Origin of the sequence: Halodesulfurarchaeum sp. HSR-GB, from assembly GCF_031432215.1 — an archaeon.
GTDB lineage: Archaea > Halobacteriota > Halobacteria > Halobacteriales > Halobacteriaceae > Halodesulfurarchaeum.
On record NZ_JAVKGN010000001.1, the window covers coordinates 1,441,811 to 1,497,303 of the forward strand.

Annotated in this window: 58 protein-coding genes (2 of these 58 running past the window's edge); 35 read left to right on the top strand and 23 right to left on the bottom strand. The window is 63.5% G+C overall.

Annotated elements, in window-relative coordinates; all coding sequences use genetic code 11:
- Positions 1-425, top strand: the final stretch of a protein-coding gene (locus RH831_RS07595; protein WP_310553610.1) for a Glu/Leu/Phe/Val dehydrogenase. The gene continues 826 nt to the left of window position 1, outside the view; only the last 425 of its 1,251 coding nucleotides appear in the window; its start codon lies beyond the left edge, outside the window; it ends in the stop codon at positions 423-425.
- Here RH831_RS07595 and RH831_RS07600 read toward each other — a convergent pair.
- From RH831_RS07600 to RH831_RS07610, 3 genes are read right to left on the bottom strand one after another with little or no spacing between them, the layout of a single operon-like run.
- A complete protein-coding gene (locus RH831_RS07600; RefSeq protein ID WP_310553611.1) occupies positions 422-1,570 on the bottom strand; it encodes a pyridoxal phosphate-dependent aminotransferase in 1,149 nt (382 codons plus the stop codon). The two genes, RH831_RS07595 and RH831_RS07600, sit on opposite strands and share 4 nt — an antisense overlap.
- Complete coding sequence (gene ribH / locus RH831_RS07605) at positions 1,567-1,968, bottom strand: 6,7-dimethyl-8-ribityllumazine synthase (RefSeq protein WP_310553612.1); 402 nt, start codon at positions 1,966-1,968, stop codon at positions 1,567-1,569. Before ribH ends, RH831_RS07600 begins: the two co-directional genes overlap by 4 nt.
- A 55-nt stretch (positions 1,969-2,023) precedes the next feature.
- Positions 2,024-2,173 carry a hypothetical protein gene (locus tag RH831_RS07610; protein WP_310553613.1) on the bottom strand — a complete coding sequence of 50 codons (150 nt, stop codon included), beginning with the start codon at positions 2,171-2,173 and terminating at the stop codon, positions 2,024-2,026.
- 91 nt (positions 2,174-2,264) lie between these two features.
- On the opposite strand from RH831_RS07610, the gene RH831_RS07615 reads away from it, so the two are divergent.
- Genes RH831_RS07615 through purE form a run of 3 tightly spaced genes read left to right on the top strand, consistent with a single transcriptional unit; the run spans position 2,265 to position 5,748 of the window.
- Positions 2,265-3,920, top strand: a complete 1,656-nt coding sequence (locus RH831_RS07615; RefSeq protein WP_310553614.1) for a flippase activity-associated protein Agl23 — start codon at positions 2,265-2,267, stop codon at positions 3,918-3,920.
- 58 nt (positions 3,921-3,978) lie between these two features.
- Positions 3,979-5,133, top strand: coding sequence for a 5-(carboxyamino)imidazole ribonucleotide synthase (locus tag RH831_RS07620; protein WP_310553615.1), 1,155 nt, complete (start codon positions 3,979-3,981; stop codon positions 5,131-5,133).
- 3 nt (positions 5,134-5,136) lie between these two features.
- Entirely contained in the window at positions 5,137-5,748 is a 612-nt protein-coding gene (purE, locus tag RH831_RS07625; protein ID WP_310553616.1) for a 5-(carboxyamino)imidazole ribonucleotide mutase, read from the top strand.
- Here purE and RH831_RS07630 read toward each other — a convergent pair whose 3' ends face one another.
- Positions 5,749-7,560 (bottom strand): TIGR04190 family B12-binding domain/radical SAM domain protein, encoded by a 1,812-nt coding sequence (locus tag RH831_RS07630; RefSeq protein ID WP_310553617.1) that lies wholly within the window; start codon positions 7,558-7,560, stop codon positions 5,749-5,751.
- A gap of 476 nt (positions 7,561-8,036) precedes the next feature.
- Here RH831_RS07630 and RH831_RS07635 point away from each other — a divergent pair, with 476 nt between their 5' ends.
- The 15 genes from RH831_RS07635 to RH831_RS07705 all read left to right on the top strand — a co-directional run bounded on the left by RH831_RS07635 (position 8,037) and on the right by RH831_RS07705 (position 23,013).
- Positions 8,037-8,444 carry an NADH-quinone oxidoreductase subunit A gene (locus RH831_RS07635; protein ID WP_070365056.1) on the top strand — a complete coding sequence of 136 codons (408 nt, stop codon included), beginning with the start codon at positions 8,037-8,039 and terminating at the stop codon, positions 8,442-8,444.
- Entirely contained in the window at positions 8,437-9,144 is a 708-nt protein-coding gene (locus tag RH831_RS07640) for an NADH-quinone oxidoreductase subunit B (RefSeq protein WP_071933101.1), read from the top strand. Before RH831_RS07635 ends, RH831_RS07640 begins: the two co-directional genes overlap by 8 nt.
- On the top strand, positions 9,141-10,814 hold the full coding sequence (locus RH831_RS07645) for an NADH-quinone oxidoreductase subunit D (RefSeq protein ID WP_310553618.1): 1,674 nt from the start codon (positions 9,141-9,143) through the stop codon (positions 10,812-10,814). The genes RH831_RS07640 and RH831_RS07645 overlap by 4 nt, the downstream gene beginning before the upstream one ends.
- Complete coding sequence (locus tag RH831_RS07650) at positions 10,814-11,878, top strand: complex I subunit 1 family protein (protein ID WP_310553619.1); 1,065 nt, start codon at positions 10,814-10,816, stop codon at positions 11,876-11,878. The genes RH831_RS07645 and RH831_RS07650 overlap by 1 nt, the downstream gene beginning before the upstream one ends.
- Entirely contained in the window at positions 11,875-12,336 is a 462-nt protein-coding gene (locus RH831_RS07655; RefSeq protein ID WP_070365052.1) for an NADH-quinone oxidoreductase subunit I, read from the top strand. The genes RH831_RS07650 and RH831_RS07655 overlap by 4 nt, the downstream gene beginning before the upstream one ends.
- Positions 12,333-12,590: an NADH-quinone oxidoreductase subunit J gene (locus RH831_RS07660; RefSeq protein WP_310553620.1), complete on the top strand. Its 258-nt coding sequence runs from the start codon at positions 12,333-12,335 to the stop codon at positions 12,588-12,590. The genes RH831_RS07655 and RH831_RS07660 overlap by 4 nt, the downstream gene beginning before the upstream one ends.
- Positions 12,587-12,886, top strand: coding sequence for a hypothetical protein (locus RH831_RS07665; protein WP_310553621.1), 300 nt, complete (start codon positions 12,587-12,589; stop codon positions 12,884-12,886). Before RH831_RS07660 ends, RH831_RS07665 begins: the two co-directional genes overlap by 4 nt.
- Positions 12,886-13,191 carry an NADH-quinone oxidoreductase subunit NuoK gene (nuoK, locus tag RH831_RS07670; RefSeq protein ID WP_310553622.1) on the top strand — a complete coding sequence of 102 codons (306 nt, stop codon included), beginning with the start codon at positions 12,886-12,888 and terminating at the stop codon, positions 13,189-13,191. The genes RH831_RS07665 and nuoK overlap by 1 nt, the downstream gene beginning before the upstream one ends.
- A gap of 1 nt (position 13,192) precedes the next feature.
- Positions 13,193-15,250: an NADH-quinone oxidoreductase subunit L gene (gene nuoL, locus RH831_RS07675; protein ID WP_310553623.1), complete on the top strand. Its 2,058-nt coding sequence runs from the start codon at positions 13,193-13,195 to the stop codon at positions 15,248-15,250.
- Positions 15,251-16,774 carry a NuoM family protein gene (locus tag RH831_RS07680; protein WP_310553624.1) on the top strand — a complete coding sequence of 508 codons (1,524 nt, stop codon included), beginning with the start codon at positions 15,251-15,253 and terminating at the stop codon, positions 16,772-16,774.
- Positions 16,775-18,274 (top strand): NADH-quinone oxidoreductase subunit N, encoded by a 1,500-nt coding sequence (locus RH831_RS07685; RefSeq protein ID WP_310553625.1) that lies wholly within the window; start codon positions 16,775-16,777, stop codon positions 18,272-18,274.
- 46 nt (positions 18,275-18,320) lie between these two features.
- Positions 18,321-19,739 carry a DHH family phosphoesterase gene (locus RH831_RS07690; protein ID WP_310553626.1) on the top strand — a complete coding sequence of 473 codons (1,419 nt, stop codon included), beginning with the start codon at positions 18,321-18,323 and terminating at the stop codon, positions 19,737-19,739.
- 162 nt (positions 19,740-19,901) lie between these two features.
- Positions 19,902-21,062, top strand: a complete 1,161-nt coding sequence (locus RH831_RS07695; RefSeq protein ID WP_310553627.1) for a pyridoxal phosphate-dependent aminotransferase — start codon at positions 19,902-19,904, stop codon at positions 21,060-21,062.
- Between the two features lie 56 nt (positions 21,063-21,118).
- Positions 21,119-22,117, top strand: coding sequence for a D-glycerate dehydrogenase (locus RH831_RS07700; protein ID WP_310553628.1), 999 nt, complete (start codon positions 21,119-21,121; stop codon positions 22,115-22,117).
- 74 nt (positions 22,118-22,191) lie between these two features.
- Entirely contained in the window at positions 22,192-23,013 is an 822-nt protein-coding gene (locus RH831_RS07705; protein ID WP_310553629.1) for a CBS domain-containing protein, read from the top strand.
- Between the two features lie 4 nt (positions 23,014-23,017).
- Here the strand turns inward: RH831_RS07705 and RH831_RS07710 are convergent, their stop codons facing one another.
- Both RH831_RS07710 and RH831_RS07715 read right to left on the bottom strand, forming a co-directional pair.
- Positions 23,018-23,407 carry an OB-fold domain-containing protein gene (locus RH831_RS07710; protein WP_310553630.1) on the bottom strand — a complete coding sequence of 130 codons (390 nt, stop codon included), beginning with the start codon at positions 23,405-23,407 and terminating at the stop codon, positions 23,018-23,020.
- A complete protein-coding gene (locus RH831_RS07715; protein ID WP_310553631.1) occupies positions 23,404-24,570 on the bottom strand; it encodes a thiolase domain-containing protein in 1,167 nt (388 codons plus the stop codon). The genes RH831_RS07710 and RH831_RS07715 overlap by 4 nt, the downstream gene beginning before the upstream one ends.
- A 123-nt stretch (positions 24,571-24,693) precedes the next feature.
- Here RH831_RS07715 and RH831_RS07720 point away from each other — a divergent pair, with 123 nt between their 5' ends.
- Genes RH831_RS07720 through rbcL form a run of 4 tightly spaced genes read left to right on the top strand, consistent with a single transcriptional unit; the run spans position 24,694 to position 28,273 of the window.
- Complete coding sequence (locus RH831_RS07720) at positions 24,694-25,305, top strand: helix-hairpin-helix domain-containing protein (RefSeq protein WP_310553632.1); 612 nt, start codon at positions 24,694-24,696, stop codon at positions 25,303-25,305.
- Positions 25,306-25,337: 32 nt separating this feature from the next.
- Entirely contained in the window at positions 25,338-26,129 is a 792-nt protein-coding gene (locus RH831_RS07725; protein WP_310553633.1) for an aldolase, read from the top strand.
- Complete coding sequence (locus RH831_RS07730; RefSeq protein WP_310553634.1) at positions 26,130-26,975, top strand: class 1 fructose-bisphosphatase; 846 nt, start codon at positions 26,130-26,132, stop codon at positions 26,973-26,975.
- Between the two features lie 50 nt (positions 26,976-27,025).
- On the top strand, positions 27,026-28,273 hold the full coding sequence (rbcL, locus tag RH831_RS07735; protein WP_310553635.1) for a type III ribulose-bisphosphate carboxylase: 1,248 nt from the start codon (positions 27,026-27,028) through the stop codon (positions 28,271-28,273).
- Here the strand turns inward: rbcL and RH831_RS07740 are convergent.
- From RH831_RS07740 to RH831_RS07760, 5 genes are all read right to left on the bottom strand, one after another.
- Positions 28,266-28,865, bottom strand: coding sequence for a uracil-DNA glycosylase (locus tag RH831_RS07740; protein WP_310553636.1), 600 nt, complete (start codon positions 28,863-28,865; stop codon positions 28,266-28,268). The two genes, rbcL and RH831_RS07740, sit on opposite strands and share 8 nt — an antisense overlap.
- A 43-nt stretch (positions 28,866-28,908) precedes the next feature.
- The gene (locus tag RH831_RS07745; protein ID WP_310553637.1) at positions 28,909-29,169 is read right to left on the bottom strand and encodes a helix-turn-helix domain-containing protein; all 261 of its coding nucleotides are present in this window, start codon (positions 29,167-29,169) and stop codon (positions 28,909-28,911) included.
- A 101-nt stretch (positions 29,170-29,270) separates the two neighbouring features.
- On the bottom strand, positions 29,271-29,513 hold the full coding sequence (locus RH831_RS07750; protein ID WP_310553638.1) for a heavy-metal-associated domain-containing protein: 243 nt from the start codon (positions 29,511-29,513) through the stop codon (positions 29,271-29,273).
- A gap of 49 nt (positions 29,514-29,562) precedes the next feature.
- On the bottom strand, positions 29,563-32,154 hold the full coding sequence (locus RH831_RS07755; RefSeq protein ID WP_310553639.1) for a heavy metal translocating P-type ATPase: 2,592 nt from the start codon (positions 32,152-32,154) through the stop codon (positions 29,563-29,565).
- Between the two features lie 56 nt (positions 32,155-32,210).
- Positions 32,211-32,798 (bottom strand): AsnC family transcriptional regulator, encoded by a 588-nt coding sequence (locus tag RH831_RS07760; protein ID WP_310553640.1) that lies wholly within the window; start codon positions 32,796-32,798, stop codon positions 32,211-32,213.
- Positions 32,799-32,906: 108 nt separating this feature from the next.
- On the opposite strand from RH831_RS07760, the gene RH831_RS07765 reads away from it, so the two are divergent.
- Complete coding sequence (locus RH831_RS07765; protein ID WP_310553641.1) at positions 32,907-34,544, top strand: NAD-binding protein; 1,638 nt, start codon at positions 32,907-32,909, stop codon at positions 34,542-34,544.
- Positions 34,545-34,641: 97 nt separating this feature from the next.
- Complete coding sequence (locus tag RH831_RS07770) at positions 34,642-35,295, top strand: hypothetical protein (protein ID WP_310553642.1); 654 nt, start codon at positions 34,642-34,644, stop codon at positions 35,293-35,295.
- A gap of 14 nt (positions 35,296-35,309) precedes the next feature.
- Here RH831_RS07770 and RH831_RS07775 read toward each other — a convergent pair whose 3' ends face one another.
- Together RH831_RS07775 and RH831_RS07780 are read right to left on the bottom strand one after the other, a co-directional pair.
- Positions 35,310-35,720, bottom strand: coding sequence for a GIY-YIG nuclease family protein (locus tag RH831_RS07775; protein ID WP_310553643.1), 411 nt, complete (start codon positions 35,718-35,720; stop codon positions 35,310-35,312).
- Positions 35,720-37,096: an NAD(P)/FAD-dependent oxidoreductase gene (locus RH831_RS07780; protein WP_310553644.1), complete on the bottom strand. Its 1,377-nt coding sequence runs from the start codon at positions 37,094-37,096 to the stop codon at positions 35,720-35,722. The genes RH831_RS07775 and RH831_RS07780 overlap by 1 nt, the downstream gene beginning before the upstream one ends.
- A gap of 93 nt (positions 37,097-37,189) precedes the next feature.
- Here RH831_RS07780 and RH831_RS07785 point away from each other — a divergent pair, with 93 nt between their 5' ends.
- Positions 37,190-38,362, top strand: a complete 1,173-nt coding sequence (locus tag RH831_RS07785; protein ID WP_310553645.1) for a mechanosensitive ion channel family protein — start codon at positions 37,190-37,192, stop codon at positions 38,360-38,362.
- A gap of 40 nt (positions 38,363-38,402) precedes the next feature.
- On the top strand, positions 38,403-38,606 hold the full coding sequence (locus RH831_RS07790; RefSeq protein WP_310553646.1) for a hypothetical protein: 204 nt from the start codon (positions 38,403-38,405) through the stop codon (positions 38,604-38,606).
- A gap of 58 nt (positions 38,607-38,664) precedes the next feature.
- On the opposite strand, the gene RH831_RS07795 is transcribed toward RH831_RS07790, so the two are convergent.
- Positions 38,665-39,729, bottom strand: coding sequence for a hypothetical protein (locus tag RH831_RS07795; protein ID WP_310553647.1), 1,065 nt, complete (start codon positions 39,727-39,729; stop codon positions 38,665-38,667).
- A gap of 74 nt (positions 39,730-39,803) precedes the next feature.
- The gene (locus RH831_RS07800) at positions 39,804-40,868 is read right to left on the bottom strand and encodes a DUF4897 domain-containing protein (protein ID WP_310553648.1); all 1,065 of its coding nucleotides are present in this window, start codon (positions 40,866-40,868) and stop codon (positions 39,804-39,806) included.
- A 95-nt stretch (positions 40,869-40,963) separates the two neighbouring features.
- Here RH831_RS07800 and mobB point away from each other — a divergent pair, with 95 nt between their 5' ends.
- The 3 genes from mobB (at position 40,964) to RH831_RS07815 (ending at position 42,261) form a co-directional block, all read left to right on the top strand.
- A complete protein-coding gene (gene mobB / locus RH831_RS07805; RefSeq protein ID WP_310553649.1) occupies positions 40,964-41,425 on the top strand; it encodes a molybdopterin-guanine dinucleotide biosynthesis protein B in 462 nt (153 codons plus the stop codon).
- 85 nt (positions 41,426-41,510) lie between these two features.
- Positions 41,511-41,903, top strand: a complete 393-nt coding sequence (locus RH831_RS07810; protein ID WP_310553650.1) for a helix-turn-helix domain-containing protein — start codon at positions 41,511-41,513, stop codon at positions 41,901-41,903.
- A 40-nt stretch (positions 41,904-41,943) separates the two neighbouring features.
- The gene (locus RH831_RS07815) at positions 41,944-42,261 is read left to right on the top strand and encodes a hypothetical protein (protein ID WP_310553651.1); all 318 of its coding nucleotides are present in this window, start codon (positions 41,944-41,946) and stop codon (positions 42,259-42,261) included.
- Here RH831_RS07815 and RH831_RS07820 read toward each other — a convergent pair whose 3' ends face one another.
- Together RH831_RS07820 and RH831_RS07825 are read right to left on the bottom strand one after the other, a co-directional pair.
- A complete protein-coding gene (locus RH831_RS07820; protein ID WP_310553652.1) occupies positions 42,262-42,927 on the bottom strand; it encodes a phosphoglycolate phosphatase in 666 nt (221 codons plus the stop codon). It abuts the gene before it with no gap.
- Positions 42,928-42,934: 7 nt separating this feature from the next.
- Positions 42,935-43,864 carry a ketopantoate reductase family protein gene (locus tag RH831_RS07825; protein ID WP_310553653.1) on the bottom strand — a complete coding sequence of 310 codons (930 nt, stop codon included), beginning with the start codon at positions 43,862-43,864 and terminating at the stop codon, positions 42,935-42,937.
- A 74-nt stretch (positions 43,865-43,938) separates the two neighbouring features.
- On the opposite strand from RH831_RS07825, the gene RH831_RS07830 reads away from it, so the two are divergent.
- Positions 43,939-44,844, top strand: a complete 906-nt coding sequence (locus RH831_RS07830; protein WP_310553654.1) for a hypothetical protein — start codon at positions 43,939-43,941, stop codon at positions 44,842-44,844.
- A 2-nt stretch (positions 44,845-44,846) separates the two neighbouring features.
- Here RH831_RS07830 and rtcA read toward each other — a convergent pair whose 3' ends face one another.
- Positions 44,847-45,863, bottom strand: coding sequence for an RNA 3'-terminal phosphate cyclase (rtcA, locus tag RH831_RS07835; RefSeq protein ID WP_310553655.1), 1,017 nt, complete (start codon positions 45,861-45,863; stop codon positions 44,847-44,849).
- A gap of 91 nt (positions 45,864-45,954) precedes the next feature.
- Between rtcA and RH831_RS07840 the strand changes: the two genes are divergently transcribed.
- Positions 45,955-46,509: a DUF1684 domain-containing protein gene (locus RH831_RS07840; protein WP_310553656.1), complete on the top strand. Its 555-nt coding sequence runs from the start codon at positions 45,955-45,957 to the stop codon at positions 46,507-46,509.
- Between the two features lie 13 nt (positions 46,510-46,522).
- On the opposite strand, the gene RH831_RS07845 is transcribed toward RH831_RS07840, so the two are convergent.
- Both RH831_RS07845 and RH831_RS07850 read right to left on the bottom strand, forming a co-directional pair.
- The gene (locus RH831_RS07845) at positions 46,523-47,506 is read right to left on the bottom strand and encodes a transcription initiation factor IIB (protein WP_310553657.1); all 984 of its coding nucleotides are present in this window, start codon (positions 47,504-47,506) and stop codon (positions 46,523-46,525) included.
- 266 nt (positions 47,507-47,772) lie between these two features.
- Positions 47,773-48,201, bottom strand: a complete 429-nt coding sequence (locus RH831_RS07850) for a hypothetical protein (RefSeq protein ID WP_310553658.1) — start codon at positions 48,199-48,201, stop codon at positions 47,773-47,775.
- 106 nt (positions 48,202-48,307) lie between these two features.
- On the opposite strand from RH831_RS07850, the gene RH831_RS07855 reads away from it, so the two are divergent.
- On the top strand, positions 48,308-49,195 hold the full coding sequence (locus RH831_RS07855; RefSeq protein ID WP_310553659.1) for a cation diffusion facilitator family transporter: 888 nt from the start codon (positions 48,308-48,310) through the stop codon (positions 49,193-49,195).
- A 1-nt stretch (position 49,196) separates the two neighbouring features.
- Here the strand turns inward: RH831_RS07855 and RH831_RS07860 are convergent, their stop codons facing one another.
- Both RH831_RS07860 and RH831_RS07865 read right to left on the bottom strand, forming a co-directional pair.
- Positions 49,197-51,650: an MMPL family transporter gene (locus tag RH831_RS07860; RefSeq protein WP_310553660.1), complete on the bottom strand. Its 2,454-nt coding sequence runs from the start codon at positions 51,648-51,650 to the stop codon at positions 49,197-49,199.
- 3 nt (positions 51,651-51,653) lie between these two features.
- Complete coding sequence (locus RH831_RS07865) at positions 51,654-53,498, bottom strand: NEW3 domain-containing protein (RefSeq protein ID WP_310553661.1); 1,845 nt, start codon at positions 53,496-53,498, stop codon at positions 51,654-51,656.
- Between the two features lie 269 nt (positions 53,499-53,767).
- Between RH831_RS07865 and RH831_RS07870 the strand changes: the two genes are divergently transcribed.
- On the top strand, positions 53,768-54,049 hold the full coding sequence (locus tag RH831_RS07870; RefSeq protein ID WP_310553662.1) for a PadR family transcriptional regulator: 282 nt from the start codon (positions 53,768-53,770) through the stop codon (positions 54,047-54,049).
- On the opposite strand, the gene RH831_RS07875 is transcribed toward RH831_RS07870, so the two are convergent.
- Positions 54,046-54,984 (bottom strand): NAD-dependent epimerase/dehydratase family protein, encoded by a 939-nt coding sequence (locus RH831_RS07875; protein ID WP_310553663.1) that lies wholly within the window; start codon positions 54,982-54,984, stop codon positions 54,046-54,048. The two genes, RH831_RS07870 and RH831_RS07875, sit on opposite strands and share 4 nt — an antisense overlap.
- A gap of 86 nt (positions 54,985-55,070) precedes the next feature.
- Here RH831_RS07875 and RH831_RS07880 point away from each other — a divergent pair, with 86 nt between their 5' ends.
- A protein-coding gene (locus tag RH831_RS07880) for a tRNA (cytidine(56)-2'-O)-methyltransferase (RefSeq protein WP_310553664.1) crosses the window boundary here: on the top strand, positions 55,071-55,493 show its 5' portion. It continues 126 nt past the right edge of the window; only the first 423 of its 549 coding nucleotides appear in the window; the start codon lies at positions 55,071-55,073; the stop codon falls past the right edge of the window.

Sequence of the window (55,493 nt, forward strand, 5' to 3'; positions counted from 1 at the left end):
TCACGAACGAGGAGATCCTGACTCGAGACGTGGACCTGCTGATTCCGGCCGCGCTCGAAGGCGCGATCGACGCCGACCTCGCGCCGGCCGTCCAGGCCGACGTGATCGTCGAGGGGGCAAACGGCCCGCTCACGGACGACGCCGACCGACAGCTCCAATCTCGGGGTGTCACGATCGTGCCTGACATCCTCGCGAATGCGGGAGGCGTGATCGTGTCCTACCTCGAGTGGGTGCAAAACCGACAGCGTCACTACTGGGAGGAATCGCGGGTCAACGCGGAACTGGAGGATCGAATCGTCTCGGCCTTCGATGAGATAACCGAGTCCGTCGAGGAGCGAGGCGTTTCGGACCTCCGGACGGCGGCCTATACCGTTGCAATCGACCGCATCCGGCAGGCGGCAGCGGAACGTGGCGTCTGGCCCTAATTACCGAGGAAACCGGCCTCGGCGAGACGGTCGACGCCTTCTCGGAGGCGCGTTTCGTCGGCCGCGTAGGAGAGGCGGGCGTAGCCCGGCGCGCCAAACGCGCTGCCCGGAACCGTCGCGACGTGGGCCTCTTCTAAGGCTGCTTTACACCAGGCTTCGTCGTCATCATCGACGGGAAGCATCATGTAGAAGGCCCCCTCCGGGGTCGGCACGTCGATGCCGTGTTCGGCAAACGCCTCGATAAGCATGTCCCGCCGGTCCTCGAAGGCCTCGACCATCTCGGCGGTCGGCTCCGAGGGCCCTTCCAGCGCTTCGAGGCCCGCATGCTGGACGAAGGTTGCCGCGGAGGAGACCGAATGGGACTGGATCTTGCCGGCCTGCTCGATCAGGCCTTCGGGCGCGGCGAAGTAGCCCAGTCGCCAGCCGGTCATGGCATACGCTTTCGAGAAGCCGTTGACCGTGACGGTGCGCTCGCCCATCCCGTCGAGGGTCGCCAGGCTCACGTGCTCGCCCGCGTACCGGATCTGTTCGTAGATCTCGTCCGCGATGACCGTAATGTCATACTCCACCGCGAGGTCACGAACGCCTTCCATGGCCGCCCGTGAGTAAACCGCGCCGCTGGGATTGTTCGGCGAGTTGACGATCAGGAGCTCGGTGTCCGAGGAGACGGCCGCTTCGAGGGCGTCGAGTGCCGGTTCGAGCTGGAAGTCGGTCTCCCGCAGATCGACCCGGGTCAGGTCCGCACCGGCGATCTCGGCCATCGCCGCATACGAGACCCAGGCGGGGTCGAGAAGGACGACCTCGTCGCCGTCCTCGACGACCGTGTGGACGACCTCGAAGAGCGCCTGTTTCGCACCGGGCGTGACCATCACGTTCTCCGGACCGTAGGGCATTCCCTGGGCGGCAAGGTCCTCCGCGATGGCCTCGCGGAGTTCGGGGATCCCCTTCGATGGCGAGTAGTGGGTCTCGCCACGGGTGATCGCGTCCCGGCCGGCAACTTTGATGTGCTCGGGGGTCTCGAAGTCCGGTTCACCGACCGAGAGGTCGACCACGTCAACACCGTCCGCGGTCAGTTCGGCGGCGAGCGAACTCACGGCGAGGGTCGCACTCGGCTCGACCCGCGTAACACGAGTAGTGTAGTTCATCGGTCCTCCGCGAGTGCGATTGCACTCTCCACGGTTTCGGCTCCTTTGTCGATCCGGTCGCGGGCTTCCTCGGCAGTCATGCCCGGGCCCGTGACTCCGAACGCGACCGGAGTGTCCCGATCGAGGCTCACGTCGGTGAGCCCCTGCGCGCAGGCGTTCGCGATGACCTGGTCGTGGTCCGTGTCGCCCGTGATGATCGTCCCGAGGACGGCGACCGCGTCGATGTCCGCCCGGCGGGCGAGTCGGTCGGCGGCGAGTGGCGTGTCGTACGCACCGGGAACCTGAATCGTCTCGCGTATCTCGACGCCCGCCTCGGCGGCGGCCTCGTTGGCGGCGGCCTCCATCTGTTCGGTTATGTGTCGGTTGAATTCGGCGACGACTAACCCAAGAACCACCATGGCCGACCGGTCGGTCGCCGCGCTCAAAACGCTACCGTTCCCCCGCCCGTTCGGGTTACTCGGAGTAGCCCTCCTGCATGAACGCCCCGTCGGTCTCGTACATCGTGACGAGCTCTAAGATGAACTCCTCGACTGATTCCCCCTCTTCACAGTGGCCCTGGAGCCGTTCGTAGAGGTCAGCGTCGATTTCGATTGTGGTCCCCATCACGCTAGTCTTTGACGGGCACCCCTGTAGGTTCTTCGGCGGTTCGACCCGGACCCGCTCACTTTTTGTTTCGGGGCCTGAAATCCCGGCCATGAATCTCCGCCGGGTCGATCGCCGCCACGTCCTCGCGGCGCTCGCCGTTCTCACTGCGTTCGGGCTGCTCGCCCGTTTTGCGGTCCTCGGCGGGCGGGTCTTTCACTGGGACGAAGCCCGGGTGGGTTACTGGACGCTTCGCTACCTCGAAACCGGTGTCTGGGAGTACCGGCCGATCGTCCACGGCCCGGTGCTCTTTCACGTCAACGCGTTTCTCTTCGAGACCGTGGGAACGAGCGACGCGGTCGCCCGTTCGGTCGTCGCGCTGGTGGGTGGGTTGCTCCCGCTCGCGGCGTACCTGTTCCGTTCGCGACTCTCGAATTACGAGGTGATCTTCTTCGGCCTGATCCTCGCCGTGGAGCCGGTCTTGCTCTACTACGGGCGATTCATGCGAAACGACGTGCTGGCCGCCGGGTTCGCGCTGGTCGCGCTTGGGTTCGTCCTCCGGTTCATCGACACCCGTCGCGAGTGGAACCTGTACGCGGCCGTCCCGGGGCTGGTGCTTGCCCTTGGGACGAAGGAGATCGCACTGGTTTACGTGGGGGTGTGGCTCGGGGCACTCCTTCTCCTGCTCGATCATCGCCTCTTCGTCGCTCGCGAGGAAGGACGGACCTGGCTGGCGGTCACTGAGCCCCTGGTGAAGCGACTCGTTCGCGGTCTCAAACGGTACCGATGGCCGATCGGCCTCGCTCTCGGGGAATTTCTCTTCCTCGTCGTGTTGCTGTTCGCGCCGCGCCCGGACCTGTACCAGGCCCTGGCCGCTCCGAGTAAACTTCCCGGGGTCGTCCACGCGGCCACGGTGGAGAGCGCCCGGGCCCTGTTCGGCCAGTGGATCGCGGGTGGCCACGAGCACAGCTACGTTGCATTCCTCGGCGAGGCACTGTTGACGACCGCCACAGTGAGTCTCCCGCTCGTTTCCTTTGCCGTCTTCGGGTTCCTCGCGGATCGGTACACTGGCGACCGCCCGCGGGATCTCGTCTCGTTTGCGTTCTATACGGGAATCACGATTTACCTGCTCTATCCCGCGATCACGGACATCTCGGCCCCGTGGAGTCTCGTTCACGCGTTCGTTCCGCTCGCGATTCCGGCTGCGGTGGGGCTCAGAGTTCTCTTGGACTGGGGCCTGGATGCCTGGGACACCGAGGATTGGATCGGAATCGCGCTCGTGGCGATCGTTCTCCTGTCCGTGGTCGGACAGGTCGGATTCACCGCTTACGACACGTCCTATCGGGCCCCGCAGGACGACGACAACCCGCTCGTACAATACGGCCAGCCGGCGGGAGATCTCCGACCCACGCTCACGGACATCGACGCGGTAGTGCAGGCGAACACTGGGACTGACGTGGTCTTCTATGGTGATCACTTCGGCGTGGCCGACGAGTCGGTGGCCGATCAGTATCCCGCGAACTCGAACTGGCTGAATCGGCTCCCGCTCGCGTGGTATCTGGAGCGGTCCGGAGCGACGACGGCCAGCGCGACCAGTCCGAACGAACTGCCGGAGGACCCGCCGGTCGTCATCGCCCGGGTCGAACACTACGGTGAACTCGCGGACCACCTCGAAGGCTACGAGTCCCGGACCTATGAGTTGACCTCCCACGGAACCGAAACGGTCGTCTTTCTGGACCCCGCGGCCCTGGATAATCCACGAACGTGAGTATTTCGCTCCTCACTCGGCAACGTTTATCCACTTCCGTCCACAACCGTTCCACCGAATGACGGATTCGCTTCCCGAGACGACCCTCGGAATCGTGGGTGGCGGTCAACTCGGCCGGATGCTGGGTGAGGCGGCCAGTCCACTGGGGGTCGAGACTGTCGTGCTCGATCCGACACCGGACTGTCCGGCCTTTCCGCCGGCCGCTGACCAGATCGAAGCGGCGTTCGACGACCAGTCTGCCGTGCAAGCGCTTGCCGAACGCGTAGATACCCTCACCCTGGAGATCGAACTCGCTGATCCGGAGAGTCTGGAAGCGGTCGCCGAATCGACGGGGACACCAGTCCATCCGGCGCCGCAGGACCTCCGGGTGACCCGGGACAAACTGACCGAGAAGGAGACACTCGATGCGGCTGGCATTCCGGTCGCTCCCTATCGGGGGGTGGATTCAGCGGCCGAACTCGAGTCTGCTCTCGCGGAACTCGGCTCGCCGCTGATGCTCAAAGCCCGGACTGGCGGGTACGACGGGCGTGGCAACGCGATCGTCGACAGCGTCGATGCGGCCACCGCCGCGTTCGGCTCGCTTTCGGGACTCGTGGCTGAGTCCCTCGTGGATTTCGAACGGGAGCTCAGCGTCATCGGGGTTCGGGGAGACGGGGAGACGGCGACCTACCCCGTCGGAGAGAACGTCCACGAGGAAGAGATCCTTCGTGAGACACTCGTGCCGGCTCGGACGACCGAATCGCGTCGCGAGCGAGCGAGTGAGGTCGCCCGTTCGGTCCTCTCGGTTTTCGAGGGACGTGGTGTCTTCGGGATCGAACTCTTCGAAACGAGCGATGGCGAAATTCTGGTCAACGAGATCGCCCCGCGACCGCACAATTCCGGACACTACACCATCGAGGGAGCCGTGACCTCCCAGTTCGAACAGCACGTTCGAGCGGTTCTGGGCCTCCCGCTTGGATCGACCACCCTCCGGGAGCCGACCGCCATGGCGAACCTGCTCGGCGACGGCGGTGACTCGCGACCGGTCTCGCTTCTCGGAGTTGATGCCCTGCTCGGAATGGATGGCGTTCACCTCCACTGGTACGGCAAACGGGAGGTGCGGCCCCTGCGAAAGCTGGGCCACGTGACGACAACCGGGTCGGACCTGGCTGCGAACCACGAGCGAGTCAAAGCGGCGAGGGAAACACTCAGGTTCGGGCCGGCGGATACCTGAGCCATGACCGACGTTGCTGCTCTTCGAAAGTTGTTCGAGGCCGAAGCCGAGCGGGACCGTCCGGAGAGCGACCGGCCGGACGTGGGTATTATCATGGGAAGTGATTCCGATCTGGATGTGATGGCTGGGGCTGGGGAGGCCCTAGATGAACTGGGATTTGTCGAACTCACTGATTACGATGACCCCCCAGCGGCCGAGTACACCTACGAGTCATGGGTCGTCTCGGCTCATCGGACTCCCGATCTGCTCTATGCGTACGCCGAAACTGCCCCGGATCGGGGGCTGGACGTCATCCTCGCCGGTGCGGGCGGCAAATCCGCCGACCTGCCGAACATGACGGCGTCGATCGCGTATCCGATCCCGGTGATCGGGATTCCAGTTCAGGAGAAGTCCGTCGACTCCGTGCTTGGCATGCCGAAAGGCGCACCGATTACCGCCGTCGACGCTGGGAAATCATTCAACGCGGCGCTCTCGGCGGTTCAGATCCTCGCCCGGACCGACGAAACACTGCGGGAGCGGCTGGTGGAGCGCCAGGAAACACAGGCCGCCGACGTGGCGACGGTTTCGGAGTCGCTGCACCGTCAGGGGACGACGGCGTTCCGCGAATCGCGGTAACTACTTCCGGGTCGTTCGGCCGTTGCCGACTCGCTGTTTGAGGTCCTGCACGAGTAGCTTCGCACCGAGGCCAGCCAGCGCGAGACCGTTCCTGAATCCGTTGCTCGGCCACCAGAGCTCGTCCGCGCCGGCGATGCTGTTCTCGCCGAAGTCGTCGAAGGCCGAGTACTCGTCGAAGAGTGCCTTGAGCTTCTCGTCCCGTTCGGCCTCGGGGGTGTTCTCGTACACCTCGTCGACCCGATTGACGAGTTCCTCTGAAGTCTCCAGGCGCTCCATCATCGTTTCGTAGGTATCTTGCTCCAGCAGCCCGTGTTCGTACTTCAGCCTGTTCATCTTCCGGGCGGCCTCGTAGGTCGCATCCGCGATGTCGTCCCGGCTGAGGTGCTCGGTCTCGTAGCTCAACATCCGCTTCCAGCTGGGTTCGAGCAGGAGTTGGCGATAATCCTCCAGGGAGTCGGCATGAACCTCGAAGCCGTACTCCCCGCGCTGCTCGAAGGCCGGGCTCCCCGGGTCGAGGAACGGGGCGTAGGGTGCGACGAACGGGATGATTCGCTCGTCGTCGATGTCCTCCAGAATGTGTTCGGCGTACTCCACGCACCCGACCGCGTCCTCGTAGGTCTGGTCCGGGAGGCCGATCATGTAGAAGAGGTCGATGTTCTGACAGCCGTTGTCCAGGGCCGCCTGCATCGTGTTCTCGATGGCTTCGTTCGAGACGGCGAACTTCCCCATCTCCTTGCGAACCTCGGGGACGTGGGATTCGGGGCTCAACTCCAGGCTGTAGCTCTCGACGGCCTCGTCGATCATCTGGAAGTACTCCTCGTCGGCCGGGCCGAAAAGTTCGAAGATGAACTCGTTCGGGATGTCCTCGCTCGCGAGTCTGTCGAAGAACTCCTGGGCGTAATCCCAGCCGCCCATCCGCAGGTCGTGGACGACGAATATCGGCCCCTCCGAGAACGAGCGGATCGTCCTGATGTCCTCGATCAGTTTCTCGGGCGACCGGAATGCCGGCTCTTGCCGGCCGTGGACGTCGCCATACGAGTTTGCGCCGCCACAGAACGAGCAGGCGTGCCGACAGCCCCGCGATGTGAGCAACATCGTGATAGGCTTGTCGAGCCACCCCCGGTGCGGAATCACCTTGCGGACACTCCCGTACTTGAACACGGACTTGACCGCGTAGGTGTAGGAGGGAATCGAGGAGTCGTCGAGGGCCTCCGGCATGTAGGTCAGTTCGTTGACGACCGTTTCGCCCTCTGCCTGGTAGGTCAGGTTTGGAACCTCGGAGAGGTCACCGCCCGTTTTGATCGTTTCGACGAGCTTTGCGACCGGCTCCTCGGTCGAATCCCCTCGAACCACGTAGTCAACGGAGGGATACTCGATGAGGTCTTCGTGGAAGTACGTCGAACTGAGCCCCCCGAAGACGACCGGGGCCTCCGGGTGGTGTTTCTTGATGAGTCGCGCGATCTCGATCGCCCCGTGGGCGTGTGGGAGCCAGTGGAGGTCCACGCCGAACATCCAGGCGTCGGATTCGGCGATCTCTCGTTCGACATCGAACTCGGAGTCGACGAGCATCTCGTGGGCCAGATTGACGATCTGGGCGTTGTACCCGTTCCGTTCCAGGGTGTCCGCGATACTCGTCAGCCCGATCGGATACATCTCGAAGACCGGCGATGACGGGATGACGTCGCTGATCGGTCCGATGACTTCCGGACGCTCCCGGAAGTCGTAGATACTGGGTGGGTGAAAGAAGGTCACGTCCGGTTCGGAGACGAACATGTCCGTCACCCCATCGAGACCGAGCGTCTTCAGGCCCATACCTTTCCTATCGGCTCAAGTAACAAGGCCCTGGTGGTTTCACTCAAGAATCACTGGTTTCGCGAGACGCCCAATACTGCCCGAAAACCCGGGCTAAATCGTGCTACCAATTCTCTAGCTGTTCCGACCTCTCCGATTCATATCACAGATTCGGGATGTCATCCCAACGGGGAGACACCGGTCAGGCCCGGGCCCCGTTCGTCTGGTGTCTCTATCCCTTCGGCTGTCCGAGGGTGGAAAATTAGTCCCACGCCCGGTGCTCGCCTGTATCGATCTCTCTCAGAAATCGGTCAGCTCTCAACTGCCAGACACGAGTGAAGGCGAATTGAAGGATGTCACCACGACTCGAATGTGTGTCAATCCTCTGCATATGGTAACAGCTGAAACACCCAAAAATACGGGTTACACGGGAACTATCGCAAGAATCAATGTTTATAGTGGGGGGAAACAAAGCCCCGAGTGTTACGAATCCACTTATGAATCCATGGATCGCTGTCGGCATGTTGGCCGTCGTCGCGATTGCCATCATCGGGGCGATGATGGGTATATCGCGACTGCTGCGCCCTGACGTGCCGGAACAAAGCAAACGGACGACCTACGAAAGTGGGGAAGTACCGACTGGTAACACACACGTGCGGTTCAACATCCAGTACTACATGGTCGCGCTGTTGTTCCTCGTGTTCGACATCGAGACCGTGTTGATATTCCCGTGGACGTCGATCTACCGGGATATCGCTGGGACGGAAGGCCTGCTGTGGGCCCTGGGGCCGATGGTCCTGTTCATCGGCATTTTGATCGTGGCCCTGGCCTGGGCCTGGCGCAACGGCGCGCTCGGCTGGGTGCGGAACCCGCGCTACGAACGGAGGATGTCGAGACATGAGTAGAGAACAGCCACGAGACGACGTCGTCGAACCGGCTGCTCCCTCCACCGACACCCGGGACACCCGGATCGGCGAGGGCGTGGACAACCGGTTCAACTCGAAGCTTCGAGAGGCGCTCGGGTCGACCCCGTTCATCTTGACCAAGCTGGACAAGTTCATGAACTGGGCCCGGGGGTCCTCGATGTTCATGCTGCAGTTCGGGATCGCCTGCTGCAGCATCGAGATGATGCACAGTTACTCGGTGAAACACGACCTCGACCGCTTCCACTCCGGCGTTCCGCGGGCCTCCCCGCGGCAGGCCGACGTGATGATCATTCCGGGGACGATCGTCTCGAAGTTCGCCCCCCGGATGAAGCGGGTCTACGATCAGATGCCCGAGCCCAAGTTCGTCGTGAACATGGGCAACTGCTCGGCCTCCGGCGGTCCGTTCCAGGAGGGTTACAACGTGGTGAAAGGCGCCGAGGAGATCGTTCCGGTCGACATCCACGTTCCGGGCTGCCCGCCGCGGCCCGAGGCGCTCATCTACGGCATCGTCAAGCTTCAGGAGCGCATCGCCAACGGGGAGTCCTCGGCGGTGACGGTGAAACCCTACGAACTCGAACAGTTCGGGGACCTGGACCGCGACGAGGTTGTCGACCACCTCGCAAGCGAGATCGACGAAGAAACGCTGGTTATGCGGTACAACTGGGCTGATTCACCATGAGCACGCAGGACGAAACAGCGACGGAGCCGGACGCCGGTGCGGTGGATTACGACGCGCTGGAAGAGCTCCTGGGAGACAGTGTGGTCGATCGCGAGACCCATCACAACGCCGAGGCCTTCGTCGTTCGTGGCGACGCCGTGCAGGACGCGTTGTCCACGCTGAAGGCCGAGGGCTTCGACCACCTCGCAAGCGTGAGCGCACAGGAACTCGATGACCGTTACGAGTCCATCTATCACCTTCGGCAGTACGACGACGCCCAGGCCGAAGTGAGCGTCGTGGTCCCGACACCGCGTAACGATCCGTCCCACGAAAGCGCGGCACCGGTCTACTCGACGGCGAACTGGCACGAGCGCGAGGCGTATGACCTCGTGGGCATGAACTACGAGGGGCACCCCGATCTGCGACGTATTCTGCTGCCACAGACCTGGCAGGGACACCCCCTCAGCAAGGACTACGATCAGGACAAACCCCAGATCGTCGCCCTCGAGAAGCACAAGAATCCGATCGAGGAGGACATGCAGGTCGAGACCGACGGCGACGATCTGGACACGATGTTCCTCAACATCGGGCCCCATCACCCCGCCACCCACGGCGTCTTGCACCTCAAGACGGTCCTGGACGGGGAGCAGGTGGCCGACGTCGAACCCGACATCGGTTACCTGCACCGGTGTCAGGAGCAGATGTGTCAGAACAGCACGTTCCGACACCAGATCATGCCCTACCCGGATCGCTGGGACTACACGCCGGCGGGCATCCTGAACGAGTGGGCCTACGCGCGTGCGATCGAAGACCTCGCGGACATCGAGGTTCCGTACTACGCCCAGGTCGTCCGGACGATGGCCGCGGAACTCACTCGCATCTCGGCTCACTTGCTCGCGGTGGCGACGTTCGGACTCGACATCGTCGGGGACTTCGCGGCCGTGTTCATGTACGCGATGCGGGACCGGGACTACGTGATGGACATCCTGGAGGACCTCACCGGCCAGCGGATGATGTACAACTATCTCCGCCTCGGCGGGGTCGTCTGGGACCTGCCCGAGCCCCGGGACGAGTTCTTCGAGAAGATCCGCCAGTTCCTCGAGCAGCTGCCGGAGAAGACCGACGAGTACCACAACGTCCTCACGCAGAACGAACTCTTCCAGATGCGGACGGTGAACACCGGCTACCTGGCCCCCGAAGTCGCCAAGGACTACGGGGCGACCGGGCCGGTCGCTCGTGCCTCCGGCATCGACTATGACCTTCGGCGTGATGACCCCTATGGCATCTACGACGAACTCGACTGGGACGTCATCACCAAGGAGGGCGGGGACAACTACGCTCGTCTGATGGTCCGGATGCAGGAGGTCGAAGAGTCCGCGAAGATCATCGAGCAGTGTATCAACATCCTCGAGGACTTCGACGAAGAGGAACGCGAGATCCAGTCCAACGTTCCGCGCAGCCTCAAGCCCGACCCGGGCCAGGAGATCTACAAGGCCGTGGAAGGGGCGAAAGGCGAACTCGGCATCTACATCCGAACGGACGGAACGGAGAAGCCCGCTCGCTTCAAGATCCGTGGTCCGAGTTTCGTCAACCTCTCGGCTCTCAAGGAGATGTCGGAAGGTGAGCTGATCTCCGACCTGGTCGCGACCATCGGAAGCCTCGACATCGTCCTGGCGGAGGTGGATCGCTGATGGCTTCGTCCGCACCGCTGGTCGATCACATCTCCGGGCTGTTGAACCTGGAGGGACTCCTGGGGGAGATCGTCTCCGGGATCCTCGGCTCCCTGATCATCGCGGTCATCGTGTTGCTGTTTGCGGCCCTCGCGGGCCCGTACATGAAGCGGAAGATCACGTCGGCGTTTACCGACCGGATCTCCGTCGACCGGGTTGGTCCCTACGGGATCGGAACGATCGCAGTAGACGCGATCCGTCTGCTTACCAAGGAACGGATCGTTCCCGAGAACGTGGATCGGCCGGCCTGGGACCTCGGTCCGATGCTGGTCGTCATCTCCGCGACGATGGGCTTTGCCGTCATCCCGTTCGGGAGCGGCCTTCACCTGGCCGATCCGTCGGTCGGTGTTGTCTACCTGTTCGCCGTCTCTTCGATCGCCTCCCTTGGGATGGTTTCGGGCGCGTACGCGTCGAACAACAAATACTCGTTCCTGGGCGGACTCCGGGCGGTCTCACAGAACATCGCCTACGAGATTCCGCTCGTGCTGACGGGCGCGTCGGTCGTCATCTTCGCCGGTTCGCTCCGGATTTCTGACATCGTCGCTGCCCAGGCAGTCGACCTGATCTCCCTGGGCCCGATTGCGATTCCGGCCTGGTTCGGCTTCGTCAACCCCTTCGCCTTCGCGCTGTTCATGGTCGCGAATATGGCCGAGATCGGTCGGAACCCCTTCGACCTGCCGGAGGCACCGAACGACCTCGTGGCGGGGTATCAGACGGAGTACTCGTCGGTGTACTTCGTCCTCTTCTACCTGGGAGAGTTCCTCCACATCTTCCTGGGCGCCGGGATCATCACGACTCTGTTCCTCGGCGGCCCGACGGCCCCGATCACCGCGCTGAACTTCATTCCCGGTATCGTCTGGTTCATCGCGAAAGTCTGGGGCGTGTTCTTCTTCACCCAGTGGGCCCGGTCGGCGGTCCCACGGGTTCGGCCTGACCAGCTGCTCGACATCGGCTGGAAGGGGATGCTCGGACTGGCCTTCGTGAACCTGCTCCTGACGGCCGTGATCGTCGGGGTGATCGTATGATAGGCGTACTCAAATCTCTCGCGACGACGATGAAGCATGCCCTCAACGGGGACACGATCACCGTTGAGTATCCCGAAGAGGCACCGGAAGTGAGCCCCCGATTCAGGGGCATTCACAAGTGGAGCCAGGAGCGGTGTATCTGGTGTCGCCAGTGTGAGACGGTCTGTCCCAACGACACGATTCAGATCGTGATGGACGAGGATCGCAACGGCGAGCAGTACAACCTCCACGTCGGGCAGTGCATTTACTGCCGGCTCTGTGAGGAGGTCTGTCCCGTCGAGGCGATTCTCCTGACGGAGAACTTCGAGTTCACCGGCGACACCAAACACGACCTGGCCTACAACAAAGAACAGCTCAAGAACGTACCGTGGTACAAGGACATGGACCCGGTCAACGCTCGCGAATCGGATCGTGAGGCCTGGGTCGACGAGGGTGAAGGCGAGGTGGACTACCAATGATCGAACAACTCACCTTCCTCCTCTTCGCGCTGTTCACCATCGGCAGCAGTCTGGGCGTGGTCCTCGTGGACGACGTCTGGCACTCCGCCCTCTTCCTCGGTGGCGCACTGCTCAGTGTCGCTGTCCACTTCCTCCTGCTGCAGGCCGCCTTCCTCGCGGCTGTACAGGTGCTGGTCTACGTGGGCGGTGTGCTGATCCTGATCGCCTTCGCGGTCATGCTGACCCGCGATCCTGACGGAGGTGTTGGCGCATGACGACCCGGCCGGAAATTTCCACGAACATCGACGTATTGCCCGGCATCGCGGCCCTTGCGCTGTTTGCCGCGATGGCAGTCGCCATTCTGACCGCCGATTTCGGCGCGATCGCGGGCTTCGAGTCGGCCGCAGAAATCACCCGCAGCATCGGCTATGCCCTCTTTAACCTCGACCGGGCCGCACCGATCGTGGGCGGTGAGGGTTTCCTCCTGCCCTTCTTCGTCGTGGCGTTCGTGCTGGACGCCGCGCTGGGGGCGGCCGTGATGCTCTCGCGACGTGATGGAGGTGAGAACTGATGGTAGTCGAAACACAGTACTACGTGCTGCTCTCGGCGGCGATGTTCAGCATCGGTGTGTTCGGCCTGCTGACTCGCCGCAACGCACTCCGGTTCCTCATGTCGGTCGAACTCATGCTGAACGCGGCCAACGTCAATCTGGTCGCTTTCTCGGCCCAGTGGGGGAACGTTACCGGACAGACGTTCAGCCTGTTCGTACTCGCATTGGCAGCCGCTGAAGTCGCGGTCGGTATCGGGATCATCCTGGTGCTGTTCCGCAACTTCAGGGACGTAGACGTAACCGAACCTACAACGATGAGGTGGTAAGATGGCAGGTGCATTTGACTTCGCCGCGGCGATCGCGCTGTTGCCGTTTGCCTCCTTCGTGGTCGCGATCCTCGCGGGGTACTTCACCCCGCGGCTCCTGCCGAAAGGCGGCGCGATCCCGGGGATCCTGGCAACGCTCGGCTCGCTGCTCGTGTCGGTGTGGCTTCTGGTCACAGTCAGTGGTACAGAGCAGTATTACAACGAAGAGATATACACGTGGACGACCGGGCTCGCGGGGGAGACCTTCGATCTGTCCTTCGGCCTCCTCCTCGATCCGCTGTCCTCGTACATGCTGGTCATCGTCGCGCTGATCAGCTTCCTCGTGCACGTGTTCAGCCTCGGGTACATGAACGACGAGGGCGAGATCGGCCTGCCCCGGTACTACGCCGGGCTCGGCCTGTTCTCGTTCTCGATGCTCGCCTTCGTGATGGCCTCGAACATCCTGATGGCCTTCATGTTCTTCGAGCTCGTGGGCCTGTGTTCCTGGCTGCTCATCGGCTTCTGGTTCCGCCAGGAGGGGCCGCCGAGCGCGGCCAAGAAGGCGTTTCTGGTCACCCGCTTTGGGGACTACTTCTTCCTCATCGGTGTGGTGGCCATCTTCGCGACCTTCGGCACCGGCCTGTTCGCCCCGCGCGGGGACGAACTCGGCTTCCCGCAGCTCGCGACGGAGGCACTGAGCGGCGAGATGCCCGCTGTCGTCTCGAACTTCCTCGGGACGATCGGCATGGAGCCACAGACGTGGTTCGCGATCATCGGCCTGCTCGTGCTGGGCGGCGTGATCGGGAAGTCCGCACAGTTCCCGCTTCACACCTGGCTGCCCGACGCGATGGAGGGCCCGACGCCGGTCTCGGCGCTCATCCACGCAGCGACGATGGTCGCAGCCGGTGTCTACCTGGTCATGCGGATGTACGGCTTCTACGCACAGCTTCCGACCGTGCTGGCGCTGATCGCGCTGGTCGGTGGCTTCACAGCCCTGATGGCCGCGACGATGGCCATCGTCAAGCGGGAGATCAAGCAGGTGCTCGCGTACTCGACGATCTCCCAGTACGGGTATATGATGCTCGCGCTGGGGGCCGGCGGCTACGTCGCCGCGACCTTCCACCTGATGACACACGCCTTCTTCAAGGCGCTGCTGTTCCTTGGAGCGGGCTCGGTCATCATCGCGATGCACCACAACGAGAACATGTGGGACATGGGCGGCCTGCGCAAGCGCATGCCCGTGACCTACTACACCTTCCTCTCCGGCTCACTCGCCCTGGCCGGCATCTTTCCCTTCGCCGGCTTCTGGTCGAAAGACGAGATCCTCTACGAGGCGCTGATCCATGGCCTGGGCGGCCAGCCGCTGATCCTTCTGGCGTATGCCTTCGGACTCATCGCCGTGTTCTTCACCGGCTTCTACACCTTCCGGATGGTCATCCTGACCTTCCACGGTGAGGCCCGTTCGGAGACGGCCGAGGATCCCCATCCCGTGCGCTGGAACGTCAAGTTCCCGCTCGTGGTGCTGGGCATCCTCGCGGCCGTGATGGGCCTGGTGAACATGGCCCCGGTCAAGGAGCTGACCGGCTGGGACATCACCTATCTGCATCACTGGTTCGAGACCGGCCTGCCGCAGGTTTCACTCACCGAGTATCATCACCTGCTCGAGTCCGCAGCTGGTTATCACGCCGCGGATCTCGCGCCGTTCCTGCCGGCGGCACTCTCCCTCGGACTGGCCCTTGCCGGGGCGCTCCTGGCGATGGTCCTCTACCGTGGGCCGGCGCCGACCGCACACACGGACAAACTCGGTTCGATCAAGACGCTGCTCTACAACAACTACTACCAGGACGAGTACCAGGTCTGGCTCGCGCAGGGCCTGACCCTGCCGCTCGCACGAGTCGCGGACAAGTTCGATCAGGGTATCATCGACGGTGTCGTCAACGGCATCTCCTCGGTGGCCCTGTTCGGTGGCTCGCGCATCCGGCGGCTCCAGACGGGACGGGTGACGAACTACGCCGCCCTCCTCACGCTGGGGCTGGTGGTTCTCGTCGTGGCAATCGCCCTCGTCGGGGGGTGGTTCTAAATGATGATCGAGGCACTCATTCTCGTGACGGTGGCAAGCGCCGTCGCGGTCATGTTCGCGGACGACGAGCGAGCCGGTCGCCTCGCCTTCGGGCTGAGTCTGCTGCCCCTCGTTGGGTCGCTTCTGATGTTCCTGGGCTTCGATGGCTCCGGGAACGCACTGCTCGGCGGCGAGATCGCCTACGAAACACAACTGAGCTGGATCACGCTCGGGGACCTGGAAGTCGGCTACCACGTCGGTGTCGACGGGATCGCGCTCTCCCTCGTGGTCCTCACCACGGTGCTGATGAGCCTGGCGCTGCTCTCGGCCTGGACGCCGATCGACGAGCGCCAGTCCCAGTTCTACGGCCTGATGCTGTTCATGGAGGCCAGCCTCCTCGGTGTCTTCACGGCACTCGACTTCCTGGCCTGGTTCGTCGCCTGGGAGTTCGTCCTCGTGCCGATGTACTTCCTCATCGGCATCTGGGGTGGCCCGCGTCGCAAGTACGCGGCGATCAAGTTCTTCGTCTACACCAACGTGGCCAGCCTGGTGATGTTCATCGGCTTTGTCGCGCTGGTCTTTGGCCTGCCGGTCAACACGTTCGACCTGCCGACGATCGCCCAGTCCCTGCAGGCTGGCGAACTCGGCTCGCTGGCTGGCATCGCGCCCGAGACGCTCAAGGCCGTGGCATTCGTCGCGATCTTCGCCGGCTTCGCCGTGAAGGTCCCGATGGTCCCGTTCCACACCTGGCTTCCGGACGCCCACGTCGAGGCCCCCACGCCGGTGTCGGTCATCCTGGCGGGGGTCCTCCTGAAGATGGGGACCTACGCGATGCTTCGATTCAACTTCACGATGCTCTCCGACCAGGCTCAGGCGTTTGCGGTCCCGATCGCGATCTTCGCGGTCGTGAGCGTGATCTACGGGGCCATGCTCGCCTTGGGGCAGCAGGACCTCAAGCGGATCGTGGCGTACTCTTCGGTCTCCTCGATGGGCTATGTCCTTCTGGGACTGGTCGCGTACAACCTCTATGGCCTGGGTGGCGCGACCTTCCAGATGGTCGCCCACGGCCTCATCTCCGGACTGATGTTCATGTCCGTCGGTGTGGTCTACAACGTCGCCCACACGCGTATGGTGGGTGACCTCTCCGGGATCGCCGATCGGATGCCGCTGACGGCCACGGTCTTCACGGCCGCGGCCTTCGGGTACATGGGCCTGCCGCTGATGGCTGGCTTCGCCGGGGAGCTTTACATCTTCCTGGGCGGCATGCAGTCGACGGCGCTGCCCTACGCGCCGATCTTCACCGCGCTCGCGATGTTCGGCATCGTGATCGTGGCCGGCTACCTGCTCTTCGCGATGCAGCGGGTCCTCTTCGGGCCCTTCGAGGCGGACACCGACCACGAGATCGTTCCGGCACCGGTCACCGACCGGATCGCCATCGTGGCACTGGTCCTCCTCGTGATCCTGCTCGGGACCGCGCCCGACCTGATCTACGGGATGATCCAGGACGCGGTGCAACCGATCCTCACAATCGGAGGTGGACTGTAGATGGTCGAACTGCCCTATCTGACGCCGCAGTATCTGTTCGCGATCACGGCCATGGCGCTGCTGATCGCCGATACGATCTACCCCAAATCGCGTCGGCCCGACCTGCTGGCGGCGATCGCCGGTATCGGCCCGGCGCTGGTCGCATTGAGCAGTGCCTGGTTCCTCGCAGCCGGGACGGGTCAGGCAGCGACGGTCCCGGCCCTGTTCGAGGGCATGGTCGTGGTCGACGGGATGAGCCTGTTCTTCACGTTCATCTTCGGGGCCGTAACCCTGCTCGTGGTGATCGCGAGTTACGATTACCTCGAGGGGTCCGAACGGATGGCGGAGTACTACTCGCTCGTCGTCCTGGCGGCCCTCGGGATGAGCTTGATGGCCAGCGCGAACAACCTCGCGATGGTCTTCATCAGCCTCGAACTGGCCTCCCTGCCCTCCTACGGGCTGGTGGCCTACCTCAAGCGTGACCAGGGAAGTGTCGAAGCCGGTCTGAAGTACTTCCTCATCGGCGCGCTGTCCTCGGCGATCATGGTCTACGGTATCAGCCTGGTCTACGGGGCGACCGGCACGCTGCATCTCGCCGGTATTGCCGAAGCCATTCCCTCGCTCGGTGGGCTTGACGGCCTGCTGGGTCTCGGACTGGTGATGGTGCTGGGCGGCTTCCTCTTCAAGACCGCCAGCGTGCCCTTCCACTTCTGGGCGCCCGAGGCATACGAGGGGGCACCGGCGCCGATTTCGGCGTTCATCTCCTCGGCCTCGAAGGCGGCCGGCTTCGCCGTTGCCTTCCGCGTGCTCGTGTGGGGCTTCCCACTCGACGCCGTCGCCGAGACGGTCCCATGGGCCTGGGTGCTCGTGATCCTCGCGATCGTCACGATGACTCTCGGGAACTTCGCCGCCGCGACCCAGGAGCGGGTCAAGCGGATGCTCGCGTACTCCTCGATCGGACACGCGGGCTATGTCCTCATCGGGCTGGCCGCCCTGGCCGGGCCCGGTGACCTGGCGACGGACTCCCTGGTGCTCGGGGCTGCGATGATGCACCTGCTGGTCTATGGCTTCATGAACACCGGGGCCTTCCTCTTCGTGGCCCTGGCCGAACACTGGGACGTCGGCCGGACCTTCGAGGACTACAACGGCCTCGCCCGGAAGGCGCCGTACGTGAGCGTCGCGATGACCATCTTCATGTTCAGCCTGGCCGGGCTCCCGGTCGGGGGCGGCTTCCTCTCGAAGTACGTCCTCTTTGCCGGGGCCGTCCAGGCCGGGTTCTGGTGGCTCGCCGGGATCGCCGCGATCAATAGTGCGATCTCGCTGTTCTACTACTCACGGGTCGTGAAGGCCCTCTGGATCGAGGACCCGGCCGACTCACTCTCCATCGGTGAGACGCCGACGGGGATGTACGCGGCTGTGATCGGTGCCGCTGCAGTGACCGTCGTGTTGCTGTTCGCCTTCGACCCCGTCGCCGAGACGGCCATCTCTGCGGCCTCGCTGCTGCTCGAAGGCGGCGTCTGACCGGAGAGACAACTGTTTTCACTCCGGGCGACACAATTTGGGTCGCATGGTCGACCGGCTCGTGCTGGGTTGTGGGGAACTCTGCCGCGGCATCATTACTGAGATCCGCGATTGGCAGGGCGATCTGATGGTGATCGACCCGGACGAGCGGGCAGTCGATCATCTCCGGGACGTGTCGGTCAACGCGGAGGTTGGTGACATTACCGATCCGGACGCGATCGGCGAACGTGGCATCGACCCGGACGTGATCGTCGTGTTGACCGAGTATCGACCACGGGCGACCGCGGCTGCCCACGCAGCCCGCGAGGCCTATCCCGGGGCCCAACTGCTCTCCTTGCCGGGCGAAACGGGCGACTATACACAGATTCCGGCGGTGGTCGACGGCGTGATCTCACCGGGTGGGCTGCTGCTCGACGAACTCGACGAACGGTACTTTGCGGCCGAGCCGGATCGATTGGCGGCGCTTCGGGATACGTTGCGGGTGATGGACGGGACACTCACCATCTGCACACACGACAATCCGGACCCGGATGCGCTGGGCGCTGCGCTGGCGCTTCGGGCGATCGCGGAGCGCTTTTCGGTGCCAGCCAAGATTTGCTATTTCGGGGATATCACTCACCAGGAGAACCGAGCCTTCGTTAATCTGCTCGACGTGGATCTGGAGGCGCTGGCGGACCCAGCGGAGTTCGAGGCGGATCACCTCGCCCTGGTCGATCACAGCCGTCCGGGGGTAAACGACCAGCTCGCGCCCGATACACCCGTCGACATCGTGATCGATCATCACCCGCCGACGGAACTCCCGGAGGCGTCCTTCGTGGACGTCCGCTCGGATGTCGGGGCCACCAGTACGCTGCTCGTCGATTACCTCCGTGGGTACGACATCGACGTCGAGACCGAGGTGGCCACTGGACTCCTCTACGGGATCCGTGTCGACACGCGGGATTTCGGGCGTGAGACCACCGAACGGGACTTCGAGGCGGCCGCCTGGCTGCTCCCTCGGGCCGATCTCGACGCGCTGGTTCGAATCGAAAGTCCCTCACTGAGTCCAACCACCCTCGAGACGATCGGCGAGGCGATTCGGAAACGGCACGTGGCAGATGGGGTGCTCACGACCTGTGTGGGGATGATCCAGTCGCGTGACTCGCTGGCCCAGGCGGCGGATCGACTCCTGGGATTAGAGGATGTCACAGTGACGGTGGTCTACGGCTACACTGACGATACAGTACACCTTTCCGGGCGAGCGCGAGGTGGGACGGCCGACCTCGGACAGGTGTTTCGCCAGGCGTTTGACGACCTCGGGAGCGCTGGGGGCCACGAGTCGATGGCGGGCGCACAGCTCTCACTCGGGATTTTCCAGGCCCTCGGGGACGAACGCGTGCAAACCCAGCTCACCGAGATCGTCGAGGAGCAGATCGAGGGCCGTCTTCGGGCCGCCCTGAAGGATCTGGACGCAAACGTTGCCTGAAACGGGGGTCACAGGCCCGAGAGTCGAACGAAACCTATTTTTGACGCTATCGAGTTTCCCCAATCACACCATGGCAATCCGTACCGGAGCCACGCCGGAGCCACGATTTGTACCCGTCCCCACGGAAGGGAGCCGGAACCACTCGATTCGAGGTGACCGCTAATGGAGTTCGCCGAGCGCGTCCACGCTGTCGAACCGGCGGCCCCCTTCGTCATTTCGAATCTCGTCTCCGAGCTCGAGGAACAGGAAGACGCCGACATCGTCGATCTGAGTGTCGGCCAACCAGACGTCGAGACGCCCCAGCACGTCATCGACGCGACCAAGGATGCTCTCGACGCCGGACACACGACCTACACACCCTCCAACGGCCTGCTCTCCCTGCGCGAGTCGATCGCAGGCTACCTCCAGGATCGGTTCGATCTGGATTACGGGCCCGAGAACATCATCGCGACCCCGGGTGGCAAGCACGCCCTCTACGAGACCCTGCAGGCCATCGTCGACCCCGGCGACGAGGTCATCGTCATCGACCCGGTCTGGTCCTCCTACGAGCCGATGGTCAAGCTGGCCGGTGGCGAGGCCGTCCACGTCGGGACCGCGCCGTATGACTTCCAGCTCGAGCCGGCACTCGACGATCTGGAGGCCGCTGTCAGCGACGACACGGCTCTCATCATGCTCAACTCGCCGAACAACCCCAGCGGGATGGTGTTCTCCGAGGCCGCCTTCGAGGGCGTCCGTGACATCGCGGTGGAGTATGACCTCCCGGTACTCTCCGATGAGATCTACGCCGAGTTGCTCTACGGTGACAACGAGCAGCGCAGCCTCGCGACCTACGACGGCATGATGGAGCGGACGATCACCATCAACGGGTTCTCCAAGACCTTCTCGATGACCGGTTACCGGCTGGGCTTCATGGCCGCGCCGACCGATCACACCACCCAGGCCGGCAAGGTTCACTCCCACTCGGTCTCCTGTGCCTCGAACTTCGTCCAGCGCGCGGGCATCGAGGCTCTGGAGAACACCGACATCGACGCTTTCACGGGCGACATGATGGAGACCTTCGAGGCCCGTCGGGATCTCCTGGTCGACCTGCTGGAGGAGCGGGACATCAACGTCATGGTCCCGGAAGGAGCCTTCTACGTGATGTTCGAGATCGACTCCGATGACGACATGGAGTATTGCAAGGACGCCGTCCGCGAGGCGGGTGTCGGCCTCGTGCCCGGTCAGGCCTTCAACACGCCGGGCTATGTCCGTGCGTCACTCGTCGAGACCGAGTCCCGCATCCAGGAAGGGATCGACCGGCTCGAGGACGCCGGCTTCCTGTAGTCGCAAAATTTCACCCGACCCCGACCTTCAAACCCACCCCACAAGGAGACATATCCATGGCAGACAAACCGACTGTATACGTCACGCGTCGAATCCCCGACGCCGGTATCGAACGCCTCGAAGAAAATTATGACGTCCACGTCTGGGAGGAGAAGACACCACCCTCCAAAGAACACATCATCGAGACCCTGGCAGACCTCGAAGCGGAGGGACTGCTCTGTCTGCTCTCCGATGACATCGACGGTGAGGTGATGGACGCCTCGCCGAACCTCGAAGTCATTTCCACGTTCTCGGTCGGCTATGACCACATCGACATGGACGCGGCGGCCGAACGGGACATCCCCGTCGGACACACGCCGGGTGTCCTCTCGGAGACGACCGCCGACTTCGCCTGGTCGCTTCTGATGACCACCGCCCGCCGGACCGTCGAGGGTCAGGACTACGTCCTCGATGGCGAGTGGGAGACCTGGGGTCCGACCCTGCTGACCGGGCCGGACGTTCACCACGCGACTCTCGGTGTGATCGGGATGGGCAACATCGGAACGGAGGTCGCCCGCCGGGCGGCCGGCTTCGACATGGACGTGCTTTACTCCGACGTCGAGCCCAACGAGGACGCCGAGGCCGAACTCGCCGAAGTCGGCGTCGACGCCCAGTTCGTCGACCAGGACGAACTGCTGGCTCAGAGTGACTTCGTCTCGCTACATGTCCCGCTGATGGACGCGACCCACCACCTCATCGGCGAGTCGGAGTTCCAGCAGATGAAGGAGGAAGCCATCCTGATCAACACCAGCCGCGGCCCGGTCGTGGACCCCGACGCGCTGTACACGGCCCTGGAAAAGGACTGGATCACCCGTGCCGGGCTTGACGTGACCGAACCCGAGCCGCTGCCGGCGGATCACGAACTGACCGACCACATCCCCGAAAAGCTGGTCGTGACCCCGCACATTGCGAGCGCGAGCATCCAGACCCGGAACAAGATGGCCCGGATGGCCGCGGACAACCTTGCCGCCGGGCTCGAGGGCAATCCGCTGCCGAACTCCGCCCACCAGGACTGAAAAGAGGGAAGGACGGCGGGCCCCAAACCCGCGTATGAACCACGAGACGAGACCGCGATCGAAAGGAGGAGACGATGGACTCGCCGTTTGAAACCGACCTCGAGAGTAGCTCCGATCGCCCTCGGGTCGAGGAGTACATGACCCAGGACGTGGCCACAGTTTCGGCCGACGAGACTGTCGGGGCCGTCGCCAAGCGGATTATCGAAAGCGAGGATCATAACGGCTTCCCGGTGACCGACGGTCGGCGGGTCGAGGGATTTGTTTCGGCCCGCGATCTTCTACTGGTGGATCCGGACACGCCACTCTTCCGAGTGATGAGCGAGGAGCTCATCGTCGCCCATCCGGAGATGAAAGTCACAGACGCCGCCAGAGTTATCCTCCGGTCGGGCATCCAGAAACTCCCCGTGGTCGACGACGCCGGGAACCTGGTCGGAATTATCTCGAACGCCGACGTGATCCGCAGCCAGATCGAACGGGCGACCCCCGAGAAGGTCGGCAAACTCAAGCGGACCCTGGAGACAATCCACGACATCGAGGCCGACGAGGAGCGCCGCACGATATCGCTTGGGGATCTCACGCCGACACAGAGCACTGTGTATGCGGACGAACTCGAAGGCCGCGAGTACGAACTCGAACGTGGTCTCGCCGAACCCCTGGTCGTCATCGACAACGGCGGTGACCTGCTCCTGGCCGACGGACACCACCGGGTCATGGCGGCTCGCCGGGCCGGAATCGAGGAGATGGACGCCTACGTCATCGTGCTTCCGGGCCGGATCGATCTCGGGATGGCCCGGACCGCCCGCAAAGAGGGACTGGAATCGCTGGCTGACGTGGAGATCGTCGATTACGCCCGACACCCGCTCGTCGAAGCGACCGAACGGCTGACAGACGAGTGAAAGCTCAGACCGGTTCGAAGACGACGAGTCGATCGCCGTCGGTCTCGGTTTCACCGATCGTGATCGTCACTTCCTGACCGTTCTCGACATCCTGGGGGTCGATGCCGCGAACCTGGCCAGTCACGTTGACAGGTCCGAAGTCCACGATCGCGGTGGCATAGGGCGTATCGTCCAGGAACCGTGGGGTGGGAACGTGGACGACGTTGTGGGCCACGATCGTCCCGACCTCGGGAAGTCCCGATTCGGAGAGTTCAGTTGCGCCACAGTCGGGACAGACCTGCCGCGGTGGTAGCGAGCCGTGTCCCTCTGGGCACTCCAGGTAGTAGGGTTCGCCCGCCGCGATGGCATCGAGGAAGTCGTCGTAGCCGGCGTCCCGGGCGGGTTCGTCGCTCATTCGACCACCTCCAGGACGTGAACGGCGGTACTGGCGACCGTGCCCCCGGCGTTGTGTGTCACCCCGACCGTGGCGTCGGCCACGGCGTCGGAATTGTGATGCGTGCCCGCCAGGAGCTTTGCCATCTCGACGACCTGGCTCGCGCCGGTCGCCCCAACCGGATGCCCCTTCGCCTTCAGACCGCCCGAGAGGTTGACCGGGAGGTCACCCGTGGCCGTCGTCTCGCCGCGACGGGCGGCGGCGATCCCCTCGCCGGGTTCGAAAAAGCCCAGCGCCTCGATGGCCAGCGCCTCGGCGATGGTGAAACAGTCATGGACTTCCGCGAGGTCCACGTCGTCGGGATCGATTCCCGCGTCCGCGAAGGCCTCCGCACCCGCATCCTCGGCGGCGGGCGTGCGGGTCAGTTCTTCGCGGTCCTGCAACGCGAGTCGATCGCTGCCCTGTCCGGTCCCCGTGATCGCGACCGGGGCATCGAGGTCGTGTTCCTCCGCATAGGAGTCACTGACCAGGACCATCGCGGCCGCGCCGTCGGTGATCGGGCAGGCGTCGTAAAGGTGGATGGGCTCCGCGACCGGCGGGGCCTCCATCGCCGTCTCGACGTCGATCTCCTTCTGGAACTGGGCGTACTCGTTCCCGAGTGCGTTCTGGTGGTTCTTCACGGCGATGTGGGCCAGATCCTCCCGTGTGCCGCCGTGTTCCTCGAAGTAGGCGTCCTCCATGAGCGCGTACGCGCCCGGGAAGGTCATCCCCGCTCGCACCTCGTAGAGGTCGTCGGCGGCGATCGCCAGCGCGTCGGTCGTCTCCGCCGTGGGCAGGTTGTTCATCCGCTCGGCCCCGCCGACGAGCACCACGTCAGCCTCGCCGTTGCGGACGTTCTGCACGGCCTGTCTGACAGCCACGCCGCTTGAGGCACACGCACTCTCGTATCGGGTCGAGGGGGCGTCGATGCCCAGGGCCTCGGCGGCGAGCGGGCCCATGTGGCCCTGGTGCTCGGCGAGTTCGCCCATGAAGTTCCCGAAGAACACCGATTCTACGTCTTCGCGGTCGACTCCGGCGTCCTCCAGGGCCGCCTCGCCTGCTTCCCCGAAGAGCGCTCGACTCGTTCGCTCCGGATGGACGCCGAAGTGGGTCAATCCACCCCCAGCGACTCGTACCCGCGTCATGAGTACCCGATACTTGTCGACGGGCGATAAAAGTCATCGGGTATCGGGGCGAGCACCGGCCAGTCGACTGTGTACCATTGGTTGTGGTAACACTCAAGCCACTTGCCGGTCACCCCTTGCAGTGTGCCCGAGGAACTGACCGCGCTGACCCACGTCGGGCCAGCGACTGCGGCCGTCCTCGAAGCCGCCGACATCGAGCCAGGGGACATCAGTAACCGTCAGGTCTCTCACGCGCAGCTGATCGACGTCGGGGTCAATCCGGGCGTCGCCGCCCGAATCCGTCGGGAACATTCCTTGCCGTGGTCCTTCGACGGCAGTGGGGACGACCTGGATCGCCGCGCCGAGCAGGTCCGTGGGCTCCAGGACGGGGAGCGCGAGTGGGTCGCCGCGAGCGCGAACGGCTGGGACACGACCAAGCGCGGTGAGGAGGTCAAGACGACCACGGAAGACGATTCGGGCTGGGAGCGCCGCCCCTGGCCCACCGAACCGGACCCGGAAACCGAGTTCGAGGCCGAAGCCGAGTGGCGCGAGCGAAGTCGGCCGACGCCGCTCTCGGAACTTCCCGAACTCGACGAGTCGGCGACGGCCACTCTCGCGGAGGCTGGGATCACTTCGGTCTCCCGTCTCGCGAGTTGTCATCCCGAACGGGTCGCCGACTCGCTGGGTATTGCAGCCGAGACCGTCCGGTCGTGGCGGGCGGCGGCCCGAGACCACAGTCCAGACGGGTTCAGTTAGACTATTATACGTGTCTCCCCCAGTTTTCCCTGATGCGATCACTCGAAGGTTCCCCGATCGCGAGGGACGGCAAACTGCTGGTCCTCGCCTACGATCACGGACTGGAGCACGGGCCGACTGACTTCGATCCGGTGCCGGAGACGATGGACCCGGAGACGGTCTTCGATCTCGCGACCCACGACGCGGTCACCGGCTTCGCCGTCCAGAAGGGCGTCGCCGAGGCCTACTATCCCTCTTATGAGGACAGCGTGAACCTCGTCGCGAAGCTCAACGGCACGTCGAACCTCTGGATGGGCGAGTACGACAGTGCCGTCAACTGGTCGGTCGAGTACGCGAACGAGCTGGGGGCCGACGCGATCGGCTTCACGCTCTATGGCGGCTCGAATCACGAGGTCGAGATGGCCGAGGAGTTCGCGCAGGCTCAGGAGGCCGCCCGCGAGCACGACCTGCCAGCCATCATGTGGTCCTATCCGCGTGGCCAGGGTGTGAAAAACGACACCAAAGACGAGATCATCGCCTACGCGGCCCGCCAGGCCCTGGAACTCGGGGCCGACGTGGCCAAGGTCAAATACCCCGGGAGTCCGAAGGCCATGGAGTGGGTCACTGAGTCGGCCGGGCCGGTCAAGGTGATTATGAGCGGTGGGTCGAAAACCTCCGACCGCGAGTTCCTCGAATCCGTTCAGAACGTGCTCGACGCTGGCGGCGACGGCCTGGCCGTGGGCCGGAACGTCTGGCAGCGCGAGAACGCCGAGGCGATGCTCGACGCCCTCGAAGCCCTCATCTTCGAGGAGTCCGGGGTCGATGCCGCACTCGATCGGATGTAGATGGCGACGGACACAGACCCAATCGAGGCCGTCTTCGAGGTCGTAGCGAGTGTCGCCCCCGAGATCCGTGCTGGGCTGCCAGGTCGTCGAACCGCCCTCGACTCGGAGAACGTCACCGGCGACACCCAGCTGGCCGCCGACGTCTGGGCCGACGAACTGCTCTACGACCGGCTTGGCGAGGTCGAGGGGATCGGCGAGTACGCCAGTGAGGAACGGGAAACCGTAACAGACATCGGCGAGGGCTATGCTGTCGCCCTGGATCCCCTCGATGGCTCCTCGAACCTCCGGTCGAACAACCCGATGGGGACGGTCGTCGGGGTTTACGACGGTTCGCTTCCCACTTCGGGACAGGACCTGGTCGCCGCCGGGTTCGTCCTGTACGGACCCATAACCACCATGGTTATCGCCCAGGAGGGGCAGCCCGAGGGGTACGTCGTCGAGGACGGCACCCGTCGGTCGACCGGCCCGGTTGAACTGCCCGCCGACCCGACCGTGTATGGATTTGGCGGTCGGGTTCCGGAGTGGTCCGAAGCCTTCGATGAGTACGTGAGCGAGGTGCAGGACGAACTGAAGCTCCGCTATGGCGGCGCGATGATTGCGGACGTAAGTCAGGTGCTCACCTACGGTGGCATCTTCGGCTATCCGGCACTGTCCTCCCGTCCGAACGGAAAACTCCGACTGCTCTTCGAATCCGCGCCGATCGCCTACGTGGTCGAACAGGCCGGCGGGGCCTCGACTGACGGCGAGCAGTCGCTGCTGGACATCGAGGCCACGGACCTTCACCAGCGGACGCCCACCTTCGTGGGCAACGAATCGTACATCCACCGACTGGAAGAAGCGGTGTAGGCGTTTTCGGCCTGAACTTTGATGCCCCCGGAGCCCCACGTTTCTGGGGTATGACCGGGATAGCCTACGCGGACTTCGTGGATACGGACTACCAGCCAGCGCCAGAGGAACTCGTCTGTGATTTTGCCATCGAACCCGCGTCGGGGTTGTCGATGGAAGACGCAGCCGGGCGTGTCGCCTCGGAAAGTTCCAATGGAACCTGGGCCGCGCTGGCGGTCGGCGAAGACTTCACCGACGTGGGCGCGACAGCCTTCGAGATCGGTGACGGAACGATTCGAGTCGCCTACCCCGAGACGCTGTTCGAGTTCGGGAACATGCCCCAGGTCCTCTCCTGTGTCGCGGGCAACATTATGGGGATGAAGGCTGTGGACTCGATTCGACTCCAGGACTGTTCGTGGCCGGCCGACTTGGCCACGTCCTTCCCGGGCCCGCAGTTCGGTTCGGCCGTCAAAGAAACGTTCCTGGACGCCGGGGACAGACCCGCGCTGGCGACGGTCCCCAAGCCGAAAGTCGGGCTCTCGACGAAGCGCCACGCTGAGATCGGCTACGAGGCCTGGACCGGTGGCATCGATCTGTTGAAAGACGACGAGAACCTGACCGACCAGTCCTTCAACAGCTTTGCCGACCGGGTCACCGAGAGCTTCGAAATGCGGGATCGGGCACAGGACGAGACCGGCGACCGCAAGGATTACCTGGTGAACATCACCGCCGACGTCGAGACGATGAAAGAGCGGGCCGACTTCGTGGCCGACCAGGGCGGGAACTTCGTCATGGTCGATGTCATCACCACCGGCTGGGGCGCGGTCCAGTCGGTCCGGGAGCACACCGAAAAGCGCGGGCTCGCGATCCACGCTCACCGGGCGATGCACGCGGCCTTCGATCGACTCTCCCATCACGGCGTCTCGATGCGCGTGCTCGCCCAGATCGCTCGTCTCACGGGCGTCGATCACATTCACACCGGGACGGCAAACCTGGGAAAACTCGAAAACGAGGACACGGCGGGCATCAACGAGTGGTTACAATCCGACCTGCACGGGATGAACGACGTTCTCCCAGTTGCGTCGGGCGGCCTCCATCCGGGCACCGTCGAACCACTCCTGGACGCGTTGGGCACGGATCTCATCGTCCAGGCTGGCGGTGGCATCCACGGCCATCCAGACGGGACTCACGCCGGCGCTAAAGCGCTCCGCCAGGCGGTCGACGCCTACATGGCCGGCGAATCCGTAACGGACGCGGGCGAGAGCCACGAGGAACTCGGCCGTGCCCTCGATGAGTGGGGCGCAGAGACGCCTATCTGACGCGGTAGCTTCCCGGCCCGGTCACGTGACGGCCGAGGTCACTCTCGCGGCGGTAGTCGAAGGATCGAAGCGATTGCAGGGTTGCTTCGAGCGTTTCGGCGTCACCGGGTTCCCACACCGTCGGGTCACGGATGGGCACGATGATCCAGGAACCGTTCGTAATTTCGGTTCCGTGGATCGCCGCCGATTGTTCGCCCGGGGCAATCGAACTGTAGTTCCGAAGGGCGTATTCGATGGCCGCCTCGCCCACCGGAAGCAATACGTGGGCGGTGATCGCCCTGAGTTCGGCGTCGAAGAGGGCTTCGGCGGCCTCGCGGGTCGCGGGCGTCGGTTCGCCGTTCTGGTAACACGGGTACAGATAGGACGTATAGAGGCCACCCGGCGCACCACCATTTAGCAAACCGACTGCTTCGAGGACGGCTCGAAGCGGTTCGAAGCGCTCGTCCTCGAGGAGAGCCGTTGCAGTCGGTTCGGACGGCCGATCTCCGATCAGGTGAAAATCGGCGTTTGGATCCCCACTGCCCGGGATGAACTCCTCACAGGGCGGGGAGAATCCGAACGGATTTCGCGTGCGATCAGTGATGACCTTCACAGCCGTTGAGACGGCGCGAGAAAAAATGAGCCCGTCGGTCGAGTTAGACCTCGGCCTCGGCCGGGCCGTCGGTACCGGGTGTCGAGAGCGTGTAGAGGTTCTGCCGAGCGTCGGGAATGTAGATGTTCTTCTCGACGATGGTTCGATCCTGAAGCCGCTCGAGGGCGTCTCGGACCGTCCGCTGAGAGAGCCTGGATTTATCGACGATCTGTTTCTGTGTGAGACCGCCGTTGTATTCGAGGACCTTCAGGACGAGCTTGGCACTCGGGGGCAGGTCTTCCACCTGGGTTTCAGCTACCACCATGGTAGTTAACCCAAAGTACGGAGGGACTTTATACCTAATGGGATGGATCGGTAACCTGGTTACCCGATGGTAACCTCACTTGACGACACCGAAAACGGGCGTTACTCCTCGGACTCGTCCTGTTCGTCGGCGGCCTCGTCCCCCGGCTGGAACTCGGCGGTATAGCCGGCGTAATCTACGGCGTCGAGTAGGTCCTCGACGTCCGCGTCGCCCTCGACGACGGCGGTATTCGCCTCGTGATCGGCACTTGCTTCCTCGACCCCGGAGACCTCCTCGAGGGCAGTTTCGACGATGTCTTCACAGCCGTCACAGCTCATATCCTCGACGCGAAGCGTGATGGACATGCAAGCGGGTTGGGGATGGGGGGCTTAGGGCGTTTCGGGTTCGACCGGGTCAGCGCCGGAACCGACCCAGGAGCTGATAGTCGTGATCCGGGGTGTAGTTCCGGAACGTGAGACTGTTCGTGAGCACGCTCACGCTGGAACTCGCCATCGCGGCCGCGGCCGCGACTGGCTGGAGCAACCCGAGTGAGGCAAGCGGGATCATCACCGTGTTGTACCCCAGCGCCCAGAAGAGGTTCTGCCTGATCTTCTGGAGGGTCGCCACGGAGAGCCGGATGGCCTTGAGCACGTCCCGGGGATCGTCCCGGACGAGAGTGACGTCCCCGGCCTCGATGGCGACGTCCGTCCCACTGCCGATCGCTGCCCCCACGGCGGCCTCGGTGAGGGCGGGCGCGTCGTTGACGCCGTCCCCGACCATCATCGCGTCGCCGCTTGCGTCCTGAATTTCTCTGACGACTGAAGCCTTTTCGGCCGGGAGGACCTCCGCACGGATGTTCGTCGACGGGATGCCGACGACCTCGGCCACACTCCGGGCGGTTCGCTCGTTGTCCCCGGTGAGCATCCAGACGTCGATCCCTCGGTCCTGAAGCTGTTCCACGGCCGCTTTGGCCGATTCCTTGACCGTGTCGGCTGTCGCAACGATGCCCGCTACCTGGCCGTCGACCGCGACGACGATTCCGGTCTTGCCGGCCGCTTCGAGTTCGGTCAGTTGATCCTCCAGGGGGCCGAGTTCGATCCCCGCCTCCTGGAGCAGTTTTCGGTTCCCCAGGTGGAGTTCTCGGCCGTCGACGGTCGCCGTGATCCCACGACCCGGTTCGTTTTCGAAGGTTTCGGGCTCCCCGACCTCCAGGTCGCGATCCGCGGCCGCGCTGACGATCGCCCGTGCGATCGGGTGTTCGCTCCCCGACTCGGCGCTCGCGGCCAATCTGAGTAATTCGTCCTGGTCGATCGATTGCTCGGTCAGGAGCCCGCCGTCTGCACGGGGCTCGGAGACGATCACGTCACTGACTGCCATCGAGCCTTCGGTGAGCGTCCCGGTTTTGTCGAAGATGACTGTCTGGACGTCCCTGACCCGTTCGAGCACGTCCCCGCCCGCGAAGAGGACGCCGTTTCGCGCCCCGATTGCCGTCCCGACCATCGTGGCCGCGGGTGTCGCCAGGCCGAGCGCACAGGGACAGGCGATGAGGACCGCACTCGCGAAGACGACGATGGCGAACTCGACGGTGCTCACAGTTCCGCCGACGATCGCTGGTCCGCCTGCGATTAGCCCCCAGATCGGGAGCATCTCGACGAACCCCGCGAGCTGCTGGGGGAAGAGGAACCAGAGCCCGCCCCAGAACAGTGCGTTGATGATCACTGCCGGGACGAAGTGAGCGCTGATCCGGTCGGCCAGTCGCTGGACGTCCGGCTGGCGGGACTGGGCTTCTCTGACTAGCTCGACGATCCGCTGCACCGTCGAATCCTCGCCCACGCGGGTCGCCCGCACGCGCAACACGCCGTTCTCGTTGATCGTGCCCCCGAGCACCTCGTCGCCCGGGCCCCGTTCGACCGGCACCGACTCGCCAGTCACCATCGACTCGTCGACGGCGCTCTCGCCGCCGATCACCTCGCCGTCCGTAGGAATCCGCTCGCCGGGGCGGACTTTCAAAATGTCCCCGACCTGGACCTCGGTCCGGTCGACCTCGCGCTCGCTTCCGTCCGGGCCGATGAGGGTGGCCGTTTCGGCCTCCATCTCCAGGAGTTCCCGCATCGCGTCCCCGGCCTGGCCTTTCGAGCGCGCTTCGAGGTAATTACCCAGCGTGATGAAGAGCAGGATCAAGGCGGCCGAGTCGAAGTACAGCCCCCCTGGAATCGCGCCCAGGAGGACCGCGACGCTGTAGCCATAGGCCGTGGTGGAGCCCAGGGCGATGAGGACGTCCATGTTCGCGGTTCGGTTGCGGAAGAGGGCGGTGTAGGAATTGCGATAGAACTCCCGGCCCAGGACGACCTGCACGGGGGTCGCGAGGCCGAAGGCGATCCAGCCCATTGGAACTCCGAGGATCGACTCCGGGAAGGAGCCAGGCGCGAAGAGTTCGCCGGCCATCATCAAGAGCAGCGGGATCGAGAAGGCCGCACCGAACGCCACGAGACGAAGTTGTTTCGTGATCTCCTGATTGCGAGCAACGTCGCTGGCTGACTCCTCACTCTCTTCGTCGTCCCCTGACGGGCGAACCGGAGAATACCCGGCGGCTTCGATCCCGTCGAATAGGTCCGCCTGAGTGACTGTCGCCGGGTTGTAGGTCACCGTCGCGTCGTCAGTCGCGTAGTTGACCTCCGCGCTGAGCACGCCGGCCATCCCTTCGAGGTTGGAGGCAATCGTCTCGGCGCAGTTCGCACAGTGCATGTCCGCGACGTCGATCCGGTGCCGGTCGGTCACGCCTTCGTAGCCTGCGTCCTCGATTGCCTCGTAGATCGCGCTCAAGGAGACTCCTTCGGGGTCGTATTCGACGCGTGCCTCCTCGGTCGCAGCGTTTACGTCAGCCGAGGCGACCCCGTCGAGTGATTCGAGGGCGCTGGTAACGGTGCTGGCACAGTTCGCACACGTCATGCCACGCACCGAGAGCCGTTCGGTAAGCATGTCCTGTAGTAGGGGCTCGTATTTCATCCCGATTGTTCCTCACGAACCGAAGAAAAACGGGCCAGGAAATTTTGAATCGAAAGTCAGGCGTCGGATCGCAACTCCTCGTAGCGCTCCACGTACCGTGCCTCACAGGAGGGACAGCAGAACTGCTTGACCTCGCCCCCGACACGGGTCGTGACCCCTTCACTGGTGACGGTGTTCCCACACTCATCACAGACCAGGGCGAAGTCGCTTGCCCCGACGGTTGGTGACCACTGGCTCTCTCGCAACAGCGAAACGGCAACGTCACGCACCCCCTGGACCTCGAGGACCTGATCGAGCCACGGGCCGACCTCCCCAGGGGCGTTCGCGTGAAAGATCACGTGTCCGTCGACGGTCACGTAGACGTGTTCCACGGCGTCGAGTTCTCCGACGACGTCCCTGATGCCGGCAGCGGACTCCGGAGCGACCTCGAGATCCACCAGAACCGGTGTCCCCTCCCGGAGCTGTCGGCGATCGATATCGGCCGTGAACCGACGGATGACACCCTGTTCTTTCAGCCGGGAGACCCGATCCGAGACTGCGGGCGCGGAGAGGTCGACGGCCTCGGCGATCTCGCGAAAGGGTCGTCTGGCGTCCGCGACGAGCAACCGAAGGATTTCCAGGTCGGTCTCGTCTAGATCGTGCATACCCGGCTTTCGTGACGGGGCCCAATACGTGTTTTCGAGGGCCGCATCTACGCGCCCGATCGGCACCGTGGCCCGATGGTTTATGGTTCGGGAACGGACAGACACGGTATGGAACGGACCCGACGGCGGGGGGTGTACTACGTCCTCTCTTTCCTGGGCGCCCTCGTTCTCTACACGATACTCTACAAGTTCGGTATGAGCGCCTTCGAAGGCGAACACCGGACTGTTATCCAGGCCTTCCAGATCGTCGTCGAGAGTTTTACCACCACTGGATATGGTGAAGACGCGCCGTGGAGTTCACCCCAGATACAGATCCTCGTCGTGTTGATGCAGTTCACCGGGATCTTCTTCATCTTTCTCACGCTGCCATTGTTTCTGGTGCCCTGGATCGAGGAACGGCTCGAGGACACGATTCCCCGGACCTACCAGGGGGAAGACCACGTCGTCATCTGTGGGTTCAGTGACCGTTCGGACGTGTTGATCGACGACCTGGAGGTTCACGGACTCGATTACGTGCTCCTGGTGGATGCGGAGGATCGGGCCCGCTCGTTGTCCCGCGCGGGCTACAACGTGGTCCTCGGCGACCCGGAATCAACCGCGACGTTCTCGAATTTGAACGTCGGGTCCGCCCAGGCGGTCGTGCTTGACGGGCCGGACGAACGAAACGCGGCGATGGCGCTCTCGGTTCGAGAACTGAACGACACGGTCCGGCTGGTGGCGTTCGTCGAGGATCCCTCGCTGACGCGGTACCTGCTTCTGGCCGGTGTCGACGAGCCGCTTCACCCCCGTGAGCTACTGGGCCGTGGCCTCGCGGACAAGGTTTCGAGTGTCATCACGACCCAACTCGGTGAAACCGTCGATATCAGTGCCGACCTGGAGGTCATCGAACTCCCGGTGTTCGCCGGGAGTGACGTTCACGGTGAGACACTCGGCTCGGCCGGGATCCGGGAACAGACGGGGGCCGCAGTGATCGGTGCCTGGGTCGACGGGAAATTCGTCCCGAACCCGACCCCGGAGACGACACTGACAGACCGAACTGTGCTGCTGGTCGCTGGGACTGAATCCCAGCTCGAGGCGGTCATGGACCGCACCCGGGCCGGCGACCGCTTGGCACACGAGGACGTCGTGATGGCAGGGTACGGTGAGGTTGGCGAAGCAGTCTGTAACGCACTGCAGTCCGCGAACGTCACCTGTCGGATTATCGACCTTGTGGACCGCAACGCGGTCGACGTCGTCGGGAACGCGACCGAGGCCGCGGTCCTCCGGGAGGCTGGTCTCGCGGAGGCCGGTGCCTTCATCGTCTCGTTGAACTCCGACACCGACGCCATTTTCGCGACCCTTGTCGCCCGCGAGCTGAACCCCGATCTCGAAATCATCGTCCGGGCCAACGACGCTGACAACGTGGCGAAACTGTACTCGGCCGGTGCCGACTACGTGTTGCCGTTGCCGACTGTTTCCGGGCGTATGCTCGCCTCGAGCATCCTCGATGAGGACGTCATCTCCTATGACACCCAGATCGACATCGTCAGGATGCAGGCGCCCGGCTTCGAGGGATCCACGATCGAGGAGGCCGCGATTCGAGAACGGACCGGCTGTACGATCATCGCCGTCGAACGCGGTGAGGAGACTTACTCCGATGTGGGCCCCGAATTCGAGATTCGTGACGGTGACTCCCTCGTGGTCGTCGGGACGGACGAGGACTTGCTTCGGTTCCAGGAACTGGGGGGCGTGGGATCGTTGCGGTGATCGTGTGGGCGCGTATCCATGTACACTTATGTTCCGTGGGCCTACATTCGGGAACAGACCGTCTCGATGGAGGGCACCCTCCACATAGTCAGGAACAATGAGCTATCAACTCGGTGACACCGTGCCCGCCCCGCTCGCGGACTCCGTCGACCCGGGGACCAACATCCTCGTCAGTGGTCCCGCGATGTCCGGCAAGCGAGCGTTGATGCTCGAGATACTGGGCCACGGTGCCAGACAGGGCGATGGATCGGTCGTCGTGACGGCAAACGACGGCGGCGCGCAGATCTACAGGGAGTACCGCGAGATCGCCCCCGCCGATGAGGCCTACGTTCGTATCATCGATAGCATCGGGTCGACCGGGAATGGCGATCTGGAGGGGATCGTCGAATCGGTCAGTTCGCCAGGCGATTTGACCGGTATGGGGATCGAGTTCTCCCAGATCTCGAAGGATGCCGCGGGCAACGGGGTCGACCGAATTCGGGTGGCCTTCGACTCGCTTTCGGCCCTGTTGATGTACGTCGACCTGGAACGGCTCTTCCGGTTCTTGCACGTGTTCACCCGACAGATCCAGTCGAAAGACTGGATCGGCATGTTCGCAATCGACCCGGACTCTCACGAGTCGAAGGTCATCAACACGCTAAACCAACTGTTCGACGGCGTGTTCGAGATCCGGGTTCCGGATGCGGGCGGTCGGGAAATACGGGCCCGTGGCTTTGGAAACCCGCCGACGGAGTGGGTCCCCCTCGATTGAGTTCTCCGCCAAACTCAGGCCGGGTCCTCGTGGCACGTCGCGATCGAATCCACGAGTGACTCACGATCTGCACTGTAGGTCAGATGACTCACACACGAACAGTCAGTCGCCCCGATACCCGTGATCGGGTCGCCCGAAAGCGAACGGGCGATCTCACACTCTCGGTCCGCTTCTGGGGTGATCCACACGCCCACCCAACTCGTTCCCTCGGCCCCAAGGAGGTAGTCGACGTGCCAGTGTCGGGTATCGTTTTCGCCAGCCGCTACCCGTCGATGGCGATCGACCCGGGAGAGGCCGCCGGGACCGAATGCACTCCCGGTGTAGGCGTAGTATCCCGCGTCGAGTGATCGTTCGCCGGCGGCCCCGAACGTGATCGGTCTCGCGGTGTCGAGTTTCACGAGGACCGTGTAGGTTCCGGGACCCATCAGTGCTCGTAGTCGCGTTCGGCGATTTGCACGACACGATCGCCTCGGAGCCCGAACTTCGTGTACCGGTAGGCAAGAAAGAGCTTGAGCGCTGGAACGCCCACCGAGAGCGCCGAGCGAATGTTCGGTACCGCCCCGGCCTGGTTCTCGAGCATCCGGTTCCCGATCCCCAGGACTCGGTCCCAGTCCCCGGGCCCGTAGCCACGGACCATATCCGCCAGCGCGACGTTCCGCCGAACTTCCGCGCCTGCCACGTCCTTCCAGGCTTGATTGTACTCGCCCAGATTATCAGTCGCTGCGAACTCACCGGCGAGCCGGCCTGTCCGAAGTGCGAGATGGTCACCCCCTTCGTGGAAGGCCGACGTAGCCCCCATCGCCCCGCCGACGACGGCGATGCCCAGATCGGTCGGTGAGTCGATCGGCCTGGTCGAGGAGATCGGATAGGTCTCGGTGCCGGCGTCTTTCCCGTAGTTCTCAAGCCGGGGCATCTCGGACTCGATATCGTACTCCGCACCGTAGACGGTCTCTAGGAAGCGATCGAGGAACTCCCGGGGCGAGGGCATCGACTCGTCCTCCGGCTTCAGGAGTTCGTAGGCCTGCGGATTCGGGACGTCGTCGAGTGACATTCCGATCGGCATCGTGAGCCCCACGCGGGCGACCCGATCGCTGTTTGGGAACACCCACGGGTAGGCCGTGTGGCCGGGGAGCCAGCCCCACCAGAACTTGATCCGATCCGCATCGAAGGCGTCCGCCGGGAACCGGCGGTACTCCTGGTAGGCGATGTGGTTGGCCTCGGGTGGGGACAGGAGTTTCGAGGCCGCCTTCTCCGTCGGCAGGTACTCATCAAGTACTCCCATCGTGATCCGCCGCTGGGGGCCATCAGCGAGTACAAGGTAGTCGGCCCGTATCTCAGCGCCGTCCGCGAGGACGAGATTGTGGGTTGGCGTGCCTGTGTGTGTCGTTTCGACGTCACGGACGCCGGTTCCAACTCGGTAGTCGGCGCCAGCGGCTTCTGCCTGCTCCCGGTGCCAGTCGTCGAACTTCGCACGGTCGAACGCGAAGCCGAAATGCGGATACTCCGAATCGATGCCGGTATTCGAGAGGGTGACTGATTCGGTCGGCCCGACGAACTCGGCCCCCGTGAGTGTCTGGTGGATCACCCCGTCGGGAAGCGTGTCGGGATCGAGGCCCGCAATTTCGGTCCAGTAATCGAGGAAGCCGGCTGCGTCAGTCGAGTCCGGACCGAGACGGTCTCTATCCGCCCGTGGGACCCCTTTTTCCAGCACGAGTGCCGACGCTCCGCGCGTTGCTGCCGCCCGTGCCGCCGCCGTCCCGGCCGGTCCCCCGCCGACGATAGCGACGTCGACCTGCTCCATACTCCATCAAGGAAAAGCGCGATTAAGAATGTTCGCCACTCGGGTCGGCCCGTGCCAGCACCACTAAGTAGTGGGGTTTCGAACCCCGGATAAATGGTAGTGGGCAGTGGGTACGACTGGAGTGCGATCTTTCACGGTGGTGGCTCCCTCGAGACACAGGTGCTATTGACGGCAATCGTTCTCGGAATCGCGGTCTTTCTCGTCGCCGTGTTAGTCCCCGTTTTCGTGCGACTGGTCTTCCTGGGGATCGAGTGGGTCTTCGGACTGGTGGGGCTGACGGCGGTCTACAATGCCGTTCACCGCCCGGAAGCGAACTGGGGGCCCGAGTCGTTGATCGTCAAACTGCTACGGGTGGTCGTGGTCGTTATCGCTGGGATTGGGATATTGGCTATCTGGGGTGAAATCGAACCGGTCCTGCGGGTCGTCCAGACGTTCTCGATTCCCTCCTCGCTCGTCATTCAGAGTGTGATTACCGTTCTGCTCTTTGTCGGTGCGTACACTGGGATGGGGATTCTTCACCACTGGGTCGAGGAGCTGACGGCCCGATCGGACCGCATCACGGCCCATCAGGAGGAAATCTCGCTTCGGGTCGTACAGATCATCTTCCTCACTGCAGCGGCGATCGCTGCACTCTCCCTGTGGGGGATCGACCTCGGGGGCCTGCTAGTCGGGGCCGGCTTCCTCGGTATCGTGGCGGGGCTGGCCGCCCAGCAGACGCTTGGCTCCCTCATCGCCGGTTTCGTCCTCATGTTGTCCCGTCCCTTCGAGATCGGCGACTGGGTCCAGATCGGTGAACATGAGGGAATCGTCAGCGAGGTCACGATCGTCAACACCCGGCTCGAGAACTTCGACGGCGAGCTCGTCGTGTTACCAAATGACGCGGTCGGCAACGCCACGATCGTGAACCGGACGACCAAGGGACGGCTCCGCCTCCGTGTCGAGGTTGGAATCGACTATTCGGCGGACCCGGACCGCGCCATGGATGTCGCGAACGAGGCCTTATCTGAGGTGGACAACATCCTCTCTGTCCCCCGGCCCAGGGTCATTACCAGTCGCCTGGACGACTCGGCGATCGTCCTCGAACTCCGGTTCTGGATCGACAAGCCGAGTGCCCGTCGCCGGGCCAAGGCGATCAGTGCAGCCATTCGGGCCGTCTCGGGAGCCTTCCAGGAGGCCGGAATCAAGATTCCGTTCCCCCAGCGGGAACTCTCCGGTCGGGGAGAAACTGGCGGGTTCCACGTGGTCGAGAGCGGTGCGGAGGACTGAGCGGACAAACGGTTTTATCGCCGGCTTTCGTTGAGCCAGTATGGACTACGGCCGGGCGTTCTATATTGCGGCCCGGGTCTACGTCTGGGGATTGCTGCTGGCTGGAGTGGCCACTATCTCCGTTCTCTTCTTGCCATCGGGGCTTCCGAGTCCCCGGCTGGCTGGTATCTGGTTCGCACTGGGAGGATTCGGGTCGTTGGTGCTTGTAACCGCGATTCTGATCTACCTCCTGCAAAACTGGTGAGAACACCCGTCGAGACAAAAGGAGTCAGTCGGCCGCGATAGTGAAGGGGATGAGCGCGCTATTCAGATTCTTGTGGCGGTCCCTGGTTCCCGGACCCTGGGTTCTGGTTGCCCGCGTCCGTCGGTGGTCCGGTCTGTCCAGAGGGGCCGCCACCGTTTCCGCTGTTCGAGCCGGGGGAGTTCTCATCAGGCGGACCCATCGTCCGGTTGTCCGCTGATGGTCCCGTCGTTCGGTTGTCCGCTGATGGTCCCATTGACTCGTTCGCTGCTGGCCCAGTCGTGTTATCGCCGGGTCCCATCGCCCCGTTACCGGGGGCGTCCTCAGGTGGGCCTGCGTGTGCGGGTGGGCCCTGTCCCATGTGCTGTCCAGGGTTCGGTCCAACGACCGACCGTGCGACGGCTGCGGTCTCCGGACCGCTCATGTTCCGGGCCTGGGATCGAAGGGTTTCGAGCTGGGTCGTGTTGATTCCGTGGGCTTGCCGGACGTCCTCGGGGATCGCCTCGCTCGTCGATTCCGTCTGGTTGATTAGCCGTTCCATGGAGGTAATCTGGGCCTCCAGTCGGGAGACATGCGCGTAGTACGCGCCCTCGGGGATGGTTCCGTTCTCGTGGGCCTGTTCGAATTCTTCGGTCTGATTTCGGAGGTGGGCCAGTTGGCGTTCGAGCTGTTCGGTCTCGTTCGCCACGAGCCGTGCTTTCGACTGGTTCGAGTGGGCAGCTGCGACCGAGAGGCCAAAGGCGCGTTCCGAGACACTCCCGCGGATCTCAGCTTGCTGGGTGCTCACGATGGCCGAGAGCTGTGCGCCCGGAGCCACCGTCTCCGTGGTTTCGTTGGTCTCGTTGAGCGAGTCGGTCTCGTTCGTGTCCGTGTCGTTCACCGGTTCAGTTTCGTTCAAATCCGTCGTGTTTTCTGTCGTCGTGTTGTCGTCGACCGTCGTGTTTTCCGTGGTCGTATTTTCGTCCGCTATCGTAGTGGTCGTTTCAGTCGTGTTATTCGTGTCCGCATAGATCGGGCCAGCGTCGATGGCCTCCTGGTCCGCCGTTACGGCGCCGGCCGCTCCAGCTCCGGCGACGATACCGAGGATGACCATGATCGCTGTGAATACAGCCAGTGCACGTCTCATCGACTTGCCGTAGTAGCCACGGACAGTTATACCCGGCCGGTCCTGAACGCGGTTTGGGCCCAATTAAGCCCGATTTAGACCGATTCGTCCCCGGATTCGGGGAGTTTGACGACGTTCTCTCGACCGATCCGGAACTTCTCGATTTCACCGGCCTCCGACATGTCCGAGAGTACCTGGCTCGTCTTGGCCTCCGTCCAGTCAAGCGCCTCGACGATCTCCTGTTGTTTCGCTCGACCGCCGACCGAGGCGAGGTACTGCTCGACGCGTTCCTCGTTGCTCAAAAGCTCCGACGGTGGGGTCGGTTCGCCGGATTCCCCCTCCGGTTCGGCCGGCTCGGTGACCGAGCCCGCGCTGTCAGTCGGCTCCGATTCAGTCTCGCGATAGACGTACCACCCGCCAAGTACAACCAGTGCGAGGAGAAGCAGTCCGATCGGGACCCAGGGAAGGCCGTCCCCGGCCGCTGTCGTCTCGGTCGTCGTCAGATCCGGGCTCGTCGTGGGTGTGGGTTCGAGTGTGAGCGCGGGCTGTGTTCCTTCGAACTGGCGAGGGCCCTGCCAGACGACTTCCCCATCACTCGAACTGGTTGGCGTGGGATCGACCGTGGCCTGCTGGTAGGCCTCGGGCCACTCGATCCGCAGTCGTGTCTCCTCGTCGAGGAACAGCCCCTGCAATGCGTCCCCGGCCTGGATTTCCCCGTCTGTCACGTTCGCAAAGTTCTCCCAGGTGGCGGTGTAGGTAACGGTCCCATACTGGTTCCCGAGTGTCGGACTCGTTCGGGCCGTGACGCCGAAATCACGTACGGTCATCGACCGGCCGGTCGATGTTTCCGCCGCGGACACCGTGTTCTGCATGCGGTCGGCAAAGCGGGATACGTAGGTCGATTCGTTCTGCTCGATGTCACCTGCCAACTCCTCGAACGCCTGGGTATCGTTTTCGTCGTCCAGTCTGATTGCGTATTCGATCTGGAACGTCGCCGTGCCGTTCTCGGCTACATCTGCACCGATGATCACGAGATCCGATTCCATCTCCCCGATCTGCTGGGTGTCCGACCCGAGCGTCGTGCCGGCCGTCGCCGGGCCCGCGAGGACGCCCAGAAGGAGGACAGCCAATCCCAGTGCCCGAAAGCTCCCCCAGTCCATATCACATAGGGATTCCCCAGGGTTGAAATCCTTCCGTTCGGGGCGAAGTCGAGGTCCCGCGGAGGCTAAGTAGATGGGCCCGAAGCTACCAGGTAATGAAAGTCGTTGGCGTTGCCGGCCGTCGAAACAGCGGGAAGACGACACTACTCGAGCGGCTACTCGAGGCCCTCCCCGAGTCGATCTGTGTCGCGACGGTGAAATCGATTCATCACGACATCGAGTTCGACACCGAAGGAACGGATACACACCGCCATCGCCTGGCCGGAGCAGACAGGGTCATCGGCATCACCCCGACTCAGTCTGCGGAGTTCCGACCGGTGGGCAAGGAAGATGGGGTAACACTGACGGACCGGCTGGTCGAACTCCACGAGCAGGGCGTCGACTGGGTGTTCGTCGAGGGGTTCAAGACTGCGGCCCTTCCCACTATTCTCGTGGGCGACATCGAGGAAACCGCGGTCGAGGGTGACCTCCTCTTTCGCGTTCCGGACGGGACTGCTGTCGACGGGGACGCAATTTTCAACCGAATTCGTACCGTACCTGATTGGAAACCGCCGTGAGGACCCATTCGGACGGGCTGGAATACGGCTATCGGCACCCCCGACAGCAACCCTTTTGTCCGGCTACCCCAAAACTCCACTAACAATGTCGGAATCGATGAGCGAGTATCTCTCCCAGGACATGCAGTGTGAGGGGCTTCTGGAATGTATGCACGGGCTCAAGGAGCTCGACAAGGATGTGTTTCTGGTGTTGACCGACGCCGACGAACCGCTCACAGTCGATGACATCGCCGAGGCCGTCGACCGGGAGCGCTCGACGGCCTATCGGTCCGTCCAACGTCTGCTCCAGTCCGGGTTCATCCAGAAAGAGCAGGTGAACTACGAACAGGGCGGGTACTATCACGTCTACCGCCCCACGGATCCGGATCGGATCGCCGACGACATGCAGCGACTCCTCAACGACTGGTATGCCAAGATGGGACAGCTCATCACCCAGTTCCGGGACCAGTACGAGGAACGGGCGGTCACCGAGAACTAACTCCCGGGGTGTTTTGTAACCGGCGTTCGGAAGGCTAGCCATGGCTGTGCCGCCACCGGAAACAGACGAGGACGAGACAGCCATCGCCTTCGGTATCGCCGCTGTCGACGGTCTGCTCGATGAAACCGACCTGGACTTCCCCGCCGATCGCCAGGCCGTCGAGACGGCACTGGGAAATCGGGTCGTCCCCTACGATCCCCGGGGAAACACTGTCTCACTCACAACCGCACTGGAGGACGTCGAAAAACGGCAGTTCGGATCCCGACAGGAGTTGCTCAACGCGCTCCATCCGGTCTTCGAGGCCAGACGAAACGGTGCTGGCCTCCAGGGTTGGCTCCGATCGCTGTTGCCCTTCTAATCACAGGACCGTGTTCAGGGCCTCGAGGAACCCGTCGGCGTAACTCCCGCTGGTCACGATGTCCGCCGCCTCTTTTGCGTCTGGGGTCGCGTTGGCGACGGCGACACCGGTTCCAGCAACCTCGAAGAGTGACACGTCGTTGGGACTATCGCCCACCGCGAGGGCTGTTCCCGGGTCGAATTCGAGGTGTGCGGCGAGTGCCTCGAAGGCTGCCCCCTTGCTCACGTCCGGAGATTTGACGTGATAGGCGTATTCGGAGTCGACGACCTCCAGCCCGTGCTCCGCAGCGATGGCTTCGAGCGGTTCGAGCGGGGACTCGCGGCTCACTGCGATTTCGGTCTCACGCCACTTGTTTGCCAGGTCCAGTTCGCCAAACCCCAGGTCGTGGCCCTGGCGCTGGTAGGCCTCGGCGACAGCGTCCGCAGCGGCCCGATCGCCGTGTACCTGGAGGGTGTCTTCGGCCACGGCGATCCCGCCGTTTTCCGCGACGACCATCGGTTCGAGCCCGGAATACTGGGCCAGTGCGACGGGGAAGGGGAGGGCTTTGCCCGTCGCAACAATGACTGGGGCCGGCCAGGAGCCGAGGGCATCGATGATCCGGGGGTCGATCGATCGGTCCGGCCGGCTCAACGTGCCATCGATATCGACGGCGAGTGGCGGGGCCATAGCCGGGTTACTCACGCGACCCATTTGACGGATGTGTTTCAGCCCGAGAACTCGCCAGGCGAATCGCGGCCGCGAGGGTTCGATTGACCGGGACGGGAATATTGTGTTCCTCGGCTCGGTCGACGATGGCTCCGTTCAGCGAATCGATTTCCGTTCGTGTGCCTCGCTTCAAGTCCTGTAACATCGAGGAACGATTCGTCGCCGTGTCTTCGACGACCTGGACTGCCTGTTCAACCGGGTTACTGACCCGATAGCCCTCGGCCGCGGCGACGCGGGCGGCTTCCTCGATTGCCGCTTCGAGGAGTTCGCGTCCGGGCCCTGATCGAAGGTGCCCATTTGGCACTCGACCCAGGGCTGTCACCGGATTGATGCCCACATTGACGAGCACTTTCTCCCAGATGGCGGTCCGAATATCTGACTCGATTTGGATATCGAATCCAGCCTCCCTGAACGTTGCCGTCACCGTAACGAACCCCTCATTTCCGCCCCAGGGGCGACCGATACGGATCTGTCCCCGGCTTTCGAGACGGACACGGCCTGGCTCCGGGACGAATGCGGCCATTGTCGTCGTCCCGGCGATCACTCGGTTTTCGCCGACGGCCTCCCGGATCGTCTCGATGTTCCCCAGGCCGTTCTGTAGCGTGAGTACGTCGACGCCATCGAGAAACGGCTGAACCGCCGCCATGGCGGTGTCGGTGTCGTAGCTCTTGACGGCGAGAATCAGCAGGTCCGTGCCGGCGACGGCCGAGGGATCGGTATCGACCTCGATCGCCCGCGAGTGGGCGGGCTCATCCGGATACTCGATTTGCAGCGAACCACGCTGGAGCGCCCGCAGGTGGTCGTTCTCGTGGCCGATCAGTGTCACCGTGGCGGACTTCGAGAGCGCTCCGGCGAGTGCCGATCCGATCGCCCCGGCTCCCAAAATCGCCACGCGCATGGGCGGGGATTAGTCGGGATGGCTCATAGCCTTTGCCGGGGAAGGCTTTTCGGGGCGAGCGAAGAAAGAGGTCTATGGAGCGTTCGCGGGGCCAGATCATTCTCGTCGCGGCGTTTGCCCTCGCGGTCGTCTTCGTCGCCCTGGCGCTCGTCCTCAACACGGCGATTTTCACCGAGAACCTGGCGACCCGCGAAACCGTCGACGAACACGACGCCATCGATCTGCGAGCCGCGGCCACAGACACCGGCGACATGCTGTTGCGAGCCACAAACGAAAACGACAGCCTTCGCACCGACGCCGCTACGCTCGTGGGAGCCTATCGAGATCGGATCGACACGTACAGCCAGGCCGAATTCAATCACTCGCTTACCCAGGGAGCAGTCCACCACGTCCGCCTCGAAGAAACACACAACGGCACGATGGTGCACCAGACCACCGACACCACCTTCGAGTCAGCCGGCGGGCATGACACCTGGCAGGTTGGCTCGGGGGTCACAGACGTGCGGCGGGGCCAGATCACCGTCACGAACGCCTCTACTTCCACGCCGGTCGTCTTCAACGCCACCAACGGGTCTGCGAGCTGGTCAGTCTCGGTTCAGGGGTCGGCTGATGGGTACGACGTGACAGTCGAGTCTGTCACGGGAACCACATCAGTTCACTCGGACGACGGTCCAGCCGTCGTCCTGCGCCCGACGAACGGCACCGTGAACGGGACCGAGATGGACAACCTGCGAGTTCAGTCCCAGTTCGAGGGCCCCTTCGAGCTATGGATCAGCAACGGTTCGACCGCGACCGGAACCTATCGTCTGATCCACGACGTGCCGTACGCGGAATTCGACGATTCGGCCTTCGACGGCGTCGATGATCCGATGGCCCACCCGGCCATCTACAACGCCACGCTCTCGGTCGAACTCTCGCGAAGCGATCTGGAGTACGCGACCAACGTCACCGTCGAGCCGAACGGCCCCGAACCACGCTGAAATCAGGGTGATCCGGCCGAAATTCGGGTTCGGTCCGTGTCTGTCTGGATGTCCAGTTCGTAGCCGAACGTCTCCAGCAGGGTACGGGACGAACGGACGTGATCGGTCAGCGTGGGCGTCGTGATCGACCCGCCGCTTCGGGCCAGGAAGGGGAGCAGCTGATCGGCGAGATGCCGGTCCACGGCCCCGGTTGCCTGGTGAAATCGACGGAACTGCTGGGCCGCGGCTTCACCGACGTCTTCGGCCGGCCAGCCAGGCTCGCCCAGGGCGTCGAACCCCGCGACCGAATGCTCGTATTCGGCAACTACCAGCACGACGGTTCCGGTCGAGTCTGAATCGACTGATTCGATGCGGGTGGCGATGGGAACGTCGATTGCGCTTTCCAGGGCGTCCCTGGCTCCGTTTGCCTGTCGTGTCGGGACCTCGGCTTCCTGTAAGTCCGCGGTTGCGGTCGAGTGGATGGTCACCGCCTCCAGTGCCCCACGTTCGAGACCGTTGATCGGAGCCATGTCGGACGGCGAGACGCTGAGTGTCGCGAGACCGCCGCCCTGCGGGTAGAACCCCCGGCGCTCGACACTGATCTCGGCGGCAAGGCCAAATCGCCTGAGGAAGAGGAGTTTGACGAACCGGTGGTAGCCGATCGGGGGCGACCACTTGACGTCGGTCCCGCCAGTGGCGGCCACGGAAAACTCGGTATCAGTCGCCATCGCCAGGGGAAGGGCCGCGTCGAAAACCAGCGAAATGCTCCCCGCGGTTCCCACGTCGACCTCGACCTCGCCTCCCACGATCTGCCCCGGTCGGAAGATCACCGTCTCCGAGCCGACTTCAGCCCCCTCGTAGTCTGCGTCGGTGAGGGCCCCGATGATTCGGATCGCTGTAACGTGCTGGGCCCGAAGACCCGGCTGGTCTCGGGCCCCTCGAACGTGGTCGATCCGGACGGGAACGCCTTCCATCGCGGCGAGGGCAACTGCGAGGCGGACGAGCTGCCCGCCGCCCGCTCGTCCGTCGATCCGTTTCATAGCGAGCCTTCGCAGGGCCAACCATTCAACTTGCGGGTGTAATCTCACGAGTGGTCCGAAATCGTTTGTGTGGGCCGCCCCTCCCCATCGTATGGACGACGATTCGTCAGCCCCCGACTGGATCAAATCGGTCCGGGAACATCGTGAAGCGAAATCCCGGGCCTTCGAGTCGGCGGACTCGCCGCTCAGCGAGCCCGCCCAGCAGACCTTCGATGGGCTGGATTTCTTTCCGATCGACGAAAACTATCGGGTGACGGGCCGGTTTGAACCGCTGTCGGACCCGGAATCGGTGTCCCTGGAAGCGACCCGGGGGCCACCGGTGCCCTTCGAGCACGTCGGTCAACTCGGCGTCGAGATCGCGGGCGAACTCCACGTCCTCGCGGTGTATCGGGCCCAGGGGGTCGACGCGCTGCTCGTTCCCTTCCGTGACGAGACGAACGGCGAGGAGACGTGGTCACAGGGCCGGTACCTGAACCTCACCCCGCCCGAAAAAACGGGCCGCGTATCAGTTCGCGTCGATTTCAACCTCGCCTATCACCCGCTCTGTGTCTACGACGAGACTGTCAGTTCGGCGATTCCACCAATCGAAAACGAGATTTCGGCGGCCGTCCGGGCAGGTGAAAAAGGCAGACCGACAGAGGAGTGAGACCGAATCCGAGTTAGGCCGGAACGTCCGCGGCTTCGAGCAGTTCCTGGTACCGATTTCGGATGGTTACCTCGGAGACGTTCGTGACCTCGCTGACCTCGCTCTGGGTGACCCGGCGGTTGGTCAATAGGGACGCCGCGTAGATCGCTGCTGCGGCCAGACCCACTGGGCTCTTGCCACTCGTGACTCCCTTCTCCTGGGCTGTCGTGAGTAGCTGGCGGGCCCGTCGCTCGACTTCGTCGGCCAGGTCGAGTTCCGAGGCGAACCGGGGCACGTAGCTCGCGGGGTCGGCCGGCTGGACCTCCAGACTGAGTTCGCGGACGATGTACCGGTAGGTCCGCTTGAACTCCATCTCGTCGATCCGGCTCACGTTGGCCATCTCGTCCAGGCTCCGGGGCGTGGACATCTGGCGGGCCGCGGCGTAAAGCGACGCCGTGGCGACACCCTCGATGGAGCGACCGGGGAGCAGGTCCTCCTCCAGCGCTCGACGGTAGATCACGGAAGCAGTCTCTCGTACTTCCTGGGGAAGCCCGAGCGCGGAGCTCATCCGTTCGATCTCGCCCAGGGCCTGTTTGAGGTTGCGCTCCTTCGAGTTCCGGGTGCGGAACCGCTCGTTCCAGGTGCGCAACCGCTGCATCTTCTGGCGCTGGCGCGAGGAGAGGGCCCGTCCATAGGCGTCCTTGTCCTGCCAGCCGATGTTCGTGGAGAGCCCCTTGTCGTGCATCATGTTCGTCGTGGGGGCGCCCACGCGGGACTTCTGGTCCTTTTCGGCGGCGTCGAAGGCTCGCCATTCGGGACCGCGATCGATTTCGTTTTCCTCGACGACCAGTCCGCACTCCGAGCAGACGGTTTCGCCGCGTTCCTCGTCCGTGTCGAGTCGTCCGCCACACTCAGGACAGACGTGCTCGTCGACGGACTCCTCTGTTTCCGATTCCGATTCGTCTACCCGTGTTCGCTGCCGCTCGCCGCTATAGGTTCGGATTGTGGCATCACTCATGGTGGAAGGACGGAGAGGGGTGGGACCGACTCCCCTGTTCCTTACTCCAAGGTAGGACCGAAACCCATATAAGTCTTTTGCAAAAATCGGTCATGATTGTACATACTGTTCTTCGGGGAGGACCGCTCTAACCCGAAAATACTGCCGCTTTTGGACGCCCTAAAAATTGTGCGGGGGTTTACCAAACTACAACACCTCCCTTAAGTTTCCATCGGTGACCTGTCGCTCGCTGTCCTGCGATTCTGTCGGTTTCGATCCCGTAAAATTCAGCCGTCGAGATTCTCGGCGATGCTCGAAAGCGAGTCCTCGGGCCGGCCACTTTCGTAGGTCGCCCGCTCCCCCGGTTTCCGAAGCCCGTACCGGTAGCCAGGTTCCACGATGTCAAATTCCACACTCCGGCCGATTTCGAGCCCACTTGCCTCGACCCACTCGACAAGGGCATTCTCACCAGCGGATCGGTTTCGGGCCAACCGGGGTGTTTCGGCAGCGTGTCGAATGACCGGTGTCCCGTCGTCTCGCTCCTCGATCGGGGCCCGGTACTCCCGGCCGTCGAGGACGAGTCTGATCAGAGACCCAGGTTCCTCGTCCAGATCCCCTGCGATCCGTATTTCCGGACGGGTCGTGCGCCCGCGGCGCTCGATAGTCGCCGATCTGGTCTCGACGGTGGGGTGGTCGTGAGCGATTCGTTCAACCATTATCCGTCCTTGGCCAGCGGACCCGGTGAACGTATCGGTCGAGTCCGTTCCTGGCGGTCGAGCCCGAAGGAAACCGTCATGGGCCCGCCCCCCAAACGAAGGGCCGATGACGAGCGACGAGGCCGCGTTCCTTCGGGCGTCCTGGGTCAACGTCCTGGGGAACGTCGCGAAAATCGCGGTCGAAGGGACGCTGGGGCTCACGTTCGGCAGCCTCGCGCTCGTGGCCGACGCGGCCCACTCGCTGGGGGATCTTCTGGCGAGTCTCGTGGTGTTGATCTGGGGTCGGCTGTCCTTTCGGGGCCCGGACTCGAACCATCCCCACGGTCACGAACGAGTCGAGCCACTGACGGCGCTCTTTGTCGGCGTGACGCTGGTCGGCCTCGCGGTGAAGATCTTCTACGACGCCGTCACGGCACTGCTTGAGGGGCCGCAGATTCGCTTCAGTGTGTTGCTCGTGTTCGGGCTTGCCTTCGCGATCGCCGACATGATTCTGGTCTACTGGTACACTGACCGGGTCAACCAGCGGTTGAATTCCACGGGGCTGAACGCGCTGGCCACCGACGCCCTGAACGACATCTACACGTCTTTTGCCGCAGTGCTAGGGATCTTCGGGGCGGGCGTGGGCATGCCGATCGTCGATCCACTGGCCGGTGGGCTGGTGAGTCTCCTCGTACTCAAGGAGGGACTTGGCATCGCCCGCGAGAACGTGCACTATCTCACCGGTGGCGCGCCCCCACAGCAGGAGATCGAATCGATCAGACAGACCGTCCTCGATCATCCCTCTGTTCACGGCGTCCACGACCTGCGCTGTCACTACGTCGGCACGAGTATCGAGGTCGAACTTCACGCCGAAGTCGAGGGTGACCTCACGCTCGGGGCCGCTCACGACCTCGAGACGGAGCTTCGCGATCGGGTCCTCGAACGGCCCTCGGTCGGGGACGTGCACATTCATCTCGACCCCGAGGGAATGGGCGAATGGCAGGGTTCGAATTGAATCAGGGAAGTGAAAGCCCACCCGCGCTCTCCCAGACGACCACTACCGAGGGCAGCACCAGCACCGACGTGAGATACGAGTACACGATTGCGATGCCGGTGACAAAGCCGAACTGACCGAGAATCGGTGTCACCGCGATGACCAACACTCCGATCCCGGTCGCGGTTGTGAGCATCGACCCGGTCAGGGCGCCGCCGGTCCCGAACACCGTCTCGTCCAGGGCCTCGTGGAGGTTCGTCCCGTCGTACTCGTCGGCGAACCGGTGGGTCATGTGTGCCGAGTAATCGATTCCGAGGCCGATCGCGATCGAGAGGACGGTCGCCGTCATGGCGTTGAACGGGATCCCCAGAGCGCGCATCGTCCCGATGATGAACGACACCGTGAGGACGATCGGCACCAGATTGACGATCCCGAGGGTGGCACTTCCTTCGAGCACCCGATATATGAAAAGCAGGAAGATCGCGGTGAACCCGAGTGCGACGGCCAGACTCCTCACAGCCGAGTCCAGAATGGTGTCCGAAACCGCCTGAAACACGACGATCTGGCCAGTGGCCGTTGCCGAGAGCCGGTACTGGTCGGCCAAGGTCTTCGCGTCTGCAGAGATCTCTTTCTGTGAGGACTCGGCTTCGGTGTCATAGACGATCCGGGCCGAGCGGTAATCCTCGGTCAGGTACTGACTGGCCTCGGCGGCGTAGGGCGAGGCGAATAGTTCGTCGTAAATCGTCGTGAGATCATCATCCGGGACCCCGTCGTCGTTTCGATCGTTCCGTTCAACAAGCGCATCGAACTGTGGGTCGGCCGCGCGATAGTCGTCGATGACGTCGATGATGCTTGTCGCGGCCGCCTGCCGGCCGTCCTGCAGGATCGCGTCCGGTGGGTCACGGTTCACGTGTTCGATCGACTGCAGCGCCGTGTCCCGTCGCATCGAATCCGAGACGTAGACAGTCACCGAGTCCCTGGCAGCACTCTCGAACTCGGCCTCCAGGAAGTTCAGATCGCGAGTCACCGTGTAGGTCTCCGGGGCGAAGGGCTCCGGGAGCGAGGCGAGATAGTCGGGGACCTCCTCGGGCGGGAGGAAGTCCTCCTCGGAGAACGAGGTGTCGATTCCCGTACCGTACGCGCCGGCTGCCAGCCCAGACACGAGTAACACGGCGAGGAAGATCCGGGGCCCTCGTCTGGCGATCACGACGCCCACGTCGAGAGCCGAGCCGAGGACGCTCCCCTCACGGCCGATCGGTGCACTGGCGAAGGTCGGGAACCCGGTGCGCTCCCGATATCGATCGACCTCCAATTTGAGTGCCGGGAGGAAGATGCCGAAGATCAGGAAGGTGAAGATGATCCCGATGGCCGCGATCAGGCCGAAATCACGGAGCGGCGGCAGCGAACTGGTGAGATTCGCGGCGAACCCGATGACCGTCGAGCCAGTCACGATGAAGAAGGCGACGATGAGCTGGCGGGTCATGACGTCCATCGACTCGGCGATTCCCACGCCGGTCACCCGCTCTTCCCGATAGCGATTGACCGAATGGATGCCGAAGTCGATGCCGACCGCTAGCAACAGCGGCGGGACCGCCGTGAGCATCTGCGTGAAGGGGATCCCGGCCAGACCCATGAACCCGAAGGTCCAGACGATCGTCATCACGAGTGCCAAAAGCCCCACCGCCAGATCGAGGGGGTCGCGATAGGCATAGATCAGGAACGTGACGATCAGGAGGATCGCGGCGGGGATCACGAGGATGAGCGAGTCGAAAATCACGCTCGCGAATTCGGCGGAGATGATCCCGGTCCCGAAGACCCGGATGTCACCGCCGCCAGCCTCGACGACTCGCTGGGTTTCGAGCTGGATCGATTGGAGGGGACTGTCGCCGCTCGTGCCGGCCCCGCTTGCCAGTCCGGCCGGCACTTCGTGGGTGATCACGGCGATCGTCGCTCCCGCGGTGGCCGACTCCCGGTTGAAGTCGGTACTCAAGATCCCGGTCAGTCCAGGCTGGGCAGTCGCTTCTCGAACGGCAGCATCGATCTGCTTCGGTGTGGCCCGCTCGACGGCCCGGATCTGGTCCTCGACGGACCGCGCGCTCGGATCGAGCGTGGTGGCGATCGTACTAGCGGCACTCCGGGTCGCGGTAATGCGCAATTCAGTCCGATCTTCGAGCCGTTGCTGGGTTCGCAACATCGTCAGCAGCGCCGGCTTCGAGAGGGCGTTCTCCGAGACCTGTATCAGTTGAGTCGTCCCCTCGTCGGCTGCGAAAGCGGGACCGAACTCCCGGTTCACGTCCTGGAGGGCCGCTTCGGCATCGGTGCCCTCGGAAAACTGACTCGTCCCGGTCTCGGTCGAGACGTTGCCCAGTCCGGCACTCATCAGGAGGGTAATGACCAGGAAGACGAGGATGACCGTCCTGGAGCGCTGGGAGACGACCGCTGCGATCTGTTCGACGATCGCGTCGTGGTCCACCATCGGTCAGCGACGGCGATACCAGTAGCCGCCACCGGCAAGCAGAGCGATTCCCACGAGGACGGCGACGATCGGCAGGAAGCCCCCGCCCTCCTGTTCCGTGACGGTGACCGGAACCTGGACGGTTTCCGTGAGCTTCGTATCCCCGCCCTCCTCGTACTGCACGTCCATCGACAGCGGATAGTCCTTCGTCAGCGCGCCCGCCCCCACGGCGACCTCGAAGGTCACCGTCGAGGATTCGCCCGGCTTGAGTGCGCTGATGTAGCCCTCGTCGTCATCGGCCGAGAGCGGGTCGTCCGCAAAGATCTTCGGGTTGACGTCGCTGACGGGCAACTCCCCGGTGTTGGTCAGTTCCACGGTGATCTCCCCACTCTCGCCGGCCGCGACCGTGGCGTTCGTGGCCGTAATGTCGAACCGATCTTTCTGCGGTTCGATCGCCGTTCGAACGTTGTAGGGCCCCATCTCGAAGTCACGGTCGTCCTCCTCGTACTGGACCTGGAAGGAAAGCTGTCGGGGGATCGCTTCGGCGTTCGAGGAGACCTCGATCGGGTATCGGACCGTCGTGGACTCGTTTGCGGCCATTGCCCCGATCGCGTATTCGGTTTCCAGGGGATGGACGTTCTGTCCGGCCCCGGGCAGGCTGAGTACCAGGTCCTCGACGGCCGATCCGTTGTTGGTGACTGCGAGTTCGAGCACCCCTTCTTCGCCGACCCGGAGTGTCGAATCGGTCCGTTCGAGGACGAACCGATCTCGCTCGGACCCGACCGGTGCCATGACAGTCGTCTCGCCGGTTCGCTGCAAGTTGCCGTCCGCGTCCGCATAGGAGAGCGCGAGCGAGAGTCGCTGGGGTGTTGGTTCGGCCGTGGGTGCGATCGTAATCGGCAGGGTCACGGTCCGGGTCTCACCGACGGGGATGGTTCCGACGCCATACTGGGACATCTCTAGTTGGACGGCCGGTCCGGTCTGTCCCAGTTCGAGGACTGCGTCTGTCATCTCTCGGGGCCCCGTGTTGCGCAGCGTTGCGACGACCTCGCCACGTTCACCGACCCGTAACGTGCTGTCCAGAGCGGTGACGTCGAACGACCGGGCCTCGGTGACGAGCACTTCTGCCGTGGCGGGGATCGCGGTCATATCGATTCCGTTGGGCTTCTCGTACTCGACCACACTTTGAATCGCGTGCGTGCCGGGATTCGTTCCGGAAACTGCGGTGGCGTCGACAGTCACCGTTCGGGTCTCCCCCGGCTCCCACTCCGCGACGAACTGGGTTACCATCTCGGACTGGCCACCGACACGCAACCCAGTTCCCTGTGCGGTCGTCTGCACGCTCGCGTCGTGGGCCGTCTGGGTGCCGACGTTCTTGAGGTTCACTGCGAGTTCGTTCGTCCCGCCCGACGGGACAGTTCCGTTCACCGATTCCACGGCGAAGTGGGCCCGATCTTCGACGACGACCTCTGCGTCGACAGTTTTCCAGCCGGTGTTGTTGACGGGCCCGTACTCGTATTCGAGATCGATCTCAAGATCGTAGGTTCCCGGCTCGACATCTTCCGGGACTTCGACCGTGAATGAACCGGTCACTGGCTGTCCGTAAGCAATCGGCTCGATGAATTTCGTGCCCGAACGAACGGTCATCGGGGTCGAACCGCTCTCCATTTCGGCGGTCACCACCCGGGCCGGGGGTGCGTCATCGTCGTCGTTCGTGAACGTCACCACGACCTGTTGGGTCTGACCGGGCGCGACCGAAGGCTCGGAAACCGTCGCGTCGATGTCGGGTTCGATCTGTGCTGCGACCGGAACTGAGGCGACAGTCAAACCGATAACGAGAACGAAAAGCAGGGGGAGAAGTCGTTTCATGGCTTGGAGTAGTTGTGAAACCTGTCGTGGCGAACGGGCATAAATCGTCGCATATCCACAACTTCGACCCGGCGTCAATCACTCCCGGCGATGGAATCAGTCGATATGCCCAGGTCCACGAACGTTGGGTCCGGCGCGGACGGGGACTATTTTCACCAAGACGACACGACTCCGAGTCGCAGTCGGCCGGTTTTCCCATCTCTACTGCGTACAAACGTCGTTGGGCGACGATGTTAATAGGCTGTGCGACATATCTCGAAGCAAGGATGATGGACGACTTGACAGGGTTCCAACGGGACCTGCTGACGGTTATTGCCGGGCTAGAGGCGCCAAACGGGCTGGAAATCAAATCGGAGATGGAAGACTACTACGAGTCAACGATCAATCACGGGCGACTGTACCCCAACCTCGATACCCTGGTCGAGCGGGGCCTCGTCGAGAAGACCAAACAGGACGAACGGACCAACGCCTACCACGTTACGGAATCCGGGCTCACCCTGCTCAAGGAACGCCGCGAGTGGGAGTCTCAGTACGTTCAGCCAACAGCTTAAGTGTCCGTCCGCGCCTCGTAAAGTCGTTCTGTCGCCCGACGGACCGCTTCGTTGCTCGATTCGTCCGGTTCCCATCCCAGTGCTCGAACTTTCTCGATCGAGAGTCGCATCTTGGGCACGTCGCCGGTCCAGCCACGGTCGCCTCCGGAGAACTCGTATGCTGGGTCCAGCCCCATTACGTCGCTGACGATGTCCGCGATCTCGATCACCGAGGTCGTGGTTCTGGTCCCGAGGTTGAACACGTTTCGCGCCCCGGTCGCCTGTTCGACGACCGTGAGCATCCCGTCCACACACGCCTCGATCGACATGTAGGACTTCTCCTGGCGGCCGTTGCCCTTGATCTGTAAGGTTTCGGGATCGGCCTGGAGTTTCTCGATGAAGTCGACGATCACGGCCCCGGACTGGAGTCGCGGCCCCACGATGTTCGCAAAGCGGAAGATCCAGGCGGTGAGGTCCGCGCTGTGAACGTACGTCGAGACGAGTGCCTCCTCGGCGGTCTTTCCCGCGCCATACGCGCTGATCGGCTCCTGGGGGTAGTCCTCCGGTGTCGGCCGGGGGGCCTCCCCGTACACCGTCGAGGAGGAGGTAAAGGCGATGTGTTCGACACCGACCTCGGCCATGCGCTCCAGGATCGAGAGGGTCATTCCAGTGTTCTCCTCGAACTGCGAGCGGGGGTTCGGGTCGTTCACGTCCTTTCTGGCGGCCAGGTGAAAGACCACGTCAGTGTCGGCGTCGATGGCCTCGGCGACGACGCTGTCCCGGGTGAGGTCGCCGTGGACGAACGACGCCCCCTCGGGGATCCACTCGCGCCGGCCGTTCGAGAGGTCGTCGACGACGGTGACAGCGGCCCCGATCGAGAGCAGGCGTTCGGCGAGATGAGAGCCGACGAAGCCCGCGCCACCGGTCACGACAGCATGACTTTCAGACAGATCCATACGGGCGGATCCGAACCGGCGGCCAAGTGTTTTGCGGTACTCGGGAGAATCACAACATATTCCCTCTGCAGGGCGAATGCTGCGGTATGCAGGACGACCGTTCGGTGACGGTGCTTCGCCTGGGACACCGACCGGGTCGGGACGACCGGATGACGACCCACGTCGGCCTTACGGCGCGCGCACTGGGCGCGGACGAAGTGATTTTCCCAGCAAACGCCACCGACGCCCTGGAGACGACCCGGGATGTCACCGAGCGGTTCGGTGGGCCCTTCGAAGCGAGGCCGACGGATTCGCCGGTTGGTGAGGTTCGGGGCTGGGATGGACCGGTCGTCCACCTCACGATGTACGGTGAGCCGGTCCAGGAACGCGTGGGAACCATCCAGGCCGAATCAGTTGGCCAGGATCTACTGGTCGTCGTCGGCTCGGAGAAAGTTCCATTCGATGTGTACGAGGCGGCCGACTGGAACGTCGGCGTGACGAACCAGCCCCACTCGGAAGTCGCAGCCCTC

Coding starts and splice junctions, on each gene's coding strand:
- RH831_RS07860 (WP_310553660.1), bottom strand. CDS start 51,650: ATGGTGGACCACGACGCGATCGTCGAACAGATCGCAGCGGTCGTCTCC.
- RH831_RS07690 (WP_310553626.1), top strand. CDS start 18,321: ATGGTCGACCGGCTCGTGCTGGGTTGTGGGGAACTCTGCCGCGGCATC.
- RH831_RS07665 (WP_310553621.1), top strand. CDS start 12,587: ATGACGACCCGGCCGGAAATTTCCACGAACATCGACGTATTGCCCGGC.
- RH831_RS07865 (WP_310553661.1), bottom strand. CDS start 53,498: ATGAAACGACTTCTCCCCCTGCTTTTCGTTCTCGTTATCGGTTTGACT.
- RH831_RS07765 (WP_310553641.1), top strand. CDS start 32,907: ATGGAACGGACCCGACGGCGGGGGGTGTACTACGTCCTCTCTTTCCTG.
- rtcA (WP_310553655.1), bottom strand. CDS start 45,863: ATGAAACGGATCGACGGACGAGCGGGCGGCGGGCAGCTCGTCCGCCTC.
- nuoK (WP_310553622.1), top strand. CDS start 12,886: ATGGTAGTCGAAACACAGTACTACGTGCTGCTCTCGGCGGCGATGTTC.
- RH831_RS07640 (WP_071933101.1), top strand. CDS start 8,437: ATGAGTAGAGAACAGCCACGAGACGACGTCGTCGAACCGGCTGCTCCC.
- RH831_RS07695 (WP_310553627.1), top strand. CDS start 19,902: ATGGAGTTCGCCGAGCGCGTCCACGCTGTCGAACCGGCGGCCCCCTTC.
- RH831_RS07825 (WP_310553653.1), bottom strand. CDS start 43,864: ATGCGCGTGGCGATTTTGGGAGCCGGGGCGATCGGATCGGCACTCGCC.
- RH831_RS07710 (WP_310553630.1), bottom strand. CDS start 23,407: ATGAGCGACGAACCCGCCCGGGACGCCGGCTACGACGACTTCCTCGAT.
- RH831_RS07820 (WP_310553652.1), bottom strand. CDS start 42,927: ATGGCCCCGCCACTCGCCGTCGATATCGATGGCACGTTGAGCCGGCCG.
- RH831_RS07725 (WP_310553633.1), top strand. CDS start 25,338: ATGCGATCACTCGAAGGTTCCCCGATCGCGAGGGACGGCAAACTGCTG.
- RH831_RS07850 (WP_310553658.1), bottom strand. CDS start 48,201: ATGGTTGAACGAATCGCTCACGACCACCCCACCGTCGAGACCAGATCG.
- RH831_RS07630 (WP_310553617.1), bottom strand. CDS start 7,560: ATGGGCCTGAAGACGCTCGGTCTCGATGGGGTGACGGACATGTTCGTC.
- RH831_RS07810 (WP_310553650.1), top strand. CDS start 41,511: ATGTCGGAATCGATGAGCGAGTATCTCTCCCAGGACATGCAGTGTGAG.
- RH831_RS07770 (WP_310553642.1), top strand. CDS start 34,642: ATGAGCTATCAACTCGGTGACACCGTGCCCGCCCCGCTCGCGGACTCC.
- RH831_RS07700 (WP_310553628.1), top strand. CDS start 21,119: ATGGCAGACAAACCGACTGTATACGTCACGCGTCGAATCCCCGACGCC.
- RH831_RS07645 (WP_310553618.1), top strand. CDS start 9,141: ATGAGCACGCAGGACGAAACAGCGACGGAGCCGGACGCCGGTGCGGTG.
- RH831_RS07655 (WP_070365052.1), top strand. CDS start 11,875: ATGATAGGCGTACTCAAATCTCTCGCGACGACGATGAAGCATGCCCTC.
- purE (WP_310553616.1), top strand. CDS start 5,137: ATGACCGACGTTGCTGCTCTTCGAAAGTTGTTCGAGGCCGAAGCCGAG.
- rbcL (WP_310553635.1), top strand. CDS start 27,026: ATGACCGGGATAGCCTACGCGGACTTCGTGGATACGGACTACCAGCCA.
- RH831_RS07845 (WP_310553657.1), bottom strand. CDS start 47,506: ATGAGTGATGCCACAATCCGAACCTATAGCGGCGAGCGGCAGCGAACA.
- nuoL (WP_310553623.1), top strand. CDS start 13,193: ATGGCAGGTGCATTTGACTTCGCCGCGGCGATCGCGCTGTTGCCGTTT.
- RH831_RS07870 (WP_310553662.1), top strand. CDS start 53,768: ATGGACGACTTGACAGGGTTCCAACGGGACCTGCTGACGGTTATTGCC.
- RH831_RS07855 (WP_310553659.1), top strand. CDS start 48,308: ATGACGAGCGACGAGGCCGCGTTCCTTCGGGCGTCCTGGGTCAACGTC.
- RH831_RS07610 (WP_310553613.1), bottom strand. CDS start 2,173: ATGGGGACCACAATCGAAATCGACGCTGACCTCTACGAACGGCTCCAG.
- RH831_RS07650 (WP_310553619.1), top strand. CDS start 10,814: ATGGCTTCGTCCGCACCGCTGGTCGATCACATCTCCGGGCTGTTGAAC.
- RH831_RS07790 (WP_310553646.1), top strand. CDS start 38,403: ATGGACTACGGCCGGGCGTTCTATATTGCGGCCCGGGTCTACGTCTGG.
- ribH (WP_310553612.1), bottom strand. CDS start 1,968: ATGGTGGTTCTTGGGTTAGTCGTCGCCGAATTCAACCGACACATAACC.
- RH831_RS07755 (WP_310553639.1), bottom strand. CDS start 32,154: ATGAAATACGAGCCCCTACTACAGGACATGCTTACCGAACGGCTCTCG.
- RH831_RS07730 (WP_310553634.1), top strand. CDS start 26,130: ATGGCGACGGACACAGACCCAATCGAGGCCGTCTTCGAGGTCGTAGCG.
- RH831_RS07785 (WP_310553645.1), top strand. CDS start 37,190: ATGGTAGTGGGCAGTGGGTACGACTGGAGTGCGATCTTTCACGGTGGT.
- RH831_RS07800 (WP_310553648.1), bottom strand. CDS start 40,868: ATGGACTGGGGGAGCTTTCGGGCACTGGGATTGGCTGTCCTCCTTCTG.
- RH831_RS07795 (WP_310553647.1), bottom strand. CDS start 39,729: ATGAGACGTGCACTGGCTGTATTCACAGCGATCATGGTCATCCTCGGT.
- RH831_RS07705 (WP_310553629.1), top strand. CDS start 22,192: ATGGACTCGCCGTTTGAAACCGACCTCGAGAGTAGCTCCGATCGCCCT.
- RH831_RS07775 (WP_310553643.1), bottom strand. CDS start 35,720: ATGGGTCCCGGAACCTACACGGTCCTCGTGAAACTCGACACCGCGAGA.
- RH831_RS07875 (WP_310553663.1), bottom strand. CDS start 54,984: ATGGATCTGTCTGAAAGTCATGCTGTCGTGACCGGTGGCGCGGGCTTC.
- RH831_RS07760 (WP_310553640.1), bottom strand. CDS start 32,798: ATGCACGATCTAGACGAGACCGACCTGGAAATCCTTCGGTTGCTCGTC.
- RH831_RS07600 (WP_310553611.1), bottom strand. CDS start 1,570: ATGAACTACACTACTCGTGTTACGCGGGTCGAGCCGAGTGCGACCCTC.
- RH831_RS07745 (WP_310553637.1), bottom strand. CDS start 29,169: ATGGTGGTAGCTGAAACCCAGGTGGAAGACCTGCCCCCGAGTGCCAAG.
- RH831_RS07620 (WP_310553615.1), top strand. CDS start 3,979: ATGACGGATTCGCTTCCCGAGACGACCCTCGGAATCGTGGGTGGCGGT.
- mobB (WP_310553649.1), top strand. CDS start 40,964: ATGAAAGTCGTTGGCGTTGCCGGCCGTCGAAACAGCGGGAAGACGACA.
- RH831_RS07750 (WP_310553638.1), bottom strand. CDS start 29,513: ATGTCCATCACGCTTCGCGTCGAGGATATGAGCTGTGACGGCTGTGAA.
- RH831_RS07830 (WP_310553654.1), top strand. CDS start 43,939: ATGGAGCGTTCGCGGGGCCAGATCATTCTCGTCGCGGCGTTTGCCCTC.
- RH831_RS07715 (WP_310553631.1), bottom strand. CDS start 24,570: ATGACGCGGGTACGAGTCGCTGGGGGTGGATTGACCCACTTCGGCGTC.
- RH831_RS07815 (WP_310553651.1), top strand. CDS start 41,944: ATGGCTGTGCCGCCACCGGAAACAGACGAGGACGAGACAGCCATCGCC.
- RH831_RS07680 (WP_310553624.1), top strand. CDS start 15,251: ATGATGATCGAGGCACTCATTCTCGTGACGGTGGCAAGCGCCGTCGCG.
- RH831_RS07840 (WP_310553656.1), top strand. CDS start 45,955: ATGGACGACGATTCGTCAGCCCCCGACTGGATCAAATCGGTCCGGGAA.
- RH831_RS07660 (WP_310553620.1), top strand. CDS start 12,333: ATGATCGAACAACTCACCTTCCTCCTCTTCGCGCTGTTCACCATCGGC.
- RH831_RS07615 (WP_310553614.1), top strand. CDS start 2,265: ATGAATCTCCGCCGGGTCGATCGCCGCCACGTCCTCGCGGCGCTCGCC.
- RH831_RS07685 (WP_310553625.1), top strand. CDS start 16,775: ATGGTCGAACTGCCCTATCTGACGCCGCAGTATCTGTTCGCGATCACG.
- RH831_RS07635 (WP_070365056.1), top strand. CDS start 8,037: ATGAATCCATGGATCGCTGTCGGCATGTTGGCCGTCGTCGCGATTGCC.
- RH831_RS07780 (WP_310553644.1), bottom strand. CDS start 37,096: ATGGAGCAGGTCGACGTCGCTATCGTCGGCGGGGGACCGGCCGGGACG.